A 55,417-nucleotide genomic window follows, 5' to 3' on the forward strand; every position below is an offset into this window, starting at 1 on the left:
CCACGCCGCCCGCCAGCCGCGCCTGCTGCGCCAGCTCGCGCGAGGCGGCGTCGATCAGCGCCACGTGGCGCTGCACCGCGTCCTCCAGCACCGCTTCGTTGAGCGCCACCAGCGCGAACACCGGGTCGTCGATGTCGATCTTGACGCCGGTTTTCTCAAAGACCAGACTGCGCAGCTTTTGCTGATCCATGGCGGCTTACCACTGCACTTTGTCGAGTTGTTCGAACAGGTCGCGGAACACGACCTTGATGCGCTGCTTTTCCATCACGTTGAATTTGTCGCTTTCCTTGACTTCGTTGACGGTCAGGCGCGCCGTGTTCATCTTCTTGATGTCGGCGCCGAAGGTGTCGGCGTTGCGCGCCGCCAGCACCACGCGGCCCACCACGCGCGCCGAATTGTCGGCGTAGGTCTGCGATTCGATAAACTGCTTGCCGCTCACCGATTGCAGCAGGCCGAAGTGCTCGTTCTCCCACAGCACCAGCGGCACATTGGTGGCCTTGGCGGTGGAGACGAAGCCCATGGCGGTGTCGTGCAGCGTGTCGCCGCCGCCGACGATGGTGTGGATGTAGACCTTGCGGCCGGATTCCTGCAACAAGGCGAAGCAGTCGTTCTCGATCAGGTAGCCCATCAGCGGGGAGAAGGTGTTGGCGCCGTTGTCGATGACGCAATTGCCGTCCTGTTCCAGGATGTCGATCATCAGCGCGTCGAAACGCTTGGGATCGATGGTGCGGCTGTCGGTCATCACCGGCACATGCTTGACGTCCATCGCCTTGTAGCGCGAGAAGGTCGCATTCTCCTGGTCGGTGTCGTAGCAGCGCAGCGGCTGCTGGCCCTCGGCCACATCCTTGCTGGCGATCCATTGCGCAAGAATGGTCGAGACCAGCGTCTTGCCGATGCCGCCCTTACCCTGGAGAATAAAATGTACCGTGTTTTGCATCAACTACTCCCAAACGCATTTTGAATGCGTCGAGAGTAATTGTTTTGCGGCACGAAGGCAACCTAGTTGATGAACCGGAGCAGGCCTTGCAAGGCGTGGATCACGGTCTGCTCGCGCACCGCGCGGCGGTCGCCGCTGAACACCAGGCGTTCGGTGTGGACGGTGTCGGCATTGGCCCAGCCGAAGCACACGGTGCCGACCGGCTTGCCCGGCACGGCGCCGGTGGGGCCGGCGATGCCGGTGGTCGACACCGCCAGGTGGGCGTTGCTGGAACCGAGCGCGCCGCTGGCCATCGCGGCCGCCACTTCTTCCGACACGCTGCCCATCTGCGCGATCAGCGCGGCGGACACGTCCAGCATTTCGGTCTTGGAGGCATTGGAATAGGTGACGAAGCCGCAGTCGAACCAGGCGGTGGAACCGGCGATTTCGGTGATGGCCTGGGCCACGCCGCCACCGGTGCACGATTCGGCGGTGGCCAGGATCAGCCCTTTGTCTTGTAACGCTTTGCCGACTTGCGCGGCTAGATCGAGGATGGTGTCGCTGTTGCTCATGGCTTCTCCTTCTCTGATACGGGCTTGCTATCACTGTACCATGCAGTCCGTCAGGGATGCCAGTGGCGCATGGAAATTTGTTATAGTTGCAAGCCAGCACAGCCGTGCGCCGCCATTCGTGCAGCATGGTAAGCTAGCTCAACAGCAAAGATCCCCCGGAGGCGCAATGATCAGTCAGAACGACATCCATCACGCCCGCATCCTGGTCGTGGACGATCAGCCCGTCAATATCGAATTGCTGGAATACCTGCTCACCTCCACCGGCTACAAGGACGTCAGTTCCACCACCGACCCGCGCGTGGTGGCCGGCTGGCATGCCGACCACCGCTACGACCTGATCATCCTCGACCTGCAGATGCCCGGCATGAGCGGCTTCGAGGTGATGGACGCGCTCAAGCCGCTGGAACCGGACGGCTGGCTGCCGGTGCTGGTGGTCACCGCCCAGCCCGACCACAAGATGCGCGCCTTCGAATCCGGCGCCCGCGATTTCATCAGCAAACCGTTCGATCCGGTCGAGACCCTGACGCGCATCCGCAACATGCTGGAGATGCGCCTGCTGCACGGCCGCGAGCGCAACTACAACGCCCGCCTCGAACAGACGGTGCGCGAGCGGACCGCCGAGCTGCAGCGCTTCCGCAGCGCCATGGACGCCACCGCCGACGCCATCTTCCTGCTCGACACCGACAGCGCCGAGGTACTCGACGTCAACGAGGGCGCCTGCCGCATGCTGGGCTATCCGCGCGTCGAAATGCTGGGGCCGATGGCGAGCCGGCTCGGCCTCGGTGCGCCGGACGCGCTGCGCGCCCAGGCCGAGCGGCTGGCCGCCTACGCCGCCGCGCTGGGCCCGGCGCGCTCGCCGGAACTGAGCGAGCTGGAACTGATGCGGCGCGACCTGATCGCCGTGCCGGTCGAGCTGTACTGGCAGCTGCTGCAGCGGCCCGGCCAGCCGTCGGTGATGCTGGGCGTGGCGCGCGACATCAGCGAACGGCGCCAGGCCGAGGAACTGCTGCAGCACATGGCCCACTACGACAGCCTGACCGGCCTGCCCAACCGCACGCTGTTCTTCAAGACGGTGGCCGACGCCATCAGCGTGGCGCAGGACAAGGCCTGGCGCATCGTGGTGCTGATGATCGGCCTGGACCGCTTCAAGAACATCAACGATTCGCTGGGCGCGGCGCGCGGCGACGACCTGCTGCGCCAGTTCAGCAACCGGCTGGTGCAGACGGTGCGCATCCGCGACACCGTCGGCCGCCTCGGCGGCGACGAGTTCGCGCTGATCCTGACCATGAGCCGCGACCAGCAGGACGCCGTGCACGCCGCCAACGAGGTGCGCGAGGCGCTGCGCCAGCCGTTCGAGCTCGACGGCCACCAGGCCGTGGTCAGCGCCAGCATCGGCATCTCGGTCTACCCGGACGACGCCACCGATCCCGACACCCTGGTCAAGTACGCCGACACCGCCATGGAGCGCGCCAAGCAGGCCGGCCGCGACGGCTACCGCTTCTTCACCGCCGGCATGAACGTGCAGGTGCTGGCGCGGCTGGACATGGAGCTGGCGCTGCGCCGCGCGCTCGACAACGACGAGCTGCGCCTGCACTTCCAGCCCAAGGTCAACCTGCACACCGGCGGCTTTGCCGGCGTCGAGTCGCTGCTGCGCTGGGAGCGGCCGGGCTTCGGCCTGGTCTATCCGGCCGAGTTCGTGCCGGTGCTGGAAGACACCGGCCTGGTGGTGCGCGTCGGCGCCTGGATCATCGACGCCGCCTGCCGCCAGATCGCCGCCTGGCTGGCCGACGGCACCGGCCCGGTGCGGGTGGCGGTCAACGTCGCCAGCCGCCAGTTCATCGAAGGCGACCTGGAGCAGCTGGTGCACGATGCGCTGGCGCGCCACCAGACGCCGCCGGAACTGCTGGAGCTGGAGCTGACCGAAACCTCGCTGATGAACAACGCCGAGCGCACCATCACCGTGCTCAAGAGCCTGAAGGCGCTCGGCATCAAGGTGGCCATCGACGACTTCGGCACCGGCTATTCGTCGCTGGCCTATCTGCAGCGCTTCCCGATCGACAAGCTGAAGATCGACATCGCCTTCGTGCGCGACATCACCACCAATCCCAACGATGCGGCCATCGCGCTGGCCATCATCAGCATGGCGCACAGCCTCAAGCTGCAGGTGGTGGCGGAGGGCGTGGAGACGCGCGCCCAGCTGGAATACCTGCGGCGCAGCCGCTGCGACGAAATCCAGGGTTACTTCTACAGCCGGCCGCTGCCGCCGGACGAGGTGGGCAAGCTGGTGCTGTCAGGCCACAGCCTGCCGCCGGCGCCGGGCAACGCCACCCAGCCGGCGCAGACCCTGCTGATCGTCGACGACGATGTCAACGTGCTGGCCTCGCTGCACCGGTTGTTCCGCCGCGACGGTTACCAGATCCTGACCGCCGCCTCGCCGACCGAGGCGTTCGAACTGCTGGCGCTGCACGCGGTGCAGGTGATCCTGTGCGACCAGCGCATGCCGGCCATGAGCGGCACCGAGTTCCTCAGCAAGGTCAAGGAGATGTATCCGGAAACCATACGCATCATCCTGTCCGGCTATACCGGGCTGGAGGCGGTGCTCGATTCGATCAACCGCGGCGCCATCTACCGCTTCTACACCAAGCCGTGGGACGACACCCAGCTGCGCGACAACATCCGCCTGGCCTTCCACCACTACTGGCTGATGCACGGCAGCGGCAAGCGGGTGGGGCAGCCGGGCGAGGACGCCACCGCGCTGCTGACGGCGGCTCAGGACGTGAAGTGATCGAAGCTGCTGAGTTGCAGGTCGAGCGGCGCGCCGTCGGCGTCGACCAGCCGCAGCCCGGCCTGCGCCTCGATGCGGCCGACGCGCGTGACCGGCGTCGCCACGCTGGCGGCGGCGGCCAGGATGGCGGCGCGTGACGCCACCGGCGCGGTGAAGCACAGTTCGTAATCGTCGCCGCCGGCGGCGGTGTAGGCGCGCCGCAGCGCGGTGTCCTGCGTGGCCAGGATGGCGCCGGCCGGCAGCGCGTCGACGTCCAGGGTGGCGCCCACCTGCGAGCGTTTCAGGATGTGGCCGAGGTCGCCGATCAGGCCGTCCGAGATATCGATGGCGGCGTGGGCGATGCCCTGTTCGGCCAGCAGCACGCCGAGTTCCACGCGCGGCACCGGCGTATGCATGCGCACGGCGGCGGCGCGCTGGCTGGCGGCGTCCAGCGGCTCCTTCAGTTCCAGGCGGTAGCCGGCCAGCGCCAGGCGGGCGTCGCCCAGCGTGCCGGAAATCCAGATGTCGTCGCCGGCCCGGGCGGCGTTGCGCCGCAGCGCCTGGCCCGGCCGCAGTTCGCCGAACACGGTGATGCAGATATTCAGCGGCCCTTTGGTGGTGTCGCCGCCGATCAGCGCGATGTTGAAGGCGTCGGCCAGCGCGAACAGGCCGCTGGAAAAGCCGTGCAGCCAGGCGCGGTCGGCCGATGGCAGCGCCAGCGCCAGCGTGAAGCCGACCGGGCGTGCGCCCATCGCCGCCAGGTCGGACAGGTTGACCGCCAGCGCCTTGTGGCCCAGCCGCTGCGGATCTTCGCCGGCAAAAAAGTGCCGGCCTTCGACCAGCATGTCGGACGAGATGGCGGTCTGCAGGCCGGGCGTGGGCGCGATCAGGGCGCAATCGTCGCCGATGCCGAGCGCCACGGGGGGCGGCGCGGCATGGTGGAGACGCTGGAAGTATTCCTGGATGAGGTCGAATTCGGAGAGCATGGGCGGTATTGTACCGCTACGGCGCTATCCTTTTTTGCAGGGTTTCCATGCCCAGCGCCGGCAGCGATTCGTCGGACAGGAACAGCCAGTCGTGGTTGGCCAGCCGCACCGCCACGCCGTTGACGTGGAAGCGGCTCAGCAGGTTGGGCGTGAAGAACAGCTGCGGCCCGGCTTCGTAGGAGGCGCCGGACAGCACGATGTACAGCTTGCTGGCGCCGGCCTCGATGGTGGTGGCGTCCAGGCTCAACTGGTCGAGCCGGCCTTGCCCGGTGTGGATCAGTCCGCCCTGCGAACGGGTGTAGACGAAGGCCAGCTGCTGGCTGGTCTCCTGCCAGTGCAGCAGTTGTTGCCAGGCGGCGCCTTGCGGCGTGGCGCCGGCCGGTTCGGGCAAGCGGTCGGAAACAATCAAGGCGGCCATGGACTTCTCCTGATGAACGGTTGATGGTCTCAGCTTAGCCGAAACGCCGCCGCTTGCGCGGCGCCACGCTTCGTATGGTGAAATATCGATAATTTCAATCATATTTAAACTATCGATAGTTTAAAGCAATGAGTTCTGAAAATTGATTATGTAGGCTCTAACCATGGTTAATCTGCCTAAAAATTCGGCTAACCTCCGAGTCGCCTCATAAAAAATGCTGATAACGTTTATTGCTGTTGGTGAAAATACCTACTTAATTGAAAGAACTGGTCTGATAAAATCATAGGCCTTCGATCGCACAATATGGGAAGGCAGTAAAGCACATGGATTCGTCACCTGAGAAAAAAGAAGCAATTCGTCAACAACTGCGCGTCGCCGCGCTGGAGTACCACGAGTTCCCAACCCCGGGCAAAATCAGCGTAACGCCGACCAAGCAACTGACCAACCAGCGCGACCTGGCGCTGGCTTACTCCCCGGGCGTGGCCGCGCCGTGCGAAGAGATCGTCATCGATCCGGCCAACGCTTATAAATACACCGCGCGCGGCAATCTGGTCGCCGTCATCACCAACGGCACCGCCGTGCTGGGCCTGGGCAACATCGGTCCGCTGGCCGCCAAGCCGGTGATGGAAGGCAAGGGCGTGCTGTTCAAGAAGTTCGCCGGCATCGACGTGTTCGACATCGAAATCAACGAGCAGGACCCGGACAAGCTGGTGGAAGTGATCGCTGCGCTGGAACCGACCTTCGGCGGCATCAACCTGGAAGACATCAAGGCGCCGGAGTGCTTCACCATCGAGCGCAAGCTGCGCGAACGCATGAAGATCCCGGTGTTCCACGATGACCAGCACGGCACCGCCATCATCGTCGGCGCGGCCATCCTGAACGGCATTTCGCTGGTCGGCAAGGACATCAAGCAGTGCAAGCTGGTGGTGTCGGGCGCAGGCGCAGCGGCGCTGGCCTGCCTGGACCTGATCGTCGACCTCGGCTTCCCGCTGGAAAACATTTACGTGACCGACCTGGCCGGCGTGGTCTACAAGGGCCGCACCGAGCTGATGGACCCGGACAAGGAACGTTTCGCCCGCGAAACCGACGCCCGCACCCTGGCCGAAGTTATTCCGGATGCGGATATCTTCCTGGGCGTCTCCGCCGGCGGCGTGCTGAAGCAGGACATGGTCAAGGCCATGGCGCCGAATCCGCTGATCCTGGCGCTGGCCAACCCGAATCCGGAAATCCTGCCGGAAGACGTCAAGGCCGTGCGCGGCGACGCCATCATCGCCACCGGCCGTTCGGACTATCCGAACCAGGTCAACAACGTGCTGTGCTTCCCGTACATCTTCCGCGGCGCGCTCGATTGCGGCGCCACCACCATCACCCGCGAAATGGAAATCGCCGTGGTGCACGCGATCGCCGAGCTGGCGCACGCCGAGCAGTCGGACATCGTCGCCACCACCTACGGCTTCACCAACCTGTCGTTCGGCCCGGAATACCTGATCCCGATGCCGTTCGATCCGCGCCTGCTGACCAAGATCGCGCCGGCCGTGGCCAAGGCCGCCGAGGATTCCGGCGTCGCCACCCGTCCGATCAAGGATCTGGTCGCCTACGAGGAAAGCCTGCAGCAGTTCGTCTACCGTTCCGGCACCTTCATGAAGCCGCTGTTCCAGGTCGCCAAGAAGGCCGACATGGGCAGCAAGCGTATCGTCTACGCCGAGGGCGAAGAAGAGCGCGTGCTGCGCGCGGTGCAGGTGGTGGTCGACGAGAAGCTGGCGCGTCCTATCCTGGTCGGCCGTCCGGCCGTGCTGGATGCGCGCATCGCCAAGTTCGGCCTGCGCCTGAAGCAGGGCGTCGACTTCGACGTCATCAACCCGGACCACGACGACCGCTACCGCGACTACTGGCAGGCTTACTACGAGCTGACCGCCCGCAAAGGCGTGACGCAGGAATACGCCAAGCTGGAAATGCGCCGCCGCCACAGCCTGATCGGCGCCATGATGATCAAGAAGGGCGACGCCGACGGCATGATCTGCGGCACCTTCGGCACCACCCAGCTGCACCTGCACTATATTGACCAGGTGCTGGGCCGCCGCGAAGGCGCTTGCGTGTACGCCGCCATGAACGTGCTGGTGCTGCCGCAGCGCCAGCTGGTGATGGTCGACACCCACGTCAACGAGAATCCGGACGCCAACGAGCTGGCCGCGATCACCGTGATGGCGGCCGAAGAGATGCGCCGCTTCGGCCTGTCGCCGCGCGCCGCGCTGCTGTCGCACTCCAACTTCGGTTCGTCGGACAGCCCGTCGGCGGTGAAGATGCGCGCCGCGCTGGAATTGATCAAGCAGCGCGATCCGTCGCTGGAAGTGGACGGCGAAATGCACGGCGACACCGCGCTGGATTCGAAACTGCGCACTGCCATCATGCCGGGCTCGACCCTGACCGGCGACGCCAACCTGCTGGTGATGCCGAACATCGAGTCGGCCAACATTGCCTACAACCTGGTGAAGACCTCGTCCGGCAACGGCATCGCGGTCGGTCCTATCCTGCTCGGCTGCGCCAAGCCGGTCCACATCCTGACGCCGTCGGCCACCGTGCGCCGCATCGTCAACATGACCGCGCTGTGCGTGGTCGACGCGGTCGCCCAACGTAAAGTTTAATTCTTACCCTAAACCGGGGTCAGTGCCGACATTCGGACATTTCGCAAGCGAAATGTCCGAATGTCGGCACTGACCCCGGTTTTTTATTTCTCCTGTAACAAGATGTAAGTGATGTAAAACGGCGATTTCCATTGGAAATGCGCTTGTAGCGCTCTGTTACAATGTTGGGCTACTAAGATTACCCACGATTTGGATCGTATTCATCATGCAGAAAACAAAAAAAGCCCTGGTTACGGGCATCACCGGTCAAGATGGCGCCTATCTGGCGGAACTGCTGCTGGAAAAAGGCTATGAAGTCACCGGCACCTATCGCCGCACCAGCTCGGTCAATTTCTGGCGTATTGAAGAACTGGGCATCCAGTCCCATCCAAATCTGAAGCTGGTCGAGTACGACCTGACCGACCTCGGTTCCAGCATCCGCCTGCTGCAAAACGCGCAGCCGGACGAAATCTACAACCTGGCCGCGCAAAGCTTTGTCGGCGTCTCCTTCGAGCAGCCGGTCACTACCGCGGAAATCACCGGCGTCGGCCCGGTCAACCTGCTGGAAGCGATCCGCATCGTCAATCCGAAGATCCGCTTCTACCAGGCTTCGACCTCGGAAATGTTCGGCAAGGTGCAGGCCGTGCCGCAGAAGGAAGACACGCCGTTCTACCCGCGCAGCCCGTACGGCGTGGCCAAGCTGTATGCCCACTGGATGACCGTGAACTACCGCGAGTCGTATGGCATCTTCGGTTCGTCCGGCATCCTGTTCAACCACGAGTCGCCGCTGCGCGGCCGTGAATTCGTCACCCGCAAGATCACCGATGCGGTGGCCAAGATCCACCTGGGCCTGCTGGACGTGCTGGAGCTGGGCAATATGGACGCCAAGCGCGACTGGGGCTTTGCCAAGGAATACGTGGAAGGCATGTGGCGCATGTTGCAGGCCGACGAGCCGGGCACCTATGTGCTGGCCACCAACCGTACCGAAACCGTGCGCGACTTCGTCGCGATGGCGTTCAAGGCGGTCGACGTGACGCTGGAGTGGAGCGGCGCAGCCGACCACGAAATCGGCACCTGCAAGAAAACCGGCAAGGTGCTGGTGCGCGTCAATCCGAAGTTCTACCGCCCGGCGGAAGTGGAACTGCTGATCGGCGACCCGGCCAAGGCGCAGCAGGAGCTGGGCTGGAAACCGTCGACCACGCTGGAACAGCTGTGCCAGATGATGGTGGAAGCCGACCTGCGCCGCAATAAAGCCGGCTTCTCGTTCTAAGTTCAAGGAGGCCCCATGGCTGCTGAAGGCGCGGGCAAGCGTGCCCTGATCACCGGTCTGTCCGGCTTCACCGGCCACTACGTCGCGCAGGAGCTGCGCGCGGCCGGCTACCAGGTCTTCGGCACCATCACGCCCGGCCAGCCGGCCAGGGAGGGCGACAACGCGGGCGAATTCGCGGTCGACCTGCTGGACCGCGCCGGCCTGGCCGCCGTGGTCCGGCAGGTGCAGCCGGACGTGGTGGCGCACCTGGCCGCCATCGCCTTTGTCGCCCACGGCGACGTCGACCAGATCTACCGCGTCAACGTGGTCGGCACCCGCAACCTGCTGGATGCCCTGGCCGCGCTGGAGAAAAAACCGTCGGCCGTGCTGCTGGCGTCCAGCGCCAACATCTACGGCAATACCGACGTCGGCGTCATCGCCGAGGACGTGCCGGCGGCGCCGGCCAACGACTACGCCGTCAGCAAGCTGTCGATGGAATACATGGCGCGCCTGTGGCAGGACAAGCTGCCGCTGGTGGTGGTGCGGCCGTTCAACTACACCGGCGTCGGCCAGCACGAGAACTTCCTGCTGCCGAAAATCGTTTCCCACTTCCGCCGCCAGGCCGCCGACATCGAGCTGGGCAACCTGCACGTGTGGCGCGACTTTTCCGACGTGCGCATGGTCGCGCAAAGCTATCGCAGGCTGCTGGCCGCGCCGGCCGCGATCGGCCAGACCGTCAACATCTGCTCCGGCCACGGCTACTCGCTGGGCGAGGCGCTCGACATGATGGCCGATATCGCCGGCTACCGTATCAACGTCCACGTCAACCCGGCCTTCGTGCGCGCCAATGAAGTGGTGCGCCTGGTCGGCGACAACCGCCGCCTGGCCGCCGTCACCGGCGCCATCGATACCGTGCCGCTGGCCGAGACGCTGCGCTGGATGTACACGGCGTGAACCAGCTGCGCTCCCTGCGTGTCGGCCTGTCCGCCACCACCACCGAGCCGGCGCTGACCGGCGGCTGCATGGACGGCATCGGCGTCTATACCCACGGCCTGCTGCAGCACCTGCCGCAGGCTGGCGTCGAGGTGCTGCCGTTTTCCTTCGCCCCGCCCGGCGACGCGCGCCGCCTGACGGTGGGCCGCGCGCTGCCGCTGTCGTTTCCGCTGGCGACGCTGGGCGACCTGATGCTGCCGTCGTCGGTGCATCTGAGTACGCAGTCGGTGCTGGGCAAGGGCGCGGCGCCGCTGGACCTGTTCCACGCCACCGACTATCGCATCGTGCGCATGGACTGCCCGGTGGTGGCCACGCTGCACGACGCGCTGCCGATTTCGCATCCGGAATGGGCCAGCCCGAAAATGCGCAAATTAAAGAACTGGCTGCAGGCCAAGGCCGCGCGCAAGGCGCAGCATGTGATGACCGGTTCGCACTTCTCGATTCGTGAGCTGGTGGAATGCTTCGGCGTCGATGAAAACCGCATCAGCGTGGTGCACCACGGCGTGCGCGCCGAGTGGCACGAGCAGCCGGACGCCGCGGCGCGCGACGCCACGCTGGCGCAGCACCAGCTGCGCGCCGGCTATTTCCTGTTCGTCGGCACGCTGCAACCGCGCAAGAACGTCGAACGCCTGCTGGAAGCCTACCTGAGCCTGCCGCCGGTGCTGCGTTCGGCGCGCCAACTGGTGATCGTCGGCGCCCCCGGCTGGCGCAGCGAAGCACTGGTCAGCCGCATCAAGGCCGCGCAGCAGCGCGGCGAGAACGTGGTATGGCTGGACCAGTTGACCGACGACGTCCAGCTGCGCCACCTGTACGCCGGCGCCGGCGCCTTCATCTTCCCGTCGCTGCACGAAGGCTTCGGCCTGCCGCTGCTGGAAGCCTTCGCCAGCGGCGTGGCGGTGGCCTGCTCCGGCACCACCTCGCTGCCGGAAGTGGCGGCCGGCGCGGCGCTGGAATTCGATCCGCTGTCGGTGGGCGAGATCGCCGCCGCCATGACCACCCTGGCACGCGACGACGCGCTGCGCGCGCGCTGCGTCGCCGCCGGCCGCCGCCGCGCGCTGGAGCTCACCTGGGACGAGGCGGCGCGCCGCACCGCCGCCGTGTATCACCACGTCCTGTCACACTGAATTGTCACACCGAGCCATGCGCGTCCTCCATTTCTACAAGACCTATTATCCCGACACCTGGGGCGGTATCGAACAAGTGATACGCCAGCTGTGCGTCGGCACGGGCCGCCTCGGCGTCACCAACGAAGTGCTGACCCTGAGCCGCAACGGTCCGTCCGAGATCGAGATCGAAGGCCATACCGTGCACCGCGTGCCGCTGGACTTCGAGATCGCCTCCACCGGCTTTTCGTTCGCCGCCATCCGCAAGCTGGCGCGCCTGGCGCGCAAGGCGGACGTGATCCATTACCACTTCCCGTGGCCGTTCATGGACCTGGCGCACTTCCTGGCGCGCATCGACAAGCCGAGCGTGGTGACCTACCACTCCGACATCGTGCGCCAGAAGAACCTGCTGCGCGTGTACGGCCCGCTGAAGCGCCGCTTCCTGGAAAACGTCAGCACCGTGGTGGCGACCTCGCCCAACTACCTGGCCTCGTCGCCGGTGCTCAAGCGCTTCGAGCACAAGACCCGCACCATCACCTACGGCCTGGATAAATCGATTTATCCGACGCCGTCGCAGGCATCGAAGGACAAGTGGCGCGCCCAGTGCGGCGAGCGCTTCTTCCTGTTCGTCGGCGTGCTGCGCTACTACAAGGGCCTGCACATCCTGCTGGATGCGATGGCCAATGTCGACTACCCGGTGGTGATCGTCGGCGCCGGCCCGATCGAGCAGGAGCTGAAGGAACACGCGCGGCGCCTGGGCCTGACCCACGTGCAGTTCATCGGCGCGGTGGACGAGGAAGACAAGGCGGCATTGCTGGAACTGAGCTACGCCATGGTGTTCCCGTCGCACCTGCGCTCGGAAGCCTTCGGCATCTCGCTGCTGGAAGGCGCGATGTTCGGCAAGCCGATGATCTCCAGCGAGATCGGCACCGGCACCACCTACATCAACATCGACAACGAGACCGGGCTGGTGGTGCCGCCCGACGATCCGGCGGCGCTGGGCGCCGCCATGCGCAAGCTGTGGGACCATCCGGAGCTGGCCGCCGACATGGGCCGCCGCGCCGAGGCGCGTTACTGGGAACTGTTCACCGCCGAGCGCATGGCGCAGAATTACCATGCGCTGTACCGCGAGCTGGTGGCGCGGCCAAGGTAAAATAGGCGTCTGCCCCTGATTTCGGAGACTCGCGTGCGCTGCCTGGTTATTGAAGACGAAGCCGAAACTTCCAATTACATCTGCAAGGGACTGCGCGAGGCCGGCTACATCGTCACCGCCGCCGCCAACGGCCCGGACGGACTCGATTACGCCACCGGCGAGGACTGGGACATCATCATCCTCGACCGCATGCTGCCGGGCCGCATCGACGGCCTGTCCATCGTCGACAAGCTGCGCGCGCTGGGCAAGCAGACCCCGGTCATCATCGTCAGCGCGCTGACCACCATCGACGCCCGCGTCACCGGCCTGCGCGGCGGCGCCGACGACTACCTGTCCAAGCCTTTCGCCTTCTCCGAACTGCTGGCGCGCGTGGAAGCGCTGCTGCGCCGCAGCGCCCCCGGCGCCGACAGCACGCAATTGCAGGTGGCCGACCTGCGGCTGGACCTGCGCACGCTGCGCGTCACGCGCGGCAGCAAGGTGATCACGCTGCAGCCGCGCGAATACCGCCTGCTGGAATACCTGATGCGCAACGAGAACCAGGTGGTGACCCGCACCATGCTGCTGGAATCGGTGTGGGACTACCACTTCGACCCGCAGACCAATGTGATCGACGTGCAGATCTCGCGCCTGCGCGCCAAGGTGGACAAGGACTTCCCGGTGATGCTGATCCACACGCTGCGCGGCGTCGGCTACCGCATGGGCGTGACGCCGCCGGACGAGGCGGAGCTGCCGGGTGTTTAGACTGCGCACCTCGATCGTCGCCAAGCTGGTGCTGGGCTACGGCCTGCTGGGCCTGGCGTCCATCGTGGCGGTATCGGCGGTGTTCTACAGCGGCACCATCGGTGTGCTGGACCAGAACATCGACGGCAAGATCCGGGCCCAGACCGAACGCATGCTGGACAACATCAACGACGGCAACCGCGAGGCGCTGAAGGCGGAGGTGCACCGGTTGCTGACCGACGGCGTCGACAACGACCGCGAAATCTTCCAGCTGCTCGATGTCGACGGCACGGCGCTGGCCGGCAACCTCGGTTCTTGGCCCAGCGTGGCCGATGCGCCGGACCTGGTGACGGCCACCGTGCTGCGCTACGGCCGCAGCGCGCCGGCGCGCCTGTACCTGCGGCCCCTGGTGCAGGGCGGGGTGCTGATCGTCGGCCGCGACTTGAGCGAGGAAGACGCGGTGCGCGAAGTGATCTGGCGCGCGCTGGCGGCCGGCGCCTGCGTGTCGCTGATGCTGACCATCGCCGGCGCCATGCTGTTCCGCAGCAGCATCGAGTCGCGCCTGGGCCAGATCCGCCGCACCGCCGCGCAGATCGAGGCGGGCGACCTGAGTCCGCGCATTCCGGTCGTCGGCAGCGACGAATTCGCGCTGCTCAACCGCGACATCAACCGCATGCTGGACCGCATCGAGCTGCTGATGGACGGCATCCGCAACGTCTCCAACGCCATCGCCCACGATTTGCGCACGCCGTTGAGCCGCATCCGCGGCCGGCTGGACGACGCCCTGCGCCACGACGTGACGGTGCCGCGCCTGGCCACCGCCGCCCACGACGCCATCGACGACATCGATGACCTGATACGCCTGTTCGAGCGCCTGCTGCAGATCGCCGAGGCGGAATCGGGCATGCGCGCGCGCCTGTTCGAGCGGCTCGACCTGGGCCGCGTGGTGGCCGACATCGGCGAGATGTACGAAGCCATCGCCGAGGACAGCCAGATCGCGCTGACGGTCGACGCGCCGGACTCGCTGTACGTGGACGGCGACCGCAACCTGCTGGCCAGCGCGGTCGCCAGCCTGCTGGACAACGCCATCAAGTACGCCGGCCCCGGTTCCGTCATTCACGTGCGCGCCGGCCTGCATCACGGCCAGGCGTCGATGTCGGTGCACGACAATGGTCCCGGCATTCCGGCGGGCGAACTGGGCAACGTCACGCAGCGCTTCTACCGGCTCGACAAGAGCCGCCACATGCCGGGCAATGGCCTGGGCCTGTCCATCGTCAGCGCCACCGCCAAGTCGCACGACGGCAAGCTGGTGCTGGAAGACGCCGGACCGGGACTGATCGCCCGCATCGTGCTGCCGCTGGCGGCCAGCTAGTCCAAAGCGCAACTCTCCAATTCGTAATGTGGCCGCAAGCTTGGGGAAAGCCGCGCCCCCCTATGATGAGCTGATATCTTTCGGCTACCTCCATCATGCACGACTTAAGCGACATCGCCAGCTGGCTCCAGCATCACCCCATCTACCACGACTCGTCGGTGCACAGCACGCTGCCCGACCCGACCTTCATCACGGAAGGGGAGTCGGTGGTGTCCTTCAGCACCAACAACTACCTGGCGCTGGCCAACCATCCGCGCCTGGTGGCGGCGGCCAAGGCGGGCCTGGACCGCTACGGCGTCGGCAACTGCGAGTCGCGCCTGCTGGGCGGCGACCTGGAAGTCTACCGCGAGCTGGAACGCCGCCTGGGCGCGCTGAAGCACAAGAGCGACGCGGTGCTGTTCGTCACCGGCTACATGACCAACATCGGCGTGCTGTCGTCGATCGTCAAGGCGGCCACCTTGGCGCGCCTGCACGGCTTCCGCGCCCGCAAGCGCCGCAAGTACGCCTACTACTCGGACGAATTCAATCACATCTCGATCCGCGAAGGCATCCAGATGTCGGGCGCGCTGCGCTACAACTACCGCCACTGCGACATGAACCACCTGGAGTCGCTGCTGCAGGCCGGCGCGGTGGAAGGCACCACGCCGATCATCGTCAGCGACGGCGTGTTCAGCATGGAAGGCACGATCGCGCCGCTGCCGGAGCTGGTGGCGCTGGCCGAGCGCTTCGACGCGCTGCTGTACATCGACGACGCCCACGCCACCGGCATCCTGGGCGCCACCGGCGGCGGCACCTCGGAGCACTTCAACTGCTACAGCCCGAACATCATGCAGATGGGGACCCTGAGCAAGGCGCTCGGCTCCATCGGCGGCTTCGTGGCGGTGGAAAAGGATGTGGGCGACGTGATCCGCCTGACCAGCTCCGCCTACGGCTTCACCTGCCCGCCGCCGCCGGACCAGGCTGCGGCGCTGCTGGCGGCGCTGGACATCCTGGAAGAAGAACCGGAACGCCGCCAGCGCCTGTGGGACAACCAGCGCTACTTCATCGAGCGCATGGCGCCGCTGGGCTACACCATCATCTCGACCGCCACGCCTATCCTGCCGGTGCTGATCGGCGATGCCGAAACCTGCCAGCGCTACGCGGTGGAACTGCGCGCCGAAGGCGTGCACGTGGACTCGATCCAGTTCCCGGCGGCGCCGGTGGGCCAGGCGCGCCTGCGCTTCATGATGAACGCCGGCCACACCAGGGCGCAGATCGACCACGCCGTCAGCGTGATGGCGCGCCTGGCCGGACGCGGCGCACGCCTGGTCGCGTAAAGGCGTGGACTAACGCTCTGCCCAGCGTTCCTTGATCTCAAGCAGCGCGGGCATCTGTTCAAAGAAGAGGTCGACCAGGCGGCCTTCGAAATGCAGGCCGCGCTGCGCCTCCATGTGAGCGACGGCCTTCTCCAGCGGCCAGGCTTCCTTGTACGGCCGCGCCGAGGTCAGCGCGTCGAACACGTCGGCGATCGCCACGATGCGCCCGACCAGCGGAATCTCTTCCCCTTTCAAACCGTTCGGATAGCCGCTGCCGTCCCACTTCTCGTGGTGGGTGACGGCGACGTCGTAGGCCATCGCCAGCATGCCGTGCGGATGGCGGCCGATGATGTCGCCGCCGATCGAGGCGTGCGACTGCATCACCTTCCATTCTTCCGCGTCCAGCGGGCCGGGCTTGCGCAGGATGTTGTCGGGGATGCCGATCTTGCCGACATCGTGCATCGGCGCCGCGTGCAGCAGGTCTTCCGCCTCCGCTTCCGTCATGCCCAGCGCCAGGCCGAGGATGCGCGAGTAGTGGCTCATGCGGATCACGTGCAGGCCGGTCTCGTTGTCCTTGAATTCGGCCGCCAGGCCGAGGCGCTGGACGATTTCCAGGCGCGTCTTCTTCAGTTCATCCACGCCCACCAGCGACAGGTGGGTGCGCACGCGGGCACGCACGATGGGCGGGCTGACCGGCTTGGTGATGTAGTCGACCGCACCGGCCTCGAAGCCGATCACCTCGTCGTCGGTGTCGGCCAGGGCGGTGACGAAGATCACGGGTATCGACGCCGTGACCGGATCGGCCTTCAGCTTGGCGCAGGTTTCGTAGCCGGTCATGCCCGGCATCATCACGTCCAGCAGGATCAGCTGCGGCTGTTCGGAGCGCGCCAGTTCCAGCGCGCGCGGGCCGTCCTTGGCGAACAGCAGACGGTATTGGTCCTGCAGGATGTGGCGCAGCAGCTGCAGGTTGCTGGCCTCGTCGTCGACCACGAGGATCTGCGGCTGGTTGGCTTGGTGCGTGGTAATCATGGGGTCTCCGTGGACAGGCTGGCCTGTAGTGCTTGCAGTGCGGCGTAGGCCTGCGGGAAATCGAAATCGTTGAGGGCGTCCTGCACCGCCTTCAGCTGCTGGGCCAGTGCGGGCGGGGCGCCGGTGAGGGCGGCGGTCAGGGCGGTCAGGGCGGCGTCGTTCAGCGCGCCGCGCTGCAGCGACGGCAGCAGGGCGGCGGACTTCTGGCGCGCCATGGACGGGTCGAACACGGCGGGCGGCGGCGTCTCCAGCCGGGTGCCGCGCGGCGGCGCCAGCGCGTGGATGGCGCTCAGCGCCGCATCCAGCTGCGCCGCCAGCGTGCGCTGCGCCTGCGCCAGTTCGGTTTGCAGCGCCACCGACAGTTCGCCGGGCACGCCGTCATCGCGCTGCGGCGAGCCGCACAGCTTCTCGATCTGCGCCAGCGTGGCGGCGATCTGTTCCAGGCCGATGTTGGCGGCGACGCCGCGCACCTTGTGGGCCCAGGCCTGCGCTTCGGCCAGCCCCACTTCGCTGGTGTTGGCCAGCAGCTTGACCAGCGTGGCGGCGGCGCTGGCGTGGTCCGCCACGAAGCGGTGCAGCGCCTGGTGATAGGCCGCTTCCTCGCCGCCCCAGCGCGCCAGGCCGGCCTTCTGGTTCAGCGAACGCAGGCGCGGCGCCTCGGACGGCGGCGGCGCCGACGCCAGCGGCGGCAGGTTGAGCACCCGCGCGATTTCGTGCGACAGCGTGTGCCAGTCGACCGGCTTGGATGCAAAGCCGTTCATGCCGGCCTTGGCGGCCGCTTCGCGGTGCGCCGCCAGCACGCTGGCGGTCATGGCGACAATCGGCACCGGCGCGTCGCCGTGGTGCTGTTCGCGCGAGCGGATGGTGCGGGTGGCGGCCAGGCCGTCCAGCATCGGCATCTGCATGTCCATCAGGATCACGTCGTGCAGGCGGTCGGCCGACATCTGCACTGCCATGTAGCCGTCGGTGGCGGTGTCGAGCGTGTGGCCGCGCTTGGCCAGCAGCAGCGACAGCAGCTCCAGATTCTGCGGCACGTCGTCGGCGGCCAGGATGTGCAGCGGCGGCAGCGGATAGTCGCTCACTTCGCTGCGCTGGCCCTCGCCGTTGTGGGCCGGCTCCAGTGGCAGCAGCACGTGGAAGGTGGTGCCCTGGCCCGGCGTGCTCTCGGCCCAGATCTTGCCGCCCATCAGATCGACCAGCTGGCGGCTGATGGTGGTGCCCAGGCCGGTGCCGCCGAAGCGCCGCGTCATCGAGGCGTCGGCCTGCGTGAACGGATCGAAGATGGCGTTGATGCGGTCCGGCGCGATGCCGATGCCGGTGTCCTGCACCGCGATGTGCAGCTGCCCCTGGCGCACGCCGGCGCGCAGGCAGACCTTGCCGGCGGCGGTGAACTTGATGGCGTTGTCGAGCAGGTTGCCGAGGATCTGGCGCATGCGCAGCTCGTCGCCGTGCAGCCACGCCGGCAGCGTGCCGTCGTAGGCGATGTCGATCTCCAGCCCCTTGCTGCGGGCGTTGCTGCCGAAGGTGGACGCCAGTTCGTCGATCAGGCCGAGCAGGCTGTAGTCGTCCGGCTCCAGCTCCACCGCGCCCTTGTCCAGCTTGGCGGTGTCGAGGATTTCGTTCAGCAGCCGCAGCAGCGAGCGGCCTTCCTTGCGCACCGTGTTCAGGTGGCGCTGCTGCTCGTCGCTCAAGTCGGTGTCGAGCAGCACGTCGGTGAAGCCGAGGATGGCGTTCATCGGCGTGCGGATTTCGTGGCTCATGTTGGCGACAAAGCTGGCGCGCGCGGCGGCCGCCTGTTCCGCCGTCTCCTTGGCCTTGCGCAGCTCCAGTTCCATCTCGCGGCGTTCGCTGATGTCGAGGATCACGCCGTCGATCCAGCGGATCGCCGGATTGCTCTCGTCCTGCGTCACCGCGCCGTGTTCCCACATGAAGCGGCGGCTGCCGTCGGCGTGGATCAGGCACCACTCGACCTGGTAGGCGGTCAGCGCGGCGATGCTGCGCGCGATCTCGGCCGCCACGCGCTCGCGGTCCTCCTCGCAGATCAGCGAGCCGAAGGTGCGGGTGCGTGCGGGGCCGACGAAGTCGCTGGCCGGAAAGCCGGCCAGGCGCTCGATGCCGTCGCTGACGAACACCGGCGGCGTGTCGAAGGCCATGCTGCTGCGGAAGGAGATGCCGGGGATGTTGCCGATCAGCGAACGGAATTGCTGCTCGTTGTCGCGCAGCGCCTGCATGATGGCGCGGCGTTCGCTGATGTCGGTAATGAACAGCACGAACAGGTCGCGCTGCGCCAGGCGCGCATGGCCCAGCGCGCGGCGGATCGGCACCTGGCTGCCGTCCTTGCGCACGGCGATCACTTCGCTGCCCTTGCCGGGCACGGTGCCGTCCTCGGTGCGCAGATAGTTCAGCAGGCCGTCCTGCTCCGAACGCTCGGCATCGGCCATCAGCAGGCGCACGTTGCGGCCGATGATTTCCGCGCGCGTCCAGCCGAAGATGCGTTCGGCCGAGGCGTTGAATTCCTGGATCACGCCGTCGCGGTCGACGGTGATCACGCCGTCGACGGTGGTGGTCAGCAGGGCGCGCATCCAGGCCTCGCTCTCGGCCTGCTGGCGGTACATTTCGCGGTAGCGCAGCATGCCGTTGGCGGCCGTGGCGAACACCGTCACCGCCACGGTGATCAGCGACAGCGCCAGCGCCAGGAAGGTGGAGTTCTGCTGCGGCGAGACGTCCAGCGGCAGCACGCCGGTGAAGCGCGCCGCCGCCATGCCGGTGTAGTGCATGCCGGCGATGGCGCAGCCCATGACGGCGGCGCTGATGACGCCCACCAGCGCCGCCGGCAGGCGCAGCGAGCGCAGGCCGAAGCGTATCCACAAGGCCAGCGTGGCCAGCACCACCGCCACCACGATCGACAGGCCGAACATGAAGGGATCGTAGCGCAGCTGCAGCGCGGTCTGCATCGCCGCCATGCCGGTGTAGTGCATGGCGCCGATGCCGGCGCCGACCAGCACGCCGCCGCTGATCAGCGAGATGGCGCTCAGGCGCTGCATGCTGATGATGTACAGCGCCACCGCCGACGCGGCAAGGCTGGGCAGCACCGAGATCAGCGTCAGCACGTGGTCGTAGTCGACGTCGGTGCACAGGTTGAACGCCAGCATGCCGATGAAGTGCATCGACCACACGCCGCAGCCCAGCGCCAGGCTGCCGGTGCCCAGCATGGCGGCGCGCAGCGGCCGCGTGCCGGCCAGACGCGCCTGTGCGGCCACTTGCAATCCCATCCATGATGAGAAGATGGCAACCAGGATTGAGAGTAAAACCAGCCACGGCGAGTAGGTGCCGTAGTGGAGCAGGGACGGATCGTCCGGCGAAATGAAGAGTTCCATCATGATGATGGGACCATATCACAAACAAAGTGCCCGCAGACAATGCGGTGAGCATTGAATAGTTGCTTTTAAGATAAATATGCGGAATACTTGCCCGGCTGATCCGCATGTCGCCGGATCTCACTACGGGACACACTGAAAACAATGGCTTTCCTCACCAAGAAAAAAATCGGGCTGGCGGTGGCCCTGCTGGTCATCGGCGGTGGCGCCACCGCTTATTATTCCAAAAGCAAGGCCCCTGTGGTGGAGCCGCCACGCTTCCGCACCGCGGCCGTCGACACCGGCAACATCACGCAGACGGTGACGGCCACCGGCACCATCAACCCGGTGGCGCTGATCAATATCGGTTCGCAAGTGTCGGGCACGGTGAGCGAACTGAAGGCCGATTTCAACGACCGCGTGTCCAAGGGCCAGGTGCTGCTGAAACTCGACCCGACCATCTTCAATGCGCAGATCCGCCAGGCCGATGCGCAGCTGGCGTCGGCGCGCGCCTCGCTCAAGCTGGCGCAGGCCACGCACCAGCGCAATCAGTCGCTGCTGTCGCAGAACTACATCTCGCCGCTGGCGCTGGACCAGTCCAAGCGCGAGGTCGATGTGGCGCAGGCGAATATCCAGCTGGCCTCGGCGCAGCTGGCGCGCGCGCAGGCCGACTTCGACAACAGCGTGATCCGCTCGCCGATCGACGGCGTGATCATCAAGCGCACCGTCGACCTGGGCCAGACCGTGGCGGCGTCGTTCACCACGCCGCAGCTGTTCCAGATCGCGCGCGACCTGACCAAGATGCAGATCGATACCAGCGTCTCGGAAGCGGACGTCGGCTCGCTGAAGGAAGGGCAGGAGGCGCGCTTCGTGGTGGATGCCTATCCGGACAAGGAATTCAATGCGCGCATGCGCCAGTTCCGCCTGGCCGCCAACGTGGTGAACAGCGTGGTGACCTACAACGTGGTGCTGGACGTCGACAACCAGGACGAGCTGCTCAAGCCGGGCATGACGGCACAGGTGCGTCTGCTGGTGGGCAACCGCCAGAACGTGCTGCGCGTGCCGACCGCCGCGCTGCGCTTCCGCCTCAGCGACGAAGAGATCGAGAAGCAGAAGAAGCTGGCCGAAGCGGCCAGGCCGGCCTCCGCATCCGCTGCGGCCAGCGCCACGGCCGCCGCCGAGGCGCCGCAGGACGACGACGCCTCGTTCCGCACCAAGGCCGACCTGGCGCGCTCGTTCCGCATCTACACGCTGGACGCGAAGAATCAGCCCAAGGCCACCGACGTGAAAATCGGCCTGTCCAATTTCCGCTACACCGAAGTGGTGGGCGGCGAGTTGAAGAAGGGCGACAAGGTCATCACGCGCGCCATCGGCAATGAGAATGCAGGTGGCATGTGAGTGGGCCCGCCAATGAGCTGCTGATCGACATCCGCCAGGTCACCAAGAGCTACTTTTCCGGCAACATCGAAACGCAGGTGCTGCACGGGATCGACCTGGCCGTGCCGCGCGGCGATTTCCTGGCGGTGATGGGGCAGTCCGGCTCCGGCAAGTCGACGCTGATGAATATCTTCGGCTGCCTGGACCAGGCCACCGGCGGCAGCTACTTCCTCGACGGCGTCGATACGCTGACGCTGTCGCGCAACCAGCTGGCGACCATCCGCAACCGCACCATCGGCTTCGTGTTCCAGAGCTTTAACCTGATCAAGCGCATGAGCGTGGCGGAGAACGTGGCGCTGCCGCTGATCTACGCCGGCGTCTCGCGCTCCAGGGCGCACGCCAAGGCCCTGCTGGAACTGGAGCGCGTGGGCCTGAAGGAGATGGCCAAACGCACGCCGAACCAGCTGTCGGGCGGCCAGCAGCAGCGGGTGGCGATCGCCCGCGCGCTGGTGGGCGATCCGCCGCTGATCCTGGCCGACGAACCGACCGGCAACCTCGATACGCAGACCAGCGTCGAGATCATGCGCTCGTTCCAGCAGCTGAACGAGGAGCGCGGCATCACCATCCTGCTGGTGACGCACGAGCCGGACATCGCCGCCTACAGCAAGCGCCTGATGCGCCTCAAGGACGGCCACGTGCTGTACGACGGCCCCTCGGCCGAAGGCCTGCGCCAGATGCTGCTGAGCCACGACAACTTAACCGTATAAACAATATGAACCTTTTACAGATCGTGGTAGAGGCGTTTCGCTCGATGCTGGCGAACCGTCTGCGCACGCTGTTGACCATGCTGGGCATCATCATCGGCATCACCTCGGTGGTGCTGCTGCTGGCGGTGGGCGACAGCATGAAGCGCTTCATCGCCAAGGAGCTGGAACAGCTGGGCACCAATATGCTGTTCATCTCCCCCGGCGGCGACCGCGCGCAACAGCAGCGCATGCGCAGCGGCGCGCAGCCGGCGATGACCATCGCCGATGCGGCGGCGCTGAACGAACTGCCGTCGCTGGCCGGCGCCGCGCCGGTGCTGCAGGGCGGCTTCAATCTCGCGGTCGGCAACGAGAACGCTTCCAAGACGGTGCACGGCGTGACCCCGGCCATGTTCAAGATCCGCGGCTGGAAGGTCGACAAGGGCAGCGCCTTTAGCGACGCCGACGTGCGCGCCGCCTCGCGCATGGTGGTCATCGGCCGCAAGATCGCCGACCAGTTCTTCTACAAGCAGGACCCGCTGGGCAAATACATCCGCATCGAGAACGTCTCGTTCCAGGTGGTGGGCGTGCTGTACGGCGAGGGCAAGCAGGTGGACGGCGGCGACTTGAGCGAGTACGTCATCGTGCCGATCACGGCGGCCGCCGCCAACCTGGTGAAGATGCCCTTCCCCGGCAATGTGCACTACGTGGTGGCGCAGGGTAAATCCGGCGGCAACCTGCAGGATGCGATCCTCGACATCGGCGAGACGCTGCGCGACCGCCACCACATCAAGATCGACCAGCCGGACGACTTCCGCATCGACAACCTGGCGTCGTTTGCCGAGACGGCGCAGAAGATCAGCGCCGGCCTGGCCGCGCTGCTGGGCCTGATCGGCGCGATCTCGCTGATCGTCGGCGGCATCGGCATCATGAACATCATGCTGGTGTCGGTGACCGAGCGCACGCGCGAGATCGGCATCCGCATGGCGATCGGCGCCAAGCCGCGCGACGTGCTGCTGCAGTTCCTGACGGAGGCGGTGGTGATCTGCCTGGTGGGCGGCATCTTCGGCATCGTGCTGGCCACCGGCGCGGCGGCGGGCATTACCGCCACCGGCAAGTTCGACGTGTTCATCACCCTGCAGGCGGTGATCGTGGCGTGCGGCTTCTCCAGCCTGGTGGGCGTGTTCTTCGGCTTCTACCCGGCGCGCCGCGCGTCCAAGCTGCTGCCGGTGGACTGCCTGCGCTACGAGTGATCAGTAGTCGAACTTCTTGCTGCCGCCGGTGGAGGCCTTGAAGTAGATGGAGTTTTCCTCGCGCTCCTTGCGAACCACTTCGCGGCGCTCGCGGTTGGCCTGGCGGCGCTCCTCGACGCGCGCATTGTGCGCATCGATGCGGCGCTGGGTCTGCAAGCCCTTTTTGCTGTTTTCCAGCAGGCCGAACTTTTGCCGCATGGCGAAGGCCCACAGCAGGAACACCAGCAGCAGCGACAGCAGATAGGCGCTTTGCCACAGGCCGTAGTTCTGGCTGATGAAGGGGAAGATGGGCGCGGCTTTTTCCAGCCAGCCCTGGCCAAGGATGCCGAGTCCGGCCGCCAGCGCGCCCAGACAGAGCGTCTTGACGATCATCCAGCGGCTGGCCTTGATACGCGATTCCCAGAAGGTTTGCGGATCGTCGGTCAGTTGGTCGAGATAGGGAGTGTGGTCGTGGTGCGTGGTCATAGCGACAATTTTTTAGGGCGCCAATAGTGCGGTGGAGATTATCGCACATTTTCCATGTGGAAATTATGTTGGTGTTGATCTACGTCTAGTCTTTGCGTAGCATGGGGCATGATCAAACGTTTACTCTCGGCGGCCTTGCTGGCTGCAACCCTTCAGGCGGCGGCTGCGCCGGTGTTGTCGGTGGTGGGCGACGGCTGGGCCAACAACTCGGTCAACGCGGTGGTGTTCCGCAAGAATTCGCTGGTGACGCAGGGCGACACGCAGTACGTGGCCTACTACGATGCGCAGCGCTACCTGGTGCTGGGCAAGCGCAAGCTGGGCGACACGCGGTGGACGGTGCGGCGCAGCGCCTGGCAGGGCAACGCGGCCGATGCGCACAACGCCATCAGCATCATGGTCGACGGCGCCGGCTATCTGCATGTGTCGTGGGATCATCACAACAACCCCTTGCGCTATGCGCGCAGCGTGGCGCCGGGTTCGCTGGCGCTGGGGACCAAGCTGTCCATGGTCGGCGCCGAGGAGGACGAAGTGTCCTATCCCGAGTTTCACCGGCTGCCGGACGGTAACTTGCTGTTCTTCTACCGCCTGGGCGGCTCGGGGCGCGGCGACCTGATCATCAACCGCTACAACGTCGCCACGCAGCGCTGGACGCGGCTGCACACCAACCTGATCACCGGCGAAGGCCAGCGCAACGCCTACTGGCAGGCCTTCCTCGACCATCGCGGCACGCTGCACCTGTCGTGGGTGTGGCGCGAGTCGCCGGACGTGGCCAGCAATCATGACATGGCGTATGCGCGTTCGCGCGACGGCGGCGTGACGTGGGAGCGGTCGGACGGCAGGCCCTACACGCTGCCGATCAGCGCCGCCAGCGCCGAGTATGCGCTGCGCATTCCGCAGAACAGCGAGTTGATCAACCAGACGTCGATGGCGGCCGACCAGGATGGCCATCCCTACATCGCCAGCTACTGGCGCGACGCCGGTTCCACCGTACCGCAGTATCACGTGATCTTCCACGACGGCGCGGCCTGGCAGGTGCGTGCGCTGGACTTCCGCAAGACGCCGTTCTCGCTGGGCGGGCAGGGCACCAAGCGCATTCCGATCGCGCGGCCGCAGATCATGGTCAACGCGGCCGGCGCGCTGCTGGTATTCCGCGATGAGGAGCGCGGCAGCAAGGTCTCGGTGGCCAGCACCGCCGATATCCTGCACGGCCCGTGGCAGGTGCTGGATCTGACGGCATTCGCCGTCGGCGCCTGGGAGCCCAGCTATGACACCGAACTCTGGCGCCGCAACGGCACCCTGAGCCTGTTCGTGCAGAACGTCCAGCAGGTCGACGGCGAAGGCCAGGCCAACGTGCCGCCGCAACCGGTACAAGTGCTGGACTGGCAGCCGTAAGTCTTCACCCGGGCATCATCTTGAGCAGCAGCGCTGAAAGCAGTGACGACTGCAGTATGCCGACGCCGACCACCCACCGTATCAACTCGGCTCTGCTCTCCGCAATTTTTGTTTCCAGCCGTGCCTCGACCTGATCGATTCGGCCATTCAGCCGGATGTCGACCTTGTCGATTTTTGCATCCAGTTTGAATTCCACCTGATCGATTTTCGCGGTGGTATCTACGGCATATTTATCGAGCTTGATGTTGAGTGCGCCTAGCTCGTTCATGAATTCGCCAGTCGTCTCGGCCTGGATGTCGGCGAGCGCCGCTGACATGCCGGCTTCCTGCAGCCGCTTCGCATATTGGTGATTGTCGAAAAGAATGGTCATGGCGGTCTCCGGTCTGGGTGAGCACCTATCTTAAAAATACGGCCTGAACGGCGTTTGATATATCGCAAATGTCTACCGTCGCTTTGCGCGGCCGACGGGCGTGTCTATCTCGCCACAGTGCCATTGCATGCCGGTTTTTCCGCGCGCTCCTCTGTACATGCCATGCTAGTGATTGCTTTTTAGTATCAAATGGTAGCGTATAACATTTCAAATATTATTTTTGTTGACAATAACTTTTCAACGCTTTTACACTCAAATGATCGCGCAACCATTTTGTTTCTAAGTTGTTCGGTTCATAACAATAACCACGGTGATCTACCGAAGGAGACTGTAAAATGCTAGTGAATCACAAAAAATCCCGGCCTGCTGGCCGGCAGATGGCGTTCGGCCTGACCGTTATGGCTGGTTTGATTGCGCAATCATATGCGCAGGAAACGCCCGCGCCAGCAGCGGCGCAGGCCGATGCGGCGCCGATGACGGTGGTGCAGGTCAACGGCTACCGCAACTCGCTGCTGTCGTCCGCCAAGGACAAGAAGGAAGCCGTCGGCTTCCAGGACTCGATCAACGCCGAAGACTTCGGTAAATTCCCGGACAAGAACATCGCCGAATCGCTGAGCCGCATTCCCGGCGTCGGCGTCTCGCGCGACATCACCGGCGAAGGCTCCACCATCCAGATCCGCGGCCTCGGTTCGAGCTTCACCAAAATCCTGCTGAACGGCGCGCCGATCGCGGTGGCCTCGTCCGGTCCGATCGACGGCGCCAACACCAACCGCGAGGTCGACCTCGACCTGCTGCCGACCGACCTGTTCACCAAGCTGACCGTCAGCAAGAGCCCGACCGCCGAGATGATCGAAGGCGGCGCGGCCGGCGTGGTCAACCTGCGCAGCGCCCGTCCGTTCGACAAGGAAGGCCGCACCATCGCCGCCAGCATCACCGCCACCAAGCAGCAGATCGCCGACAAGACCGGCGGCCGCGGCTCGTTCCTGGCCAGCCAGACCTTCGGCGACTGGGGCATCCTGGGCGGCGTCACGCTGTCGCGCCAGCAGGTGCACACCACCGGCTGGGAAACCGTCGGCTACACCAACGCCAACCTGTCGGCGGCGCAGAATCCGGCCTCCAGCCGCAACAACACCGGCGGCGGCAACTTCACCATTCCGGCCACGGTGCCGGCCGGCGCCGGCAACGGCCTGGTGACCGGCCAGGTCATCGACCAGGCCTGGCTGCTGGCGCACAATCCGGGCCTGACCATCCAGCAGATCGACAACGCCATCCTGCCGCGCCTGGGCCGCACCATGGATTACTTCGGCACCAAGGACAAGGGCTCGGCGATCTTCGCCGCCGAATACCGTCCGACCGAAAACCTGCACTTCTACCTGGACACCATGTACAGCAAGCGCGACGACAAGATGACGCGCATGGACTACGACTGGTCGGTGCGTAACGGCGGCATGATCCCGCTTAACATGACGGTCGACAAGAGCGATTGCAGCGACGGCTGCACGGTCACCGGCGGCACCTTCGCCAACACCCAGAACTTCTTCGAGCACGGCTACCGCCGCGACCAGGTCAGCCTGCTGGGCCTGAACCCTGGCATGGAATGGAAGCTGACGCCGAGCCTGAAGCTGGACGCGCAGGTCAACTACACCCGCAGCAACTTCAGCCACGAAGCGCCGACCGTGTACCTGATCACCGCGCCGAACAGCGGCAACACGGTGACCTACAACAATAACAACGGCGGCATCCCGTCGGTGGTCGCCAGCACCGACCTCAATAATCCAAACAGCTATGTGTGGAACACCGGCCGCGTCAACGTGCAGAACGAGTTCCGCAAGACCGAGACCAAGGGCTTCCACAGCGACCTGACCTGGGGCGACGACAAGTTCAACATCCGGGGCGGCATCGCCTACGACGACATCACCCGCCGCATCAACGCCACCGACAACTCGGCGGCCTGGCAGGCGGCGGTGTGCGGCAACAATCCTAGCGTGTTCCTGCAAGGTCCGAACGGCGCGCCGACCTGCGACGGCGCCTCGACGCCGGGCGCCAGCGCTGCCTTGCTGTACCCAGGCTACGGCACCGGCTACACCGCCGGCGCCACCGCGCCGCTGACCTACGGCGGTTCGCTGATCCCGCAAAGCGCGCTGGCCAGCTACATCATCCCTGGCCCGTACGGCCGTCCGGTGATCGACTGGACCCGCTTCGCCAAGGACTCGAACTACCAGCAGTACTACAACACCGCGCCATCGAGCGGTGCTTCGTCGACCGGCGCCAGCTCAGGCTTCATCGGCGAGAAAACCACTGGCTTCTATGTGGAAGCCAACGGCAAGTTCGACCTGGCCGGCTTCCCGGCGCGCTACAACGGCGGCGTGCGCTATGTCCGCACCCGGCAGTCGGTCGGTTCGCTGAACTCGATCACCGATCCGCGCAACGCCGCCCTGACGCAGAACGGCAGCAAGTATCCGAACATCGACCAGTGGGTCTACCAGGATACGACCTACAACAACACGCTGCCGTCCGGCACGCTGGCGGTCAACCTGCGCAGCGACGTGATCGCCCGCGCCGCGCTGTCGCGCAGCATGACCCGCGCCGATCCGAACGCGCTGCGTCCTGGCGTCAACTTCTCGTCGGTATCGGCGGACGTCGGCACCATCGGCAATCCGGCGCTGAAGCCCTACCTGTCGGATAACATCGACCTGGGCATCGACTGGTACACCGGCCGCGAAGGCTACGTCAGCCTGACCGTGTTCCAGAAGAAGGTGGACGGCTTCACCATCAACCAGAACATCACGCTGCCATTCAGCGCGCTGGCTGCCTACGGCATCACCTACAACACGCTGATTCCGAACCAGCAGCAGGCGATCGATTCGCGCGGCGGTCCCAACTCGGCCACCGTGGTGATGACCCAGGCCCGCAACGCTTCGGGCGAACTGAAGATCCGCGGTCTGGAAATCGGCTGGGTGCAGCCGCTCGACAAGATCCTGCCGATCCGCGGCTTCGGCATCAACGAAACGGCCACCTTCATCACCCAGCGCGGCGATGGCGAGGGCGGCGCCGGTTTCGTGGCGCTGGGCGTACCGAACCGCACCAACAACTTCTCGGTCTACTACGACAACCACGGCTACACTGCGCGCCTGTCGCACACCTTCTCGAAGGGCAGCCAGACCGCGAGCGCGAACCAGAACGGCATCACCAACGCCGCGCTGTTCTCGGACAACTACAAGCAGCTGGACTTCTCGTCGAGCGTGGACCTGGGTGAGGTGTTCGACAAGGAAAACTGGCCGACGCTGAGCTTCGACATCGTCAACCTGAACAACGATTCGCGTCGCGGCTACTTCCAGTTCGGTAACGCCAACTTCTCGCAGTACTCGCCAGGCCGTACCTACTCGCTGGGCCTGCGCGCCAAGTTTTAATCGTCTGGCCCCGTCTCCCTACGGGGCCTTTTATCCGCCCCTTCGGGGGCGGTTTTTTTTAAAAGGAAAACCATGGATGGATCGACACGCCGCGTACGCGTCGCCTGCCTGGTTGCTGCTGCGCTGCTAGGCTGGACGTCGGTGCAGGCCGCCGCACCGCCGCACCTGCGAAAGCAGGGCAGCGCCACCCAGCTGATCGTCGACGACCAACCGTTCCTGTTACTGGGCGGGGAGCTGCATAATTCGTCCGCCTCCAGCCTGGCGTATCTAGACAAACTGTGGCCGACGCTGAAGGCGGCCGAGGTCAACACCGTGCTGGCGCCGGTCGAGTGGGACCAGATCGAGCCGATGGAAGGGCGCTTCGATTTCACCGTGCTGGATGGTGTGCTGAAACAGGCGCGCGCGCACGACACGCGGCTGGTGCTGCTGTGGTTCGGCGCGTGGAAGAATTCCATGTCGACCTATGCGCCGGCGTGGGTGAAGCAGGACACGCAGCGCTTCCCGCGCGCGCAGACACGCGCCGGCGTGCCGCAGGACATCCTGACGCCGTTCGCGCCGGCCACGCTGGCCGCCGACAGCGCCGCCTACCGCGCGCTGCTGGCGCACCTGAAGCAGGCCGACACGCAGCACACGGTGCTGATGATCCAGGTCGAGAACGAGATCGGCATGCTGCCGGAAGTGCGCGACTACAGCGCCGCCGCCAACGCCGCATGGCACGCGCCGGTGCCGGCAGCGCTCACCATGTATCTGGCCGCACATCAGGACACTTTGCAGCCAGCGTTGAAAGCCGCCTGGCAAACACGCGGCGCGCGCACCAGCGGCACGTGGACCGAAGTGTTCGGCGATACCATCGACACCGAGGAGATATTCCAGGCCTGGCACTACGCCCAATTTGTCGAGGCGCTGACGGCGGCCGGCAAGGCCGTCTATCCGCTGCCGATGTATGTGAACGTGGCGCTGAACCGGCCGGGCAAGCGTCCCGGCGAATACCCAAGCGCCGGCCCGCTGCCGCATCTGTTCGATGTGTGGAAGCCGGGCGCGCCGTCGGTAGACGTGCTGGCCATCGACACCTATTTCCCCAACTTTATCCACTGGGCCAAACAATTCAAGCGTCCGGACAATCCGCTGTTCATCCCGGAGGCCAACCACGCCGAACGTCCCGATGCCGGCGCCGATGCCTTCTATGCGATCGGCGAACATGACGCCTTCGGTTTCTCGCCGTTTGCGATCGACGATATCAAGGGCGGCAACTCCTCGCTGCCGCAGGCCTACCGCGTGCTGAAGCAGCTGGCGCCGTTGATCAACCGTTATCAGGGCAGCGGCAAGGTGCGCGGCTTCAAGGCGCCGCTGTCGTATGACGGCGATGTGGACGCCGCGCCGCAGCAGGTGCGCATGGGCGGCTATACGCTGCAGGTGAGCTTTAACGCGCCGTGGGAGAAGCTGACGCCGGCCGAGGTGCAGACCCGCGGCGGCCTTGTCATACAATCCGGCGATGACGAATTCCTGGTCGCGGGCAAAGGCTTGACCATCGTCTTTGGCAGCGCCGACGGCGCCATGGTCGGCATCGAGCAAGCCACCGAAGGCCTGGACGACAAGGGCCGCTGGCTGAACGGAGACGAAACACACCAGGGCCGCCACATCGGCCTGCCGGGCGACGCGTACACCATCCAGCGCGTCAAGCTGTACCGCTATCGCTGAACCGAACTTATTTGGAGTAGAGAACACATGAACCAATCAAGCAGCCCAGTCATCACTTCGATGCAGGTCATTCCAGTGGCAGGCTACGACAGCATGCTGCTGAACCTGTGCGGCGCGCATGCGCCATTCTTCACGCGTAACCTGGTGCTGCTGACCGACAGCGCGGGCCATACCGGCATTGGCGAAGTGCCGGGCGGCGCCGGCATCCTGGCGGCGCTGGAGCGTTCGGTGGCACTGGTGGTGGGTACGCAGATTGGCCGCTACAACCGCACGCTGAACGCGATCCGCGCCGCGATCGGCGGGCAACATCAGGTGACCTCCGCCGCCGAGGCCGAGGTGCTGAAGCAGCCGCACGAAATCAATCTGCGCCTGGACAATGTGGTGACGGCGGTGGAAGCGGCGCTGCTCGATTTGCTGGGCCAGCACCTGGGCGTGCCGGTGTGCGAACTGCTGGGTTCCGGCCAGCAGCGCGACAGCGTGCCGATGCTGGCCTACCTGTTCTACATCGGCGACCGCGGCCGCACCGATCTGCCTTACCTGGCCGGCGACGGCGCCAGCGGCTGGTACGCGCGCCGCCACCAGGAAGCGATGACGCCGGCGCAGATCGTCGAACTGGCCGAAGCCACCGTGGACAAATACGGCTTCAAGGATTTCAAGCTGAAGGGCGGCGTGATGCGCGGCGCGGAGGAAATGGAAGCCGTCACCGCGATCAAGAAGCGCTACCCGGATGCGCGCGTGACGCTGGACCCGAACGGCGCCTGGTCGCTGAAAGAGGCGATTGAACTGTGCCGCGGCCAGGGCCATATCCTGGCGTATGCGGAAGATCCGTGCGGACCGGAGAACGGTTATTCGGGCCGCGAAATCATGGCCGAGTTCCGCCGCGCCACCGGCATTCCCACCGCCACCAACATGGTCGCCACCGACTGGCGCCAGATGGCCCATTCGCACCTGCTGGGCGCGGTGGATATTCCGCTGGCCGATCCGCATTTCTGGACCATGCAGGGATCGGTGCGGCTGGCGCAGCTGTGCGAGCAATGGGGACTGACGTGGGGATCGCACTCCAACAACCACTTCGATGTCTCGCTGGCGATGTTCACGCACGCCGCCGCTGCGGCGCCGGGCAACATCACCGCCATCGACACGCACTGGATCTGGCAGGAAGGCCAGGAGCGCCTGACGCGCGAGCCGCTGCAGATCGTCGGCGGCGCGGTGCAGGTGCCGCAGAAGCCGGGCCTGGGCATCGAGCCGGACATGGAGCGCATCCAGGCCGCGCACGCGCTCTACAAAAAAGTCGCCACCACCGCCCGCGACGACGCCATGGCCATGCGCTACCTGGTCCCCGGCTGGACCTACTCGCCGAACCGCCCGAGCTTAGGTTAACTTGAGCAGCAAGGCTGAAATCAATGAAGACTGCAATATGCCGACAGTAACGACCCACTTGATGATTTCAGCCTTGGTGTCGGCGATTTTCGCTTCGAGCTTGAGCTCCACCTGATCGATTCTTGCATTGACCATGATCTTTACCTGATCGATCTTGGCATCTGTCCGCTCCAGCCTGGAGTCCAAGGCGATGAGTTCACGCATGACGTCACCGGCCATTGCAGCCTGGATGTCCGCTAGTGCCGGGGCCATGCCGGCTTCAGTCAGGCGCGTGGCGTATTGATGATTGTCGAAAGTGATGGTCATGGCGCACCTCGTGGATGTAGGCGTTTATCCTGCTCGCTCCGTCTTCGTAAGGTTTGAGGTGGCGCAAAGGTGCTTACCCCAGGCGCTGTGGGAAGGTCTCCACCAGCCAGTCGATGAACACGCGCAGGCGTTGGGGAACGTGGCGGTTCTGCGGATAGACCACGTGGAATGGGTAGGGCGCCGGCCGCCAGGGCTGCAGGATCTCCACCAGCGTGCCGTCCTTGATGGCGGCGCCGGCGGCGTAGGCGAAGGTCTGAATGATGCCCAGTCCCGCCAGCCCGGCCGCCATGTGGCCATTGCTCTCGTTGACGCCGATGCGGTGCTCGATCTTGATTTCGGTCTTCTCGCCATCGCGCAGGAAGCGGAACGGAATCGCCCGCCCGCTCTGCGCCAGCATGTAGGCCACCAGCCGGTGGCCGTTCTTCAGCTCCTCCGGATACGCCGGCACGCCATACTGCTTCAGGTATTCCGGCGTGGCGCAGGTGACCATCTTCGCCTCGCCGATGAGACGCGCCACCAGCGATGAATTGTCCAGCGGACCGCCGCGGATCACGCAATCCACATTGTCGCTGACCATGTCCACCGAACGGTCCGACACGCCCAGGTCGATGCGGATGTCCGGATAGCGCGCCAGGAATTCGGGCAGGGCGGGAATCAGCACCTCGCTGGCCGTCGAGCCGCCCGTGTCGACGCGCAGTTGCCCGCGCGGCTTGCTGCGGGCGATGTTGAACGAGGTGTCGACATCCTCCAGATTGCGCAGGATCAGCGCCGTCTTCTCATAGTAGTCCTGGCCGTCCGGCGTGACGGTGACGCGGCGCGTGGTCCGCTGCAGCAGGCGCACGCCCAGGTGCGACTCCAGCTCCTGCACCAGCTTGCTGAGCGAGGCGTTCGGCATGTCCAGCGAATCGGCCGCCTTGGTAAAACTGCCTGCCTCCACCACCCGGGCAAAAGCCCGTATCGCCAATAACTGATTCATGCGGATTATCCATGTGTGTAGATAGTTATTTCAATTTTACCCGCTTTTTCAAATAATCTGCCAGCAGTAAAGTTCTCCCATGCACTTCGCATCCAACTTCAAGGAGAACATCATGAGCAAGCAACTGAATGGCAAAATCGCACTGGTTACCGGCGGCAGCACCGGCATCGGCCTGGCCACCGCGCAGGAACTGGCGGCGCAAGGCGCACGCGTTTTCATCACCGGCCGCCGCCAGGCTGAACTCGACGCCGCCGTCGCCGCGATTGGCGCCGGCGCCATTGGCATCCGCGCCGACGCTTCGGTACTGAGCGACCTGGACGCGGTCTATGCCCAGATCGCCAAGAGCGCCGGCAAGCTGGACATCCTGTTCGCCAACGCCGGCGGCGGCGACATGATGCCGCTGGGCGCCATCACCGAAGAACACTTCGACCGCATCTTCGGCACCAACGTGCGCGGCGTGACCTTCACCGTGCAGAAAGCGCTGCCGCTGCTGGTCGACGGCGCCTCGGTGATACTGACCGGTTCCACCACCTCGATCCAGGGCACGGCCGCTTTCAGCATCTACAGCGCCAGCAAGGCCGCCGTGCGCAACCTGGCCCGTTCGTGGGTGCTGGATCTGAAAGAGCGCGGCATCCGCGTCAACGTCGTCAGCCCTGGCCCGATCCGCACGCCAGGTCTGGGCGGCCTGGTGCCGGATGAAGCACGCCAGGGCCTGTTCGACTTCCTGGCCTCGCAAGTCCCGCTGGGCCGTCTGGGCGAAGCGGCGGAAATCGGCAAGACCGTGGCCTTCCTGGCCAGCGACGCGGCCAGTTTCATCAACGGCGCCGAGCTGTTCGTCGACGGCGGCATGGCGCAGGTGTAAGCATGAAAAAGTTCATCGCTATCGGTGCCATGCTGATCGCATCGCTGGCCCAGGCCCAGGCGACGGATGAAGTGGCGGTTGCGCAGCAGGCAATCAACCGTCACTTCGACATCTGGAACGACCGCAACGCCGCGCATTGGGACGCCAAGCTGCCGCAGGTCTACACGGCCGACGTGCTGGTGGCGGACTACGGCGGCCTGGCCACCGGCTACGCCGACATCCGCCGGCTGCTGGAGCGGGTGCAGGCCGACCATCCCGGCTTCGTCTTCACGCCGGCGCCGGTCGCCTGGAACCATGGCTTAGGACGGGTTACCTGGGGCTATGGGCCGAAGGATAATCCCAACCAGGTCCACGGTGAGGACATCTTCACCATCAAGGACGGCAAGCTTGCGAGCCTGCGCGTCTTCATCGACAAACAATAAAGGAAGCGCATCATGAAAATCTTCGCTGCGGTATTTGCCGCCATCGTACTGAACCTGGGCGGCGCCGCCCAAGCCGCCGGCATCAAATCGGCCGGTATCGACCACGTCGGCGTCAACGTGCCGGACCTGAAGCAGGCCGAGGCCTTCTTCGCCAACACCTTCGGCTGCGAGCCGGTCACGCAGATCGGCCCGTTCCCAATGACGCCGCGCGCCGAAAGCCTGACGCTGGCGATGATCCGCTGCGGCACCGGCGCCAACATCGAACTGTTCGAATACAAGAACTCGACCGGCAGCAGCGTGATGCCGAAGAGCGAAGACATCGGCGCCTCGCACATCGCCTTCTACACCGACGACGTGAAAGCCGGCGTGGCCTACCTGAAATCGCAAGGCATCACCGTGCTGGGCGAACCGATGACCATGACCAGCGGCGATACCGAAGGCGAGACCTGGGTGCACTTCCTGTCGCCATGGGGCTCGGAGCTGGAACTGGTGGGCTACCCGAACGGCAAAGGCTACGAGAAGACCTCCAAGCTGAAGCTGTGGAATCCTAAACGCCCAGCCAAGTAACACCATGGCCCGGTTCGCACCGGGCCATTTTTTTATTGCTGCTGATTGCGCTTGGCGATTTCATTACCGGCATAACCGCCGCCAATCGCGCCGGCGATGGTCGCCAGCTTGCGGCCGTTACCGCTGCCTACCTGATTGCCCAGCAGACCGCCGACGACCGCACCGATGCCCATACCCACCACGCTGTTCTGCGCGACCGGTGCTGGCGCTGGCGCAGCCGGCTGCGGCGCATAAGTGTGATGCACGATGGTCTTATGCTCCACTACCCGGCGCGGCTCAGGCTGTGGCGCGACGGCTTGTATCGGAGCCGGTGCAGGAGCGACTGCGGCGATAGGAACCGGCGCATCGTTCGGTGCATTGCTGGCATGCGAGTTCGGCAGAAGTCCTGCAATCGAAGCCGCGCCAACCAGGCTGACCAGGGCCACCGAGCCGGCAGCGAAAGCCATCATCGGATGAATGCGGTTGCGTGGGGTATGTTCCATTTCGTCTCTCCTGAATATCGCCATCAGTGGCGCTTGTTCGTATAACGGGCAGTAGAGAGCGATAGCTGACGTGGAAAGTGTTTCCAGCGTAAGCAGATGTTACCTGATTTGATTCCAATGGTTGAAACTGATGGCGATGATTATTGACTACCGGAGACGTAATCGCAAGACCATACTGTGCTCATCAACCCTTACTTCAGGAGCACATCATGAACAAAGCAATCCAAGGTTTCCGTCATCTGTTGCTGGCTGCCGCACTGGCCGGCTCGACGCTGGCACAGGCCGCCGCCCCAACCGGCTACACCGACAAAGTGGCGCAAGTGAACGGCACGCAAATTCATTACCAGGTCGGCGGCAAGGGCACGCCCGTGGTCCTGCTGCACGGCTACACCCAGACCGGCTACATGTGGCGTCCCGTCATGGCCGAACTGGCCAAGACCCACACCGTGATCGTACCCGACCTGCGCGGCGCCGGCGCCTCGGCCAAGGCGGCGGACGGCTATGACAAGGCCAATATGGCCAAGGACATCCACGAACTGGTGAAAACCGTGAGCGGCGAACCAGCCACCGTGGTCGGCCACGACATCGGCATGATGGTGGCGTACGCCTACGCCGCCCAGTATCCGCAGGACACGCAGAAAGTCGCGCTGATGGACGCCTTCCTGCCTGGCATCGGCAACTGGAAAGACATGTTCCTGCTGCGCGACCTGTGGCACTTCCACTTCTACGGCGAAACGCCTGAACAACTGGTGAAAGGCCGCGAGCGCACCTACTTCGAACACTTCTGGAACGACTTCGCTGCCGACCGCAAGCACTCGATTCCTGAAGCGGACCGCAAACTGTATGCAGCAGCCTACGCGCAGCCTGGCGCCATCCACTCCGGCTTCGAATACTTCAAAGCCTTCCCAGCGGACGCCGAACGCTTCGCCGAACTGGGCAAAACCAAGCTGACCATGCCTGTGTTGGTGATCGCCGGCGAAAAATCGGGTGGCGACTTCCTGGTCAACCAGGTCAAACTGGTGGCTGACGATGTGGACGGCAAAGTCATCCAGGGCTCGGGCCACTGGCTGATGGAAGAAGCACCGCAACAGACCATTCCTGTGCTGCTGCAATTCATCAAGTAATCACTCGTGAGCGAAGAAATGAACGGACTGACACTGAACAACGTCGCCATCGCAGTCGGCGATCTGCCCAAGATGATTGCATGGTACGAGCGCGTGTTAGGCCTGACCGCCGCCGAGCGTGGCCGGTTCGGCGCGGTCGGCGCGGATTACGCGATGATGGAAGGCGCCGGCACGCGCATCGAGCTTGTCACGCTGGCCGGCACGAGCACTACGCCGGTGGACCGCACAGCGCCGCCCTCGCACCTGAGCGTGCTGGGATACAAGGCGCTGGTGTTCGACACGCAGGATCTCACGGCCGTCACCGCCGCGCTGAAAGCCCACGACGTGGAATTTGTCTGGGCCGATCAACAACTGACGCCGCAGCGCCGCTCCACCATGATCCGCGATCCGGAAGGAAACATGATTCATTTCTTCGGACCACTTCAGAAGTAATCCCCTGGCCCGGTTCGCACCGGGCCTTTTGTTTGTCGTGCTTCAATACGCACCGATTACCGCTGGATACAGTGAGAACATTTTCACCGCCTTGCAAGGGAGGTTCAAATGCCTTACGTCTATTCCAAAGTCGATGATCTGGAGGGCACCGAGCTCGTAGGAACTCACCAATGCGTAGCCTTAATCCAGCACTATGCGAAGATTCCCGTCTCTTCCGCATGGAGAGAAGGAGAGCATGTCGTTGAAAGCGCAACGCTAAAAAAAGGAACTGCTATTGCGACCTTCGTCAACGGCCGATATCCAAGTAAAAGTCATGGCAATCATGCTGCATTTTTCCTGCGGTTCGGTCCTAACGGCATATGGATAATGGATCAATGGAAGCATGAAAAGAAGACCGAGGTATCGGCACGGTTTATTCCAAGGCGAGGAAAAACCAAGAGTGGTGTTTATATCCGCCCAAGCGACAACGCGGATGCGTTCTACGTTGTTGAATAATTGGAGGCGCGTATGATCATCAAAAGTTTACTCTCCTCGATGCAGTGTCTGCTGCTTGTCGCCCCGATCGGCCTCATGGCCGCACCGCTACACGCCCTCGAATGCCCTGAGCTAATTTCTCCCTCTTCTATTCGTGTAACTGATACAGCTGCAGACTGGGTGCCCTACGTCGCATCCCCGCTGTATCTGCACGCGGCTGCGCCGATGTACGGCCCACCGGAAATGAGGGGAGACCTCACGGACTTCCAAGAGATGCGAAGTAAAAATGAATGGTCCTACACGTATGCGCTTGACGGTGCATTCCCCGACGGAAAGTGGTTGCAATGCACGTATGGAGAGCACAATCAGGTGACACTCTCTCGCCGACTGCCCGATGAGACGGCGGAATGCAAGCTCACCTACCGCAAAGGCCTCAAGGCGGGACAGCACGCTATACAGATCCAGTGTAAATAAATGATCTTTGCTGTTTAACATCCGTAAGACCCACAGAAAGTCGATGCCCTCTTGCCCGGTGGCCGACGATGTGGACGGCACGGTCATCGCTTATATCTTTTACTTCCGCCATCGCAGAAACCATCACCGGATATAGGGTGAGGTAAGAATCCTCTCTCGTTTTGCGTTCATCTGGGACGAACCTTTTTGACGTACGGGAGATGAGTTTTGGCAGGTTTGTCAGAACTTTCCGTGCGGTCCAGACCAACAATCCTTTCCCCAGACCGAGATACCATGGTGACGATGACAGCAGACCTGTCATCATGAATAGTGCCGTCAGGATCGGGAAATTCATCACGCCAGATGCCAAATCGAGAGCGAAATTGAGGAGGCACAGCCCTATTCCGAGATAAAGCAGGGAGGGCGAGTTGATCGCCCAGCCGACGATTCAACACAACGGCGCTGTCGCCGTAAAGGCGAGAATTATATTTCGCATCTTAATCGCCTCGGTATTGGCAATAGCGTACAAGGCGCCATTGAAGTCGATCAGGAACAACATCGGGTGGTAATGCACTTCCATTTGGCATGGGGGCCGAAGGGGGATGTAGACGGCCCGCGCGAGCGTTGTAGCCTTCAAGGGATACCAATAAGTGGATTGGGATGCCGTCGGCGGTTTGCGTCAAGATGCCTTTCGAGCGCGTTCCCGAGCGCGGCTTGTCAATGTCGGTTTCGTCAGGTCCGTTCAACTGTCCGGTGCAACGATCAACGGGACAAACGAAACACTCAAGTGCACGGCTGCAATCGGCGCGCGCAATGTATTTAGGAGGATAAGGGAAATGGCGAAACAGAAACGAGCTAATCCAGGATCTTTTCATGAAGAAGTCTATATAGCGCCAATGGACAACAAAAACCCCGCCAAGCTGTGCAGCTTGGCGGGGTTTTCTATATTCTGGTGCCCCGGGCCGGAATCGAACCGGCACGCCTTGCGGCGGCGGATTTTGAGTCCGCTGCGTCTACCAATTCCACCACCGAGGCAGGTGTGTAGCAATGCGACCCGCATTATCACTCATTTGACACCCTGCCGCAACCCTGCACCCGGATTTTTATCTTTTAACAAGCAAGCTTGCCTTATGCCGCTTTTTTAAGCTGCGCCTGTTGTTGCTGCTCCAGCAGCGCGAAGATCGCATCCTTCGACAGCACGTACTGGTCCATCAGCACGCCCTTCAGCTCGCTGATCTGGTCGCGGTAGTCGGCAATGGCGGTCAGGGTGTAGCTGTACAGCTCGTCGGCCTTGGCTTCCACCTGGCCCAGATCAGCCTCCTGGTCCTTGAACTGGCTGTGGTCGATCTTCGAGCGCGAGTACATCGACAGTTTGTTGACCATCAGGTCCAGCATCGAGGTGGCTTTCTCGATGTCGTTCTGGCTGCCGACGGAGATGCCGCGCGGGCCGTAGAACAGTTCTTCCGCCGCCACGCCGCCGTACAGCTGGATGACGTCGCGCTCCAGTTCTTCCAGCGTGCGCAAGGCCACGTCGTCCGAGGCCGACAGCACGTAGCCCAGCGCGTTCAGCTTGGACACCGATTCGGTCGAGATCTTCAGCATCGGCGAGCGTTCCTTCACTTCGGCCAGCGGCAGGCCTTCGCGCAGCCAGGGGTCGATCTGCATGAAGAAGTGGCCCAGTTCGTGCAGGGCGACGCGTTCGCGCTGGCGGGTCTTTTCGGCGGTGGTGGCGCGGTCGGTCAGGCCGATGGTGGCGCGCTCGAAGGCGCGGAACATCAGGTCGGTGTTGATGACCTGCTTTTCCTGGATCGACAGCATGCTGGCGCGCTCGACCACGGTTTGCAGCACCGCCGGGCTGAGGTTGGCGGTGATTTCCGACACATGGTCGAGGTTCAAGTCTTTCCAGTCGACGCAGCCGTCGGCCTTGCGCATCAGGAAGGAGCGCAGCAGTTCGCGGCGCTCGGTCTTGTTCGGCAGGCGGAAGTTGATCTTGACCGAGAAGCGGCGCAGCATGGCTTCGTCCATGCGCGTCGAGGCGTCGTCGAAGTTGGAGGCGACCACCCAGATGACGCCGGCGCCCTTGTCGCTGCGCACGCCGTCGAGCAGGCCCAGCAGGGTGTTGGCGGTGTCGTCTTCCCATTTCTTTTCGCCGCGGCCGCGCGGCATGAACAGGCCCTGGGCTTCGTCGAGGAAGATGATGCAGCTGCCGCGCGCGCAGGCTTTCTTGTGCAGCGCGTGCAGCGCCTTGGAGCCGCCGCCGATGTAGCCCGATTCCAGCGCCGAGGCCGAGGCGGTGATCAGCGGCACGTCGAGGCGCTTGGCCAGGTAGCCGGCCAGCTTGGTCTTGCCGGTGCCCGCCGGTCCCGTCAGCATGACGTTGAACGGCTTGTCGATGTCGTGTTCCTTGTACAGCGCGCGGTTGCGTATCATTTCCTCCAGGTGCAGCACTTCCTGCTTGATGTCTTCCATGCCGATCAGGTCGTCCATGCTGCCGCCCAGCTGGTCCGGCGTCAGCACGGTGGCGCTCACGCCCATGCCCGGCAGACCGTTGCGCAGCACGAACAGCACCAGCCCCACCAGCAGGATGTCGACCGCGTGGCGCACCAGGAAGGCGGCGACGCGCGCCAGCATGCTCACTTCATCGTCCTGCATCACCGCCTTGTGCGAGGCCAGGTAGTCGTCGCGGGCGATGGCGTACGGAATATTGTTGCGCAGCAGGACTTCGCGCTCCAGGCTCAGGTGGGTGGTGCCCGGCACCTTGACCACGTACAGCTTGGCGTCATCCTTCAGCTTGAAGATGTAGCGCGGCGCGTCCGACTGCGGCGCGGCAATCAGCAGGTAGTCCAGCTGCGCGCGCTTGGCCGGCAGCGCCGTGATCTGGGCGATGTCCTGGGTGCGCAGGATGGGGCTGGCGTCCTGCGGCACCTCGGCGCGCAGGCCCAGCAGGATGGCCAGCGAGATCGTCAGCACCAGCAGGGCGGCACGGACAGTGGTTTTACGCAGCGCGGTTTGAAGTTTGTAAAGAGTGAACATAATGCATCATCACGATCATGATGCCGGGGCTGGGCGCGAGGGTGGGGCGCAGCAGCCGGGGCCGCCAAGGCCGGTGCGCAGACTGGAGGCGCAGCCGGTGGAGTTGTTGGTTTGCTGCCGTAGGGCAACTCATTCAATGCGCAACTATATCCCTGTTGGGGCCGTTTGTATCACGGCGCCGCATAAAAACTCGCGGCGCGCAACAGCTGCCGGCCGGCACACCGTTTATCCCCGGCTTTTGACGTTTGAGGTACGCGCTTTTGCCGCCCGTCGCATACGCCGGATATTGGCCAAATGGTTTGTTAATCTGCTCATGTCCCCGCTGAAAATACAAACCGCAGCGGTGGCTCCCCGCAGTTCCTACAACCTGATGGAGTACACCATGAAAACGATCCTGCTTGGCGTTGTGACCGCGCTTGCCCTGAGTTCCCTGCCTGCTGCCTATGCCCAAGATACCAGCGTCAGCGTCAGCGCTGCCCGCGCCGCCCAGTACCAGATGCAGCCCGATGAATTCCTGCCGTATCACAATACCTACCTGCTGGAAAACGGCCAGAAAATCTCCTTCGACAACCGCCTGACCAAGCTGTACGCCACGCTGGGCAACGCGCGCCCCGTGCGCATCTACGCCACGTCGCAAACCAGCTTCGTCACCGACGACGGCACGCGCTTCGAGTTCCATGACGGCGGCGACGCCCTGGCCATCAGCGATTTCCAGAAGATGCATCTGGCCAAGAACGTGCCGGCCAACGGCATCATGATGGCGCGCCGCTGAGCTTAAGGGCTTTTGCCCCAGTGCTCGTATTTGCGGTCGATCTTCGCCAGGGTGCCGTCGCGCCGCATGTCGGCCAGGGCGGCGTTCAGCTTGTCGATCAGCTCGTTCGGCACGGCCAGGTTGCACGCCAGGTAAACTTTCACGCGATGGAACACCATCAGCGGCACCACCTTGTCCGACCAGTCATAGGGGCCCGGGCCGGTTCCGCCATTGCGCACCGAGACCGCCCACAGGTCGATGCGGTTGAGCAGCAGCTTTTGCGGATTGATCAGGTCGTTGCTGACGGCGTCGACGTTGAAGCCGCGGCTGCGCAGGTAGTCGTCGCGGGCGTCGCCGATGGCGGTGCCGATACGCAGCTTGCGGGCGTCGTCGATCGTGTTGAGCGGGAAGCTGTGGTCGGCCCGGCCCCAGAACTGCCATTCGGCTTCATCGGTGGGGCCCACCCATTTGAACAGCTGCTCGCGCTCCGGCGTGCGCGAGGTCGAATACACGCAGGTCTGCTCCTGCGTTTGCGCCGTCATGTAGGCGCGTTTCCACGGCAACTGGTCGATGCGGTAGTCGGTGCCGGTGCGCGCCATGATTTCGCGCACCTTGTCGGTGGCGCGGCCGATGATGACGCCGTCGGCGTCGCGCATGCTCGATGGCGGCGAGTGCTCCGTGGTGATCAGCAGTGGCGCTGCGCGCGCTGCGCCACCCGTCGCCAGCAGGAATAATGTCAGGATAATAAATCGCATGGGCTGGCCGCTTTCTGCCAAAAAGCATAGCAGCATGCTACCCGCGCGGCAATACAGCGTTGTATTGCCGCCCGCCGGCCCCGCTTCAGTTGGCGCGGCGATACAGGCGGAAGCGTTCCTCGCGGTCGGCCGCGCGCCGGCCTTCCCACAGCAGCACCCACTGCTTGCCCCGGTACTGCGGCACGATTTCGCGGTCGTCGCGCAGCTTGATGCTATCTTGCAACAGCAGCAGGTCGCAGTGGTCGGTTTCCACGCCGGCGAACGGCAGCTGCGCGTAGTAGGCAAACGATGCGCGCTGGGCCGCGCCGATATTCGATTCGATGCAGTGCTTGCCAGGCGGTAGCTTGGCGGCGATCTGCTGCGCCACGCTGGCGTAGCTCTTGCCGTAGTTGAAGTCCGGCAGGAACAGCGTCATCAGCAGAATCCAGATCAGGATCAGGCCGCCCGAGGACAGCACCACGGCGCGCCACAGCACCGCCGGCTGGCGCGAGATGCGCCAGTACACCAGCACAAACCAGCCCAGCGTGGCGGCCAGCGCCACGACGAAGGCAATCCAGCCCACCTCCGGCGTGAAGCCCGGCACCAGCTTGAGGGCGTTGCGCGCGGCCTTTTCCGGCCAGCCGGTCAGCGTGGCGATCCAGAATAGCCAGATGACCGCCGCGCACATGGTCAGCGCCATCACCGAGAACCAGTCGATGGCGTTGATGGCGCCGCGCTTGACGGTCAGCAGGCCGAAAGCGGCCATCACCGCCAGCGGCGGCAGCAGCACCAGCAGCTGGCCCTGCTCGGGTTGCGGATGGCACAGCGTCAGCAGCAGGCCGACGACGACGAAGGCCAGCGGCACCACGATGTGCAGCACGCCGCGCTGGCGGCGCCAGGCCCACACCGCCCAGCCGGCGAACGGCCAGGCCGGCCAGAAGAACCACAGGCCGACGCGGAAGAAGAATTTGACCGAGGCCCAGCTGGGCCAGTCCAGCTGCAGCCAGTTCCAGTCCATCCAGGCGTTCAACGGCTGCTGATGGTAGGGCTCCAGCAACTGCGCCGGCAGCAGCCACAACGCGACCACCACGGCGCCGACGGCCAGCGTGGCGCCGAGGTCGCGCACGGCGCGGATGGCCGGCTGCGCCAGGAAGCGGGTGCAGGCAAACAGGGCCAGCACCAGGCACACCGGCGTCAGCCAGCCGCGCGTCAGCGTCAGCAGGCCGACCGCCAGGCCGCTCAGGGCGGCGTTGCGCAGCGACGGTTTTTCCACGTAGCGCACGGTGCGGTACAGCAGCAGCGCGGTCAGGGACACCTGCAGCGCTTCCGGCGTGGTTTCGTGGCTGTGCAGCAGCAGGCCGAGGCAGCCGAGGTAGATCAGCAGGGCGGCGTCGGCCAGCGTGCGGCCGAAGTCGTCCGGTTCGGGCTGGCCGCCAAAGGCCAGGCGCAGCGGTTGCGCGTCCTGGCGGCGGCCCAGGTTGAAGGTGGCGTACCACAGCGACAGCGCGCCCAGCAGGAATACCAGCACGGTGCCGACGCGGGCGCCCAGCACGTCGCCCAGCAGCCAGCCGAACAGCTTGATGCCGAGCGCGCCGAGCCAGAAGGCCAGCGGGCCTTCGTCCGGCCACGACAGGCCGGAAATGTTCGGCCACAGCCAGTCCTGCCAGCCGCCGTGCGCCATGGTCCACATGATGCCGAAGCTGGCGGCGTCGTCGTTCTTCCACGGGTCGCGGCCGATCAGGCCAGGCAGGATGTACAACAGGCCGAGGGCGAACAGCGCCCAGCGCGGCAATGCCAAGGTAGCGGCGGCGGGAAGACGGACTGGCTTCATCGATCAGTGTGTTTTAAGAGTAGAACCGGAGTATGACGGTATCAAACAAAAAAAGCAGCCAGAGGCTGCTTTTTTTATCGAAGCGGCAAGAATTAGCCGGCTGCGACAGCGGTTTTCGAACCGACCGAACCGAACTTCTGGCGGAATTTCTCAACGCGGCCAGCGGTGTCGACGATTTTGTGTTTGCCGGTGTAGAACGGGTGCGATTCAGCCGACACCTCGATCTTGACCAACGGGTATTCTTTACCGTTGAACTCGATTTTTTCGCGGGTGCCGATGGTCGAACGGGTGATGAATTTGAAATCGCACGACAGGTCGTGGAAGACAACTTCACGGTAATCTGGATGGGTATCTGCTTTCATGTGTAGCCTCAGTAGTTTGGTAGCCAAACAGCACTTCGTCGGTCTGTCATGCCTCGTGACCCGATTGCCGCTCACTTGCCTGGTTGAATAATGCGATCGGGGATTATACCGGGGTAAACGCAAACAGGCAACCGAGGTTGCCTGTTTGATACGACTAAGCCAGGCTTAGCCGCCGCGACGCATCATGTCGAAGAACTCGGTGTTGTTCTTCGTCGCGCGCATCTTGTCGAGGATGAACTCCATCGCCTCGATCTCATCCATCGAGTACAGCAGCTTGCGCAGGATCCAGATCTTCTGCAGCTGGTCCGGCTTGATCAGCAGTTCCTCGCGGCGGGTGCCCGATTTGTTCAGGTTGATCGACGGGTAGACGCGTTTTTCGGCCAGGCGGCGCTCCAGGTGCACCTCCATGTTGCCGGTACCCTTGAATTCCTCGTAGATCACGTCGTCCATGCGCGAGCCGGTTTCGATCAGCGCGGTGGCGACGATGGTCAGCGAGCCGCCTTCCTCGACGTTACGGGCGGCGCCGAAGAAGCGCTTCGGACGCTGCAGCGCGTTGGCGTCGACACCGCCGGTCAGCACCTTGCCGGAGGCCGGGATCACGGTGTTGTAGGCGCGCGCCAGGCGGGTGATCGAATCCAGCAGGATGACCACGTCTTTTTTCATTTCGACCAGGCGCTTGGCTTTTTCCAGCACCATCTCGGCGACCTGCACGTGGCGGGTGGCCGGTTCGTCGAAGGTCGAGGCCACGACTTCGCCGCGCACCGAGCGCTGCATCTCGGTCACTTCCTCTGGACGTTCGTCGATCAGCAGCACGATGAGGGTGACGTCCGGGTGGTTGGAGGTGATCGCGTGGGCGATGTGCTGCAGCATCACCGATTTGCCGGACTTCGGCGACGCCACCAGCAGGCCGCGCTGGCCCTTGCCGATCGGCGCGATCAGGTCGATGATGCGGCCGGTGATGTTTTCCGTGCCGTTGATGTCGCGTTCCAGGCGCAGCGGCTCGTTCGGGTGCAGCGGCGTCAGATTCTCAAACAATATGCGGTGTTTCGAGGCTTCCGGCGATTCGCCGTTGACCTTGTCGACCTTGACCAGCGCGAAATAACGCTCGCCGTCTTTCGGGGTGCGCACTTCGCCCTCGATCGAGTCGCCGGTGTGCAGGTTGAAGCGGCGGATCTGCGACGGCGAGATGTAGATGTCGTCGGTGGAGGCCATGTAGCTGGCGTCCGGCGAACGCAGGAAGCCGAAGCCGTCCGGCAGCACTTCCAGGGCGCCGTCGCCGAAGATCTGCTCGCCCGATTTGGCGCGTTTTTTCAGGATGGCGAACATCAACTCTTGCTTGCGCAGACGCGCCGCATTGTCGATATCCAGTCCGATGGCCATTTCCAACAACGCCGAAACGTGCAAGGCCTTTAATTCAGATAGATGCATATTGTTGAGTATCCCGTGACGGGAAAGTAAAGGTAGGGGAGGGAACTACGTGGGTGTCTCGTATTATTCAGCGGCGGCCGCGGGCGCGGCGCCGCTGTTGCAACGTAACGATATCTTACTTAGATATTGCTGTCGATGAAAGAGGTCAGCTGGCCTTTTGCCATTGCGCCAACCTTTTGCGCGGCCGCGACGCCGTTCTTGAACAGGATCAGGGTCGGAATGCCGCGGATGCCGAATTTGGCCGGAACCGCCTGGTTCGAATCGACGTCCAACTTGGCGATCTGAATCTTGCCTTCGTATTCTTTGGCGACTTCTTCCAGGATCGGGGCGATGCTCTTGCATGGGCCGCACCATTCGGCCCAGAAGTCGACCAGCACAGGGCGGTCGGACTTGAGCACGTCGGCTTCAAAGGATGCATCGGTAATGTGTTTGATATTTTCGCTCATAATTTCCTCAATCGAGGTAGATGTAAGTAATAACGCCTGGGGACGGGCCTCAAACGCTGCCATGGGCAGCAGTTGGGTGCCATTCGCGCGATTTCAATGTCTCGGAGGGGATAGCAACAAGGTCGGCAGGCAGGGATGGCGTAAATAATAACCCATTTTTCAGAAATGTGCGGTGGTTTGTCAAAAGCCGCGCAATTCTGTTCAGTTGTCGTCGGCGAAGGTGGTGTTGGTCATGATCTGTTCGGTGATCTGTTCCAGCAGCGGCCACAGTTTTTGCAGCAACTGGCGGGCCTGCTGCTGGTTGTCGGCGTCGCTGGCGTCGGCCGGCAGCTGTTCCAGTTCCAGCATCATGTCGCCCATGCCCAGCGCGCCGACGGTGCGCGCCGGCGATTTCAGCTTGTGGCCGAGGTCGCGCAGCGCGGCCAGGTCGCCGCGTCGCAGCGCCGCCTCCATCTGGGTCAGGCCGTCCTGGGTGTTCTGCAGGAACTTGAAGGCGAACTTGCGCACCTTGTGCGGGTGGTAGCCGAGCAGCTTGGCCAGGATCGACAAATCGATCACGGCCGGGTCGCCGCCCAGGGTCGGCTTGAAGGCGGGGCGCGGCGGCCAGGCCGACGGCGGCGCCGGCGCGGCGCCGTCCTCGCGCTCCGGCAGCCAGTTGGCGATGGTCTGGTACATCAGCGCCGGCTGGATCGGCTTGGAGATGAAATCGTCCATGCCGGCCTCGATGCAGCGCACCCGGTCCTCGCTGGTGGCGGTGGCGGTCATGGCCAGCACCCGCATGTCGGCCAGGCGCGGGTCGGCGCGGATGCGGCGGGTGGCCTCCAGGCCGTCCATCAGTGGCATCTGCACGTCCATCAGCACGCAGTCGAAGGCGGTCTGGCGCAGCAGCTCCAGCGCCTCCATGCCGTTGGCGGCCAGGCATACCGAGGAGCCTACTTCCTCCAGCATCTCCAGCGCGATCTGCTGGTTGAAGGTGTTGTCCTCCACCAGCAGGATGCGGGCGTTCTTCAGCGCCGCCATGACGGCGGCGCTGCGCGAGGACGCCAGCAGCTCGGCGGCGGCGTCCTTGACGCGGTCGATCAGCGCCGGCACCGAGGCGTCGCTGATGCCCAGGCGCGCGGTGAACCAGAAGGTGCTGCCCTGGCCGGGACGGCTGCGCACGCCGACCTCGCCGCCCATCAGCTGCGCCAGCTGCTTGCAGATCGCCAGGCCCAGGCCGGTGCCGCCGTATTCGCGCGTGGTGGAGGTGTCGGCCTGCTGGAATTGCTGGAACAGCTTGTCGATTTCGCCTTCCGACAGGCCGATGCCGCAGTCGCTCACTTCAAAGCGCAGCAGGCAGCCGTGGGCGTCGCCGACCACCTGGCGCACCCGCACCTCGATGCGGCCCTTCTCGCTGAACTTGATGGCGTTGTTGGCGTAGTTGATCAGCACCTGGCCGAGCCGCAGCGGGTCGCCGCGCAGCACCTTGGGCAGGGTCGGATCGAGGTCGTACACCAGTTCCAGCTCGCGGCTGGCGGCCTTCGGCGCCACCACGGTGTTCAGCGTCTGGATCACGTGGTCGAGCGCGAAGTCGACCTGCTCGATCTCCAGCTTGCCGGCCTCGATCTTGGAGATGTCGAGGATATCGTCGATGATGCCCAGCAGGTGCTCGCCGGCGAAGCGGATCTTTTCCAGGTAGTCGCGCTGGCGCGGATCGAGTTCGGTCTTCAGCGCCAGGTAGGCCATGCCGATCACGCCGTTCATCGGCGTGCGGATCTCGTGGCTCATATTGGCCAGGAACTGGCCCTTGGTCTGGCTGGCTTCCTCGGCGACCAGGCGCGCGTGATCGAGTTCGCGCGTGCGCATCTCGACGCGCTCCTCCAGGTGCTCGTTCAACTCGCGCAGTGCGTCTTCGCCGCGCTTGCGGTCGGTGATCTCGGTCAGGCTGGCCACCACCAGGTGGATGGCGCCGCTGTCGTCGGGGATCGGTTCGGCATTGACCGACATCCAGCAGCGCGTGCCGTCCGGCTGCGCCAGGCCCATCACCACGTCGCGCACCGACATGCCCAGCGCCAGCGCCTGCTGCACCGGATGGCTGCCGGCGTCGAACGGCGTGCCGTCCTCGCGCACGCCGGCCCACAGGCCGCCGGCGCTGAATTCCGGCGTGTGCGCCAGCATGCGCGCGGCGGCGGCGTTGCGCTCGATGACGACGCCGTGGCCGTCGACCATCACCAGGCCGTTGGTGACGGCGTTGAAGATCGAGGCCAGGCGCTGGCTGGAATCGTGCAGCGCTTCTTCCGCCTGGCGGCGCGCGGTGATATCGGTCAGCATCGCCAGCATGCCGGCGTAGTGGCCGGAGTCGGCGTTCATCACGGTGGTCGACAGCAGGCACCAGACGGTGCTGCCGTCGCTGCGCAGGAAGCAGACGTCGCCCTGCGCCGCCTCGCCCGACAGGCGCCGCTGCAGGTGCTGCTTGAGCAGCGCGCGGCCGCTGTCGTCCATGAAGTCGGTCATGGCGCGGCCCATCATGTGTTCGGCGTCGTAGTCCAGCATCTGCGCCAGCGTCGGGTTGACGAAGGTGGTGCGGTCGTCGGCGTTGGTCATCCAGATGCCCTCGGCGGCGGTCTGCACGATCTGGCGGTAGCGCGCCGAGCTGGCCTGCAGCGCCTCCTCGGCGCGCTGGCGCTGGGTCATGTCGCGCAGCGCCACGATCACCAGCTGCTGGCCGGCCAGCTCCACCGGCGTCATGTGCACCATGGCCGGGAAGCTGCTGCCGTCGGCGCGCAGCACGCACAGCACGCGGCCCGGCAGGTTGGGCCGGACGAACAGTTCGCGCACGCGGCCGTTGGCGCGCATCGCTTCCGGCGCCAGCTGTTCGACCTGCTGGCCCGCCATGTCGCCCTCGTAGCCGAAGCTGTGGGCACAGGCCGGATTGGCGTGGCGCACCTGGCCGTGCTTGTCGGCCACCAGCAGCGCGCCGGGCGTGGCGTCCACCACGGCCCACAGGCGCGCTTCCTCGGCCAGCGCGCGTTCGGCGATGTCGACCATGGTGCCGGCGGCGCGCAGCGGCTTGCCGTGGGCGTCGCGCTGCAGGATGGTGCCGCGCGCCAGCACCCACTTCCAGCTGCCGTCGCGGGTGCGCAGGCGGTGCTCGCTGCGGATATGGCCGGTGGCCGCGGTGGTGCTGGCCAGGTGCAGCGCGATGCCGTGTTCGACGTTGCGGCGGTCGTCGGGATGGACATAGTCCAGCCACTGCGCCAGCGTCGGGTGGAATTCCTCGGGGCGGTAGCCCAGCATGCGGCAGTAGCTGGGCGAAAACGCCAGCGTGCCGCTGTCGAGCCGCCATTCCCAGGTGCCTTCGCCCGAGCCTTCCAGCGCGAAGCTGGCCATGCGCTCGGCGCTGCCCAGTTCCGCGAGCGCCAGGCGCAGCGCGCCGGCCTGCAGCCGCAGGCGCCACGCCATCCACATCGACGTCAGCAACAGCAGCAGGCCGAGGATGGCGCCGCCGTAGCGCAGCAGCGGCGGGTCGTCCGGCGGCTGGTACAGGAAGCCGTCGATGCTGAAATTCGCCGGCAGCATGCCCTGTTCGCTGTAGGCGCGGGCGATGGCGCGCCAGCGTTCCGGGTTGTTGTAACCGAGTTCGATCAGCGGCTGTTCCAGCAGCGTGGCGATGCGTTGCGCTTCGAACATCAGGTGCTCGCGGCTGTGGCGTTCGGGATAGCGGGCGCGTATCAGGTCGGCGATCTGGGCCGGGTGCTGCATGGCGTAGCGCCAGCCGCGCAGCGTCGCCTCGCGCAGCGCCTGCACGCGCGCCGGGTGCTCGCGCAATTCGCTTTCGGTGGTGTACAGCACGTCGCCGTAGAAATCCAGGCCGTGGGCGCCGGGCGACAGCAGCTCGTAGCGCAGGTTGAGCCGGTCCAGCACGTACGGCGCCTCGGTCACGTAGACCGACATGGCGTCGACCCGGCCCTCGGCCAGGTCATCGTAGTTGTAACTGTGCGGCACCGGGTACAGCTGGTTCATGCGCACGCCCTGCTTTTTCAGGAACACCGTCAGTTCCTCGTTGTTGGGGGCGATCATCAGGCGCGCGCCTGGCCACGGGCGCGGCTGGCCGTCGGCCTCGACCCGGCGCAGCAGGGCGGCGCCGGAATGCTGGAAGATCGAGGCCAGCACCACCACCGGCTGGCCGATGCCGCGCGCCAGCAGCAGCGAGGTGTTGCCGACGCCGTACTGGGCGTGGCCCTGCACCACGGTTTGCAGGGGATCGTAGCCGGGGCGCGCCTCCAGCAGCGTGACATCGAGGCCGGCGTCGCGGTAATAGCCCTGGTCCTGGGCCGCGTAGTAGCCGGCGAACTGGAACTGGTGCAGCCATTTGAGCTGGATGGTGACTTTTTCCGCGGCGGTCGCCGCCGGCGCCAGCGCGAACGCGCATGCCGTCAGCGCGCCGGTCGCTATCCAGTGCGACAGACGTAGCCAGCGTGGCTGGCGCAAGCGCGGACGGCTGTGAAGCAAGTGATCCCTTTCGGTGGACGCTGGGTACTGTACCGGGAAAACTATAGCATCGAAGCCAGCACTATAGGCCACGCCGTGGTAAGAAAACGATTGCGTCATCCGCAGGCGGGAAAAGCGCCTGAATTTAACACTTTTGCGCGATTTTCGTGACAATCGGAGAGAAAGCGCGGGCCGGTGTGGCTTGCGATGCGATAGTAATCGCTTCTACTGGTTGAAGCTGCCGGCGAACTGGTAGCGGTGGCCGGGATGCCACATCGTCACCAGCGAGGCGATCATGCCGCCGGAATGGGTCTGGCGCTTGAGCACCAGGCAGGCCTGGCGGGTGTCGATGGCCAGCATGTCGGCCACGTCGCGCGGCGCCGCCAGCGCCTCGATGCTGTAGGTGGCGCCCTGCAGCGGCGCGGCCTGCATCAGGTATTCGTTGGGCGTGATGTGGGCGAAGTCCTGCTCCATGTAGTCCGGCGCGCATTGCGGGTTGACCCAGCGGTCCTCGACCTGGATCGGCACGCCGTTCTCAAAGTGCACGATCACCGAGTGGAACAGCTGGTGGCCGGGCGGCAGGTCGAACTGCTTGGCCATCAGGTCGTTGGCGCGCACCCGTTCCAGCTGCTGCAGGCTGCTGCGGTGGGCGTGGCCGCGCGCGCGCACCTCGTCGGCGATGGATTTGATCTCCAGCAGCGTGGCCTGGTATTTTTGCTGGGCCACGTAGGTGCCGGAACCCTGGCGCCGCGTGAGCACCTGTTCGGCGGTGAGTTCGCGCACGGCGCGGTTGACGGTCATGCGCGAGACGCCGAACTGCTTGACCAGCGCCTGCTCGGACGGGATCACGTCGCCTTCCTTCCAGGTGCCGGCGGCGATTTCGGCCAGCAGGTAGTCCTTGATGCGCTGGAAAATAGGCGTGCTGTCTTGCGTAACTTGGTCGTCCAAACGGCTGTCTCCTGGTGAGGTGTCATTCTAGCATCGCATCCTTGTACAATTCAAAAGCAAGAGGCGGAGTGCCGCGGTTTTTTGTGCTGGGTAGGATGGCGTCATTCCACCAATTACGGAGCCTGAGATGGACAATTACGGTAGCGATGCAGCGCGCTGGAACGCTGTGCAGCAGCGCGACGCCGGCGCCGACGGCGAATTCTGGTATTCGGTCAGCAGCACCGGCGTGTATTGCCGGCCATCGTGCGCGGCGCGTCCGGCGCTGCGCAAGAACGTGGCCTTCCACGCCAGCCGCGAGGCGGCCGAGCAGGCCGGCTTCCGTCCCTGCCTGCGCTGCAAGCCGGACCAGCCGCCGCTGGCCGAGCGCCAGGCCGCCATCGTCGCCCAGGCCTGCCGCCTGATCGACGAGGCGGAGGAGTCGCCGGACCTGGACCAACTGGCGGCGGCGGTGGGCGTCAGCCGCTTTTACTTCCATCGCATGTTCAAGGCGGTGACCGGGATTACGCCGAAAGCCTACGCCAACGCGGCGCGCGCGCGGCGGGTGCAGGCCGGCCTGGCCGGGCAGGCCAGCGTGACCGAGGCGATGTATGCGGCCGGCTTCAATTCCAGCGGGCGGTTTTACGCGCAGTCGCCGGCGGTGCTGGGCATGAAGCCGTCGGCCTTCCGCGCCGGCGGCGCCGGGGAGCAGATCCGCTTCGCGATTGCCGAGTGTTCGCTGGGGCCGATCCTGGTGGCCAGCACGGCGCAGGGCATCTGCGCTATCCTGATCGATGACGATCCGGATTTCCTGGTGCGCGATCTGCAGGACCGCTTCCCGAAGGCGGAGCTGATCGGCGCCGAGCCGGAATACGAGCAGGTGGTGTCGCGCGTGGTCGGCATGGTCGAGCAGCCGTCGGTGGGCCTGGACCTGCCGCTCGATGTGCGCGGCACGGCGTTCCAGCAGCGCGTTTGGCAGGTGCTGCGGGCGATCCCGCCCGGGCGCCGGGTCAGCTATGCCGAGCTGGCGCAACTGGCCGGCGTGCCGCGCGGCGCCCGCGCCGTGGCCAGCGCCTGCGCGGCCAACAGCATCGCGGTGGCGATACCGTGTCACCGCGTGGTGCGCAACGACGGCGCGCTCTCCGGCTACCGCTGGGGCGTGGACCGCAAGGCGGAATTATTGAACAGAGAGGCGGTCAGTGAGTAACGGAGAACTGGATTTCGGCGACGCCGCCGCAGAACGCAAGCCGCGCAAGGCGCCGCCGGTGGCGACGCCCGACGCGCAGGCGCAGGCCATCGCGCGGCGGGCCGTGGGGGCGGCGGCGGGCATCGCCGTGCACGTGGCGGGACTGGACTGGCAGGCCATCGGCGACGAGCTGAATGCGCACGGCTACGCCATCCTGCCCGGCATGCTGACCGCCGAGGAATGCGCCGTCATGGCCGCGCAGTACGCGCAGCCGCAGCTGTTCCGCAGCCGCGTGGTGATGTCGCAGCACGGCTTCGGCAGCGGCGAATACCAGTACTTCCGCTATCCGCTGCCATCGACCATCTCGGCGCTGCGCAACGCGCTGTATGGCCCGCTGGCGCACATCGCCAACCGCTGGCACGAGCTGATGGACCTGCCGGACCGCTTCCCGGCCGAGCAAACCGGCTTCCTGGCGCGCTGCCACGCCGCCGGCCAGCAGCGTCCGACGCCGCTGCTGCTGCAATACACGGAGGGCGACTACAACTGCCTGCACCAGGATCTCTACGGCGAACACGTGTTCCCGTTGCAGGCTGCGGTGCTGCTCAGCCAACCGGGCAAGGACTTCGACGGCGGCGAATTCGTGCTGACCGAGCAGCGTCCGCGCATGCAGTCGCGGGTCGAAGTCGTACCGCTGAAACGCGGCGACATGGTAATCTTCGCCGTCAACCACCGTCCCGTGCAGGGCACGCGTGGCATCTACCGCGTCAACCTGCGGCACGGCGTGAGCCGGCTGCGGAAGGGCCAGCGCCATACGCTGGGCATCATCTTCCACGACGCGAACTAACCAAGGAACAGCAGTGGCAAGGCAAAGAGAATTCGACCGCGTCGATGCATTGAACAGAGCACAGGAGGTGTTCTGGCAAAAAGGCTACGCCGCCACCTCCACCAGCGACCTGCTGGAAGCGATGCAGATCGGCCGCCAGAGCCTGTACGACACTTTCGGCGACAAGCGCACGCTGTACCTGGAAGCGCTGGCGCAATACAGCCAGGACAGCGTGACCGACCTGCTGCGCAACCTGAAAGGCGACACCGCCCTCGGCGCCGTCGACAATATGCTGCAAGCCTTCGCCGGCCGTCCCAGGCGCGACAACGCCAAGGGCTGCATGGGCGTCAATGCCATTTCCGAATTCGGCACCGGCGACGAGGAAGTCAACGCGCTACGCGACGCAAGCGGCAAGCGGTTGAACCGCGCGCTGGAAGCGCTGCTGCGCGAGGCTGCCGCCAGCGGCGAAATTCCGGCCGATACCGACATCGCCCAGGCCACCAGCTTTGTCGCCGCCACGCTGTCCGGCATGAAGATCAGCGCCAAAGCCGGCGCCAGCATCGCCACCTTGCGCGCGATCGCCAGCTTCGCGGTGCAGGGCCTGCGCGGCTAGCAAAACCGGGGTCAGTGCCGACATTCGGACACGGCCTCAGCCGCGCGCGGCTGAGGCCGTGTCCGAATGTCGGCACTGACCCC

General features: G+C 64.8%; 47 protein-coding genes and 1 tRNA gene. 27 read left to right on the forward strand and 21 right to left on the reverse strand.

From position 1 onward, the window contains the following. The 3 genes from traM to GJ698_RS26865 form a co-directional block, all read right to left on the reverse strand. The coding region (gene traM, locus GJ698_RS26855) for a conjugal transfer transcriptional regulator TraM (RefSeq protein ID WP_503826451.1) at window positions 1-190 on the reverse strand (190 nt) is incomplete at its 3' end. A 6-nt stretch (window positions 191-196) separates the two neighbouring features. Further along, complete coding sequence (locus GJ698_RS26860) at window positions 197-937, reverse strand: P-loop NTPase family protein (RefSeq protein WP_154360936.1); 741 nt, start codon at window positions 935-937, stop codon at window positions 197-199. Between the two features lie 62 nt (window positions 938-999). Then, window positions 1,000-1,488 carry a CinA family protein gene (locus tag GJ698_RS26865; protein WP_154360937.1) on the reverse strand — a complete coding sequence of 163 codons (489 nt, stop codon included), beginning with the start codon at window positions 1,486-1,488 and terminating at the stop codon, window positions 1,000-1,002. Window positions 1,489-1,654: 166 nt separating this feature from the next. Between GJ698_RS26865 and GJ698_RS26870 the strand changes: the two genes are divergently transcribed. After that, on the forward strand, window positions 1,655-4,273 hold the full coding sequence (locus tag GJ698_RS26870; protein ID WP_154360938.1) for an EAL domain-containing protein: 2,619 nt from the start codon (window positions 1,655-1,657) through the stop codon (window positions 4,271-4,273). On the opposite strand, the gene thiL is transcribed toward GJ698_RS26870, so the two are convergent. Then, window positions 4,258-5,238 carry a thiamine-phosphate kinase gene (gene thiL, locus GJ698_RS26875; RefSeq protein WP_154360939.1) on the reverse strand — a complete coding sequence of 327 codons (981 nt, stop codon included), beginning with the start codon at window positions 5,236-5,238 and terminating at the stop codon, window positions 4,258-4,260. The two genes, GJ698_RS26870 and thiL, sit on opposite strands and share 16 nt — an antisense overlap. A 16-nt stretch (window positions 5,239-5,254) precedes the next feature. Beyond that, window positions 5,255-5,656: a hypothetical protein gene (locus GJ698_RS26880; RefSeq protein WP_154360940.1), complete on the reverse strand. Its 402-nt coding sequence runs from the start codon at window positions 5,654-5,656 to the stop codon at window positions 5,255-5,257. A 323-nt stretch (window positions 5,657-5,979) separates the two neighbouring features. On the opposite strand from GJ698_RS26880, the gene GJ698_RS26885 reads away from it, so the two are divergent. From GJ698_RS26885 to GJ698_RS26920, 8 genes are all read left to right on the forward strand, one after another. Beyond that, window positions 5,980-8,298, forward strand: a complete 2,319-nt coding sequence (locus GJ698_RS26885; protein WP_154360941.1) for an NADP-dependent malic enzyme — start codon at window positions 5,980-5,982, stop codon at window positions 8,296-8,298. A 205-nt stretch (window positions 8,299-8,503) separates the two neighbouring features. Next, a complete protein-coding gene (gene gmd / locus GJ698_RS26890; protein ID WP_154360942.1) occupies window positions 8,504-9,547 on the forward strand; it encodes a GDP-mannose 4,6-dehydratase in 1,044 nt (347 codons plus the stop codon). Between the two features lie 15 nt (window positions 9,548-9,562). Further along, window positions 9,563-10,480, forward strand: coding sequence for a GDP-mannose 4,6-dehydratase (locus GJ698_RS26895; protein WP_154360943.1), 918 nt, complete (start codon window positions 9,563-9,565; stop codon window positions 10,478-10,480). Then, on the forward strand, window positions 10,477-11,643 hold the full coding sequence (locus tag GJ698_RS26900) for a glycosyltransferase family 4 protein (protein ID WP_371865446.1): 1,167 nt from the start codon (window positions 10,477-10,479) through the stop codon (window positions 11,641-11,643). The genes GJ698_RS26895 and GJ698_RS26900 overlap by 4 nt, the downstream gene beginning before the upstream one ends. 16 nt (window positions 11,644-11,659) lie before the next feature. Next, window positions 11,660-12,775 (forward strand): glycosyltransferase family 4 protein, encoded by a 1,116-nt coding sequence (locus GJ698_RS26905; RefSeq protein ID WP_154360944.1) that lies wholly within the window; start codon window positions 11,660-11,662, stop codon window positions 12,773-12,775. Between the two features lie 33 nt (window positions 12,776-12,808). After that, window positions 12,809-13,516 carry a winged helix-turn-helix domain-containing protein gene (locus GJ698_RS26910; RefSeq protein WP_371865447.1) on the forward strand — a complete coding sequence of 236 codons (708 nt, stop codon included), beginning with the start codon at window positions 12,809-12,811 and terminating at the stop codon, window positions 13,514-13,516. Then, a complete protein-coding gene (locus GJ698_RS26915; protein ID WP_371865448.1) occupies window positions 13,509-14,867 on the forward strand; it encodes a HAMP domain-containing sensor histidine kinase in 1,359 nt (452 codons plus the stop codon). The genes GJ698_RS26910 and GJ698_RS26915 overlap by 8 nt, the downstream gene beginning before the upstream one ends. A gap of 95 nt (window positions 14,868-14,962) precedes the next feature. After that, window positions 14,963-16,183 carry an aminotransferase class I/II-fold pyridoxal phosphate-dependent enzyme gene (locus tag GJ698_RS26920; RefSeq protein ID WP_154360946.1) on the forward strand — a complete coding sequence of 407 codons (1,221 nt, stop codon included), beginning with the start codon at window positions 14,963-14,965 and terminating at the stop codon, window positions 16,181-16,183. Window positions 16,184-16,192: 9 nt separating this feature from the next. Here GJ698_RS26920 and GJ698_RS26925 read toward each other — a convergent pair whose 3' ends face one another. After that, window positions 16,193-17,191 carry a response regulator gene (locus GJ698_RS26925; RefSeq protein WP_154360947.1) on the reverse strand — a complete coding sequence of 333 codons (999 nt, stop codon included), beginning with the start codon at window positions 17,189-17,191 and terminating at the stop codon, window positions 16,193-16,195. Next, window positions 17,188-20,571 carry an MHYT domain-containing protein gene (locus GJ698_RS26930; RefSeq protein WP_154360948.1) on the reverse strand — a complete coding sequence of 1,128 codons (3,384 nt, stop codon included), beginning with the start codon at window positions 20,569-20,571 and terminating at the stop codon, window positions 17,188-17,190. Before GJ698_RS26930 ends, GJ698_RS26925 begins: the two co-directional genes overlap by 4 nt. A 141-nt stretch (window positions 20,572-20,712) precedes the next feature. On the opposite strand from GJ698_RS26930, the gene GJ698_RS26935 reads away from it, so the two are divergent. Genes GJ698_RS26935 through GJ698_RS26945 form a run of 3 tightly spaced genes read left to right on the forward strand, consistent with a single transcriptional unit; the run spans window position 20,713 to window position 23,920 of the window. After that, the gene (locus GJ698_RS26935) at window positions 20,713-21,945 is read left to right on the forward strand and encodes an efflux RND transporter periplasmic adaptor subunit (RefSeq protein WP_154360949.1); all 1,233 of its coding nucleotides are present in this window, start codon (window positions 20,713-20,715) and stop codon (window positions 21,943-21,945) included. Then, window positions 21,942-22,691, forward strand: coding sequence for an ABC transporter ATP-binding protein (locus GJ698_RS26940; RefSeq protein ID WP_371865449.1), 750 nt, complete (start codon window positions 21,942-21,944; stop codon window positions 22,689-22,691). The genes GJ698_RS26935 and GJ698_RS26940 overlap by 4 nt, the downstream gene beginning before the upstream one ends. 44 nt (window positions 22,692-22,735) lie before the next feature. Beyond that, window positions 22,736-23,920: an ABC transporter permease gene (locus GJ698_RS26945; RefSeq protein WP_154360979.1), complete on the forward strand. Its 1,185-nt coding sequence runs from the start codon at window positions 22,736-22,738 to the stop codon at window positions 23,918-23,920. Here GJ698_RS26945 and GJ698_RS26950 read toward each other — a convergent pair whose 3' ends face one another. Next, window positions 23,921-24,385 (reverse strand): hypothetical protein, encoded by a 465-nt coding sequence (locus GJ698_RS26950; protein WP_154360950.1) that lies wholly within the window; start codon window positions 24,383-24,385, stop codon window positions 23,921-23,923. A gap of 108 nt (window positions 24,386-24,493) precedes the next feature. On the opposite strand from GJ698_RS26950, the gene GJ698_RS26955 reads away from it, so the two are divergent. Next, window positions 24,494-25,777, forward strand: a complete 1,284-nt coding sequence (locus tag GJ698_RS26955) for a BNR repeat-containing protein (protein ID WP_154360951.1) — start codon at window positions 24,494-24,496, stop codon at window positions 25,775-25,777. 4 nt (window positions 25,778-25,781) lie between these two features. On the opposite strand, the gene GJ698_RS26960 is transcribed toward GJ698_RS26955, so the two are convergent. Continuing rightward, complete coding sequence (locus GJ698_RS26960) at window positions 25,782-26,147, reverse strand: hypothetical protein (RefSeq protein ID WP_154360952.1); 366 nt, start codon at window positions 26,145-26,147, stop codon at window positions 25,782-25,784. 335 nt (window positions 26,148-26,482) lie between these two features. Between GJ698_RS26960 and GJ698_RS26965 the strand changes: the two genes are divergently transcribed. The 3 genes from GJ698_RS26965 to GJ698_RS26975 all read left to right on the forward strand — a co-directional run bounded on the left by GJ698_RS26965 (window position 26,483) and on the right by GJ698_RS26975 (window position 32,635). Continuing rightward, window positions 26,483-29,557, forward strand: a complete 3,075-nt coding sequence (locus GJ698_RS26965; protein WP_154360953.1) for a TonB-dependent receptor — start codon at window positions 26,483-26,485, stop codon at window positions 29,555-29,557. Between the two features lie 72 nt (window positions 29,558-29,629). Beyond that, window positions 29,630-31,255, forward strand: coding sequence for a GH35 family beta-galactosidase (locus GJ698_RS26970; RefSeq protein ID WP_154360954.1), 1,626 nt, complete (start codon window positions 29,630-29,632; stop codon window positions 31,253-31,255). 27 nt (window positions 31,256-31,282) lie between these two features. Then, window positions 31,283-32,635: an enolase C-terminal domain-like protein gene (locus GJ698_RS26975; protein ID WP_154360955.1), complete on the forward strand. Its 1,353-nt coding sequence runs from the start codon at window positions 31,283-31,285 to the stop codon at window positions 32,633-32,635. Here the strand turns inward: GJ698_RS26975 and GJ698_RS26980 are convergent. Both GJ698_RS26980 and GJ698_RS26985 read right to left on the reverse strand, forming a co-directional pair. Continuing rightward, window positions 32,627-32,941 carry a hypothetical protein gene (locus GJ698_RS26980; protein ID WP_154360956.1) on the reverse strand — a complete coding sequence of 105 codons (315 nt, stop codon included), beginning with the start codon at window positions 32,939-32,941 and terminating at the stop codon, window positions 32,627-32,629. The genes GJ698_RS26975 and GJ698_RS26980 overlap by 9 nt on opposite strands. Before the next feature lie 73 nt (window positions 32,942-33,014). Further along, on the reverse strand, window positions 33,015-33,917 hold the full coding sequence (locus tag GJ698_RS26985) for a LysR family transcriptional regulator (RefSeq protein WP_154360957.1): 903 nt from the start codon (window positions 33,915-33,917) through the stop codon (window positions 33,015-33,017). 112 nt (window positions 33,918-34,029) lie between these two features. On the opposite strand from GJ698_RS26985, the gene GJ698_RS26990 reads away from it, so the two are divergent. From GJ698_RS26990 to GJ698_RS27000, 3 genes are read left to right on the forward strand one after another with little or no spacing between them, the layout of a single operon-like run. Next, window positions 34,030-34,779 carry an SDR family oxidoreductase gene (locus tag GJ698_RS26990; protein ID WP_154360958.1) on the forward strand — a complete coding sequence of 250 codons (750 nt, stop codon included), beginning with the start codon at window positions 34,030-34,032 and terminating at the stop codon, window positions 34,777-34,779. Between the two features lie 2 nt (window positions 34,780-34,781). Further along, complete coding sequence (locus GJ698_RS26995) at window positions 34,782-35,201, forward strand: nuclear transport factor 2 family protein (protein WP_154360959.1); 420 nt, start codon at window positions 34,782-34,784, stop codon at window positions 35,199-35,201. A gap of 12 nt (window positions 35,202-35,213) precedes the next feature. Beyond that, window positions 35,214-35,768, forward strand: a complete 555-nt coding sequence (locus GJ698_RS27000) for a VOC family protein (protein WP_154360960.1) — start codon at window positions 35,214-35,216, stop codon at window positions 35,766-35,768. 32 nt (window positions 35,769-35,800) lie between these two features. Here GJ698_RS27000 and GJ698_RS27005 read toward each other — a convergent pair whose 3' ends face one another. After that, complete coding sequence (locus tag GJ698_RS27005; RefSeq protein WP_154360961.1) at window positions 35,801-36,250, reverse strand: glycine zipper 2TM domain-containing protein; 450 nt, start codon at window positions 36,248-36,250, stop codon at window positions 35,801-35,803. A 209-nt stretch (window positions 36,251-36,459) separates the two neighbouring features. Between GJ698_RS27005 and GJ698_RS27010 the strand changes: the two genes are divergently transcribed. The 4 genes from GJ698_RS27010 to GJ698_RS27025 all read left to right on the forward strand — a co-directional run bounded on the left by GJ698_RS27010 (window position 36,460) and on the right by GJ698_RS27025 (window position 38,754). Then, window positions 36,460-37,374 carry an alpha/beta fold hydrolase gene (locus tag GJ698_RS27010; protein WP_154360962.1) on the forward strand — a complete coding sequence of 305 codons (915 nt, stop codon included), beginning with the start codon at window positions 36,460-36,462 and terminating at the stop codon, window positions 37,372-37,374. 18 nt (window positions 37,375-37,392) lie between these two features. Beyond that, window positions 37,393-37,806: a VOC family protein gene (locus GJ698_RS27015; protein ID WP_154360963.1), complete on the forward strand. Its 414-nt coding sequence runs from the start codon at window positions 37,393-37,395 to the stop codon at window positions 37,804-37,806. Between the two features lie 108 nt (window positions 37,807-37,914). Continuing rightward, window positions 37,915-38,301, forward strand: coding sequence for a BPSL0067 family protein (locus GJ698_RS27020; protein WP_154360964.1), 387 nt, complete (start codon window positions 37,915-37,917; stop codon window positions 38,299-38,301). Window positions 38,302-38,313: 12 nt separating this feature from the next. Further along, window positions 38,314-38,754, forward strand: a complete 441-nt coding sequence (locus GJ698_RS27025) for an STY0301 family protein (RefSeq protein ID WP_154360965.1) — start codon at window positions 38,314-38,316, stop codon at window positions 38,752-38,754. A 929-nt stretch (window positions 38,755-39,683) separates the two neighbouring features. On the opposite strand, the gene GJ698_RS27030 is transcribed toward GJ698_RS27025, so the two are convergent. Together GJ698_RS27030 and GJ698_RS27035 are read right to left on the reverse strand one after the other, a co-directional pair. Further along, window positions 39,684-39,768: transfer RNA gene (locus tag GJ698_RS27030), tRNA-Leu, on the reverse strand. Between the two features lie 93 nt (window positions 39,769-39,861). Then, window positions 39,862-41,766: an AAA family ATPase gene (locus tag GJ698_RS27035; RefSeq protein WP_154360966.1), complete on the reverse strand. Its 1,905-nt coding sequence runs from the start codon at window positions 41,764-41,766 to the stop codon at window positions 39,862-39,864. 382 nt (window positions 41,767-42,148) lie between these two features. Here GJ698_RS27035 and GJ698_RS27040 point away from each other — a divergent pair, with 382 nt between their 5' ends. Then, a complete protein-coding gene (locus GJ698_RS27040) occupies window positions 42,149-42,538 on the forward strand; it encodes a gel scht (protein WP_154360967.1) in 390 nt (129 codons plus the stop codon). Between the two features lie 2 nt (window positions 42,539-42,540). Here GJ698_RS27040 and GJ698_RS27045 read toward each other — a convergent pair whose 3' ends face one another. The 7 genes from GJ698_RS27045 to hutC form a co-directional block, all read right to left on the reverse strand. Then, window positions 42,541-43,272 (reverse strand): substrate-binding periplasmic protein, encoded by a 732-nt coding sequence (locus GJ698_RS27045; protein WP_154360968.1) that lies wholly within the window; start codon window positions 43,270-43,272, stop codon window positions 42,541-42,543. Between the two features lie 85 nt (window positions 43,273-43,357). After that, window positions 43,358-45,082, reverse strand: a complete 1,725-nt coding sequence (locus GJ698_RS27050; protein WP_154360969.1) for an ArnT family glycosyltransferase — start codon at window positions 45,080-45,082, stop codon at window positions 43,358-43,360. Between the two features lie 92 nt (window positions 45,083-45,174). After that, entirely contained in the window at window positions 45,175-45,444 is a 270-nt protein-coding gene (locus tag GJ698_RS27055; RefSeq protein WP_154360970.1) for a type B 50S ribosomal protein L31, read from the reverse strand. Window positions 45,445-45,609: 165 nt separating this feature from the next. Continuing rightward, window positions 45,610-46,872, reverse strand: coding sequence for a transcription termination factor Rho (gene rho / locus GJ698_RS27060; RefSeq protein ID WP_154360971.1), 1,263 nt, complete (start codon window positions 46,870-46,872; stop codon window positions 45,610-45,612). A 119-nt stretch (window positions 46,873-46,991) separates the two neighbouring features. Then, window positions 46,992-47,318 (reverse strand): thioredoxin TrxA, encoded by a 327-nt coding sequence (gene trxA, locus GJ698_RS27065; RefSeq protein ID WP_154360972.1) that lies wholly within the window; start codon window positions 47,316-47,318, stop codon window positions 46,992-46,994. A gap of 201 nt (window positions 47,319-47,519) precedes the next feature. Further along, window positions 47,520-51,788, reverse strand: a complete 4,269-nt coding sequence (locus GJ698_RS27070; RefSeq protein ID WP_229260191.1) for a PAS domain S-box protein — start codon at window positions 51,786-51,788, stop codon at window positions 47,520-47,522. 225 nt (window positions 51,789-52,013) lie between these two features. Continuing rightward, entirely contained in the window at window positions 52,014-52,736 is a 723-nt protein-coding gene (hutC, locus tag GJ698_RS27075; RefSeq protein WP_154360974.1) for a histidine utilization transcriptional repressor HutC, read from the reverse strand. A 127-nt stretch (window positions 52,737-52,863) separates the two neighbouring features. Here hutC and ada point away from each other — a divergent pair, with 127 nt between their 5' ends. From ada to GJ698_RS27090, 3 genes are read left to right on the forward strand one after another with little or no spacing between them, the layout of a single operon-like run. After that, entirely contained in the window at window positions 52,864-53,919 is a 1,056-nt protein-coding gene (gene ada / locus GJ698_RS27080; RefSeq protein ID WP_154360975.1) for a bifunctional DNA-binding transcriptional regulator/O6-methylguanine-DNA methyltransferase Ada, read from the forward strand. Next, complete coding sequence (locus GJ698_RS27085; RefSeq protein ID WP_371865450.1) at window positions 53,912-54,742, forward strand: 2OG-Fe(II) oxygenase; 831 nt, start codon at window positions 53,912-53,914, stop codon at window positions 54,740-54,742. The genes ada and GJ698_RS27085 overlap by 8 nt, the downstream gene beginning before the upstream one ends. Before the next feature lie 13 nt (window positions 54,743-54,755). Further along, window positions 54,756-55,334 carry a TetR/AcrR family transcriptional regulator gene (locus GJ698_RS27090; protein WP_208023887.1) on the forward strand — a complete coding sequence of 193 codons (579 nt, stop codon included), beginning with the start codon at window positions 54,756-54,758 and terminating at the stop codon, window positions 55,332-55,334. Window positions 55,335-55,417 lie beyond the last annotated feature (83 nt).

Source organism: Duganella aquatilis, assembly GCF_009674565.1.
GTDB classification, from domain to species: Bacteria; Pseudomonadota; Gammaproteobacteria; order Burkholderiales; family Burkholderiaceae_D; genus Rugamonas; species Rugamonas aquatilis.

Coding starts and splice junctions, on each gene's coding strand:
- GJ698_RS26860 (WP_154360936.1), bottom strand. CDS start 937: ATGCAAAACACGGTACATTTTATTCTCCAGGGTAAGGGCGGCATCGGC.
- GJ698_RS26865 (WP_154360937.1), bottom strand. CDS start 1,488: ATGAGCAACAGCGACACCATCCTCGATCTAGCCGCGCAAGTCGGCAAA.
- GJ698_RS26870 (WP_154360938.1), top strand. CDS start 1,655: ATGATCAGTCAGAACGACATCCATCACGCCCGCATCCTGGTCGTGGAC.
- thiL (WP_154360939.1), bottom strand. CDS start 5,238: ATGCTCTCCGAATTCGACCTCATCCAGGAATACTTCCAGCGTCTCCAC.
- GJ698_RS26880 (WP_154360940.1), bottom strand. CDS start 5,656: ATGGCCGCCTTGATTGTTTCCGACCGCTTGCCCGAACCGGCCGGCGCC.
- GJ698_RS26885 (WP_154360941.1), top strand. CDS start 5,980: ATGGATTCGTCACCTGAGAAAAAAGAAGCAATTCGTCAACAACTGCGC.
- gmd (WP_154360942.1), top strand. CDS start 8,504: ATGCAGAAAACAAAAAAAGCCCTGGTTACGGGCATCACCGGTCAAGAT.
- GJ698_RS26895 (WP_154360943.1), top strand. CDS start 9,563: ATGGCTGCTGAAGGCGCGGGCAAGCGTGCCCTGATCACCGGTCTGTCC.
- GJ698_RS26905 (WP_154360944.1), top strand. CDS start 11,660: ATGCGCGTCCTCCATTTCTACAAGACCTATTATCCCGACACCTGGGGC.
- GJ698_RS26920 (WP_154360946.1), top strand. CDS start 14,963: ATGCACGACTTAAGCGACATCGCCAGCTGGCTCCAGCATCACCCCATC.
- GJ698_RS26925 (WP_154360947.1), bottom strand. CDS start 17,191: ATGATTACCACGCACCAAGCCAACCAGCCGCAGATCCTCGTGGTCGAC.
- GJ698_RS26930 (WP_154360948.1), bottom strand. CDS start 20,571: ATGATGGAACTCTTCATTTCGCCGGACGATCCGTCCCTGCTCCACTAC.
- GJ698_RS26935 (WP_154360949.1), top strand. CDS start 20,713: ATGGCTTTCCTCACCAAGAAAAAAATCGGGCTGGCGGTGGCCCTGCTG.
- GJ698_RS26945 (WP_154360979.1), top strand. CDS start 22,736: ATGCTGGCGAACCGTCTGCGCACGCTGTTGACCATGCTGGGCATCATC.
- GJ698_RS26950 (WP_154360950.1), bottom strand. CDS start 24,385: ATGACCACGCACCACGACCACACTCCCTATCTCGACCAACTGACCGAC.
- GJ698_RS26955 (WP_154360951.1), top strand. CDS start 24,494: ATGATCAAACGTTTACTCTCGGCGGCCTTGCTGGCTGCAACCCTTCAG.
- GJ698_RS26960 (WP_154360952.1), bottom strand. CDS start 26,147: ATGACCATTCTTTTCGACAATCACCAATATGCGAAGCGGCTGCAGGAA.
- GJ698_RS26965 (WP_154360953.1), top strand. CDS start 26,483: ATGCTAGTGAATCACAAAAAATCCCGGCCTGCTGGCCGGCAGATGGCG.
- GJ698_RS26970 (WP_154360954.1), top strand. CDS start 29,630: ATGGATGGATCGACACGCCGCGTACGCGTCGCCTGCCTGGTTGCTGCT.
- GJ698_RS26975 (WP_154360955.1), top strand. CDS start 31,283: ATGAACCAATCAAGCAGCCCAGTCATCACTTCGATGCAGGTCATTCCA.
- GJ698_RS26980 (WP_154360956.1), bottom strand. CDS start 32,941: ATGACCATCACTTTCGACAATCATCAATACGCCACGCGCCTGACTGAA.
- GJ698_RS26985 (WP_154360957.1), bottom strand. CDS start 33,917: ATGAATCAGTTATTGGCGATACGGGCTTTTGCCCGGGTGGTGGAGGCA.
- GJ698_RS26990 (WP_154360958.1), top strand. CDS start 34,030: ATGAGCAAGCAACTGAATGGCAAAATCGCACTGGTTACCGGCGGCAGC.
- GJ698_RS26995 (WP_154360959.1), top strand. CDS start 34,782: ATGAAAAAGTTCATCGCTATCGGTGCCATGCTGATCGCATCGCTGGCC.
- GJ698_RS27000 (WP_154360960.1), top strand. CDS start 35,214: ATGAAAATCTTCGCTGCGGTATTTGCCGCCATCGTACTGAACCTGGGC.
- GJ698_RS27005 (WP_154360961.1), bottom strand. CDS start 36,250: ATGGAACATACCCCACGCAACCGCATTCATCCGATGATGGCTTTCGCT.
- GJ698_RS27010 (WP_154360962.1), top strand. CDS start 36,460: ATGAACAAAGCAATCCAAGGTTTCCGTCATCTGTTGCTGGCTGCCGCA.
- GJ698_RS27015 (WP_154360963.1), top strand. CDS start 37,393: ATGAACGGACTGACACTGAACAACGTCGCCATCGCAGTCGGCGATCTG.
- GJ698_RS27020 (WP_154360964.1), top strand. CDS start 37,915: ATGCCTTACGTCTATTCCAAAGTCGATGATCTGGAGGGCACCGAGCTC.
- GJ698_RS27025 (WP_154360965.1), top strand. CDS start 38,314: ATGATCATCAAAAGTTTACTCTCCTCGATGCAGTGTCTGCTGCTTGTC.
- GJ698_RS27035 (WP_154360966.1), bottom strand. CDS start 41,766: ATGTTCACTCTTTACAAACTTCAAACCGCGCTGCGTAAAACCACTGTC.
- GJ698_RS27040 (WP_154360967.1), top strand. CDS start 42,149: ATGAAAACGATCCTGCTTGGCGTTGTGACCGCGCTTGCCCTGAGTTCC.
- GJ698_RS27045 (WP_154360968.1), bottom strand. CDS start 43,272: ATGCGATTTATTATCCTGACATTATTCCTGCTGGCGACGGGTGGCGCA.
- GJ698_RS27050 (WP_154360969.1), bottom strand. CDS start 45,082: ATGAAGCCAGTCCGTCTTCCCGCCGCCGCTACCTTGGCATTGCCGCGC.
- GJ698_RS27055 (WP_154360970.1), bottom strand. CDS start 45,444: ATGAAAGCAGATACCCATCCAGATTACCGTGAAGTTGTCTTCCACGAC.
- rho (WP_154360971.1), bottom strand. CDS start 46,872: ATGCATCTATCTGAATTAAAGGCCTTGCACGTTTCGGCGTTGTTGGAA.
- trxA (WP_154360972.1), bottom strand. CDS start 47,318: ATGAGCGAAAATATCAAACACATTACCGATGCATCCTTTGAAGCCGAC.
- ada (WP_154360975.1), top strand. CDS start 52,864: ATGGACAATTACGGTAGCGATGCAGCGCGCTGGAACGCTGTGCAGCAG.